Source organism: Marinobacter sp. (assembly GCF_041984545.1).
Lineage (GTDB): Bacteria > Pseudomonadota > Gammaproteobacteria > Pseudomonadales > Oleiphilaceae > Marinobacter.
In genome coordinates, this window is sequence record NZ_JBHIXV010000027.1 from 1 (window position 1) to 55,304 (window position 55,304).

Consider the following 55,304-nt stretch of genomic DNA (forward strand, 5'->3'; position numbering starts at 1 on the left):
CCGTATGCCCGGTGGTGTGAGAGGACGGGGGAGGTAACTCCCCCTCCTACTCGATAATATTTGGTTCACCTCAAATCTATCTAACTTCATCGTCCGTTTTCAGCCGCAATTCAGGAAGTGATGATGTAATTACTTTCAAGTCACCGAACGGCGAGGTGAAATCGGATGGCCAAAGTACACAAAGCAAGTATTTCAGGTGCCTTTCTTCAGCGCCGGACCCTGCCCGTTGAGGGGTTGCCGGAATCCGCATGGGACGACCTTCTGGAAGATCTGAATCATCATCCGTGCGTGGATTATGCGGAGCGCAAGCCGGCGGGCCGGTTGCAGGTTGCCTATGATGCGAGTCACTGGTCCACCGACGAATTGTTGGTGTTTGTTGCCGAGCGGGGCGGTCGGCTGAAGAACAGCTGGTGGGTCAGGCGTAAGCTGGCCTGGTACCGCTTCACCGATGACAACGTGCGGGCGAATGCGGAGCATAAGCCTCATTGCTGCTCCAAGATGCCACCCATGAAACGGAAGTAACTGGAGACTGGATGTCGAAAACACAGGACAGAACGACGCACTACCAGCAAGGGAGCCTCACGCTGCCGGGGACGGTGATGCTTGGCACAGGCGTGATGATCGGCGCGGGCATTTTTGCCCTGACCGGACAGATGGCGCAGATGACAGGAGCGCTGTTTCCACTTGCGTTCCTGGCGGCTGCGCTCATTGTAGGATTCAGTGCCTATTCCTACATCAAGATATCCAATACCTGGCCGTCTGCCGGGGGCATCGGCATGTAGTACCTGCACAAGGCTTACGGCAATCGACTGCCGACAGCCTTTAACGCATTGCTGATGTACTTTTCCATGGTGATTGCGCAGAGTTTTCTCGCCCGCACCTTCGGTTCCTACACCATGCAGCTGTTCGGAGGTGACGACAGTGGTCGAATGGTTCCGGTTCTCGGCGTATCGCTGATCCTCGCGGCGTTCCTGGTGAATCTGCTGGGGAACCGGTTGATCCAGGGGGTTGCCTCCTTTATCGGAGTTCTCAAGATCGGCGGTATCCTGGTCTTCGGCCTGGTGGGCGTCTGGATCGCCGACAGTCTGGCGGTGGACTTCTCCAGCGCCGGAGATGCTGGCAGCTTCGGCAACTTTCTGGGCGCCACGGCGCTGGGCATACTCGCCTTCAAGGGCTTTACCACCATCACCAACAGCGGTTCTGAAGTAAAGGATCCAAAGCGCAACGTTGGCCGCGCCATCATCATCTCCATCGTCTCCTGCGTGGTGATCTACACGCTGGTAGGCTTTGCGGTGGCCAGTAACCTGTCCCTCGCCGAAATCATCGAAACGAGGGATTACTCGCTGGCGGCTGCCGCAAGGCCCGCACTGGGCGACTATGGCGTGTGGTTCACGGTAGCGATCGCCATGATGGCGACGGCGGGCGGGATACTCGCCAGCATTTTTGCAGTATCCCGCATGCTGGCGATGCTCACTGAAATGAAACTGGTCCCGCATCGCCACTTTGGAATGCCGGGTACGATCCAGAAGCACACGCTGGTCTACACTGTGGTTCTGGGGCTGGTGTTGACAGCCTTCTTCGATCTTTCCCGTATCGCCGCCCTGGGAATTGTTTTTTACCTGATTATGGACATCGCGATTCACTGGGGCGTGGTTCGTTACCTGCGTGAGAAGGTAAACGCAAACCTGTGGGTGCCGGTTACCGCTATTCTTCTGGACCTGCTGGTTCTGGGTGGCTTTGTCTGGGTCAAGCTCCACACCGATCCGTTTGTCATTGGGGTCGCCGTGGCAGCCATGATTGTCATTGCCCTCGCGGAGATGGCCTTTCTTCGGGGAACCGCAGGGGCAACACACTCGGCGGACGAGAAAACCAGCGCGCACCACCATTGACCGGAATTCTTCAGGGAGGTTTTTAACATGATGGACACCGATATGTTCGGAAATACCATGTGGGCGGGACACTGGCTGTGGATGCTGGTGATTGCCATTGTGGTGGTGATCCCGGCCTGGCGCATCTGCCAGCGCACCGGTTACCCGGGCTGGTTGGGGCTGCTGATCCTGGTTCCCCTGATCAATCTTGGTCTACTGTATTTCATAGCCTTTTCCGATTGGCCCGCAGACAGGAAGGAGCGCCAGGATGGCTGAGCATCGGCACGCTCATCACCACAACGATCACGACCACAGTCACCATAACCACGATCACGGCCAGACAGGCGCTGATGAACACGCCGTGAAGGATCCGGTGTGTGGTATGTCGGTGGACCCGCACAGCGCAGAACATCGCAGCCAGTATGCCGGTCGTACCTGGTATTTCTGCTCGGCGGGCTGTCAGTCGAAATTCGAGCAGGATCCGGACCGCTACCTTGTGGAAAACAAACGCGAGGAAGAGCCGGTTGCGCCGGGCACCATGTATACCTGTCCCATGCACCCGGAAATCCGGCAACAGGGCCCGGGTGACTGCCCGATTTGCGGGATGGCCCTGGAGCCTGAGCAGGTCAGCCTGGACGACGGCCCTTCGGAAGAACTCCGCGACATGACGCGCCGGTTCTGGATCGGGCTGGTTCTGACGCTGCCTGTTCTCGTTCTTGAGATGGGTGGGCACCTCACCGGGTTGGATCACATCGTACCGCCGCAAATGTCCAACTGGATCCAGTTGTTGCTGGCAACGCCCGTCGTCCTGTGGTGTGGCTGGCCCTTTTTTGTGCGTGGCTGGAAATCGGTGGTCAGCCGTAACCTGAACATGTTCACGCTCATTGCCATTGGTACCGGGGTTGCCTTGATATACAGCCTGGTGGCAACCCTGACGCCCCAGATATTCCCGGGCGCTTTTCGCCAGGAAGACGGTTCGGTGGCGGTCTATTTCGAGGCAGCGGCGGTTATCGTGGTGCTGGTGCTGCTCGGCCAGGTTCTGGAATTGCGGGCGCGGGAGAAAACCTCCGGCGCCATCAAGGCCCTGCTGGATCTGGCCCCGGCCACGGCCAGGAAACTCGCCGAGGACGGCAGTGAGTCCGATGTCTCGCTGGACCAGGTCAAGGTGGGCGATCGTCTGCGGGTTCGGCCGGGCGACAAGGTACCCCTCGACGGTGAGGTGCTTGAAGGCAGTTCAAATATTGATGAATCCATGGTCACCGGCGAACCGCTGGCGGTCAGCAAGAAAGCTGGAGACCTGGTGATTGGCGGCAGCATCAATCAGCAGGGCAGTTTCATCATGCGGGCCGACAAGGTGGGCCGCGATACCATGTTGTCCCAGATTGTACAGATGGTGGCCAGCGCGCAACGCAGTCGAGCTCCAATTCAGGGGCTCGCAGACAAGGTTGCCGGTTACTTTGTGCCAGCAGTCATCGTGATTGCGATCATCGCCTTTATCGCATGGTCTGTTTTTGGGCCCACGCCGCCTATGGCCTTCGGCCTGATTGCCGCCGTGAGCGTTCTGATCATTGCCTGCCCCTGCGCACTGGGCCTGGCAACCCCCATGTCCATCATGGTTGGCGTTGGGCGCGGTGCCCAGAGTGGTGTGCTGATTCGTGATGCTGAAGCCCTGGAGCGCATGGAGAAGGTGGACACCGTGGTGGTGGATAAAACCGGTACCCTGACCGAAGGCAAACCACAAGTCACTCAGTTGGTGACCGCAGAGGGCTTCAGCGACAGCGATCTGATGCGTTATGCCGGCGGTCTGGAAAAGGGCAGTGAACATCCACTGGCGCACGCCATCCTTGAAAAGGCGAAGGGAATGGACCTTACCCTGCCAGATGTGGAGGACTTTGATTCACCCAATGGCAAGGGCGTGACCGGCCACATTGACGGCAAACGAGTGCTGCTTGGCAACCGGCTGCTGATGGAGGCTGAGGGCGTTGACACCCGAGCGTTTGATGAGCGGGCCGAACAGCTCCGCAGTGATGGCGCAACGGTCATTTTCGCGGCCGTGGAGGGGAAGGTGGCCGGCCTGCTGGCCATTGCCGACCCCGTAAAGGAAACCACCGAGGCCGCCATTTCTGCCTTGCAGAAAGACGGCATCCGGGTGGTGATGCTCACCGGCGATAACCGCACCTCGGCCCAAGCGGTTGCCCGCAAGCTGCACATCGACGAGGTAGAAGCCGAGGTGCTGCCGGAGGACAAGGGTAAGATTGTTCAGCGCCTCAAGGATGAAGGCCGAATCGTGGTGATGGCCGGCGATGGCGTGAACGATGCGCCTGCTCTGGCAACCGCAGACGTGGGCGTAGCCATGGGCACAGGCACCGATGTGGCCATCGAGAGTGCCGGAATCACGCTGCTGCGAGGCGACCTGATGGGTATTGTCGAGGCGCGTCGGTTGTCGTTGGCAACCATGCGCAACATCCGCCAGAACCTGTTTTTCGCCTTTGTCTACAACTCGGCGGGCGTTCCGATTGCGGCGGGGGTGCTGTACCCGGTATTCGGCATCCTGCTGTCGCCAATTTTTGCGGCGGCAGCGATGTCGCTGTCCTCTGTGAGTGTTATCGTTAATGCCCTTCGGTTGCGGGTGACACGCCTGGATAACTAGAGTCCGTCGGCGTGGAACAGACCTGGACGGATTCATTCAACAGAGGACAATGCATGACCTGGCTGATTACCAAGTACGCCATCACCGCCGCACTGGTGGTGCTCGTATCCGAAGTTGCGAAGCGCAGCGACAAACTGGGCGCTTTGATCGCCGCGCTGCCGATGGTGACTGTGTTGGCCATGGTCTGGCTATACGTGGAACAACAGCCAGACGAAAAAATCAGCAACCATGCCTGGTACACCTTCTGGTACGTATTGCCGACTTTGCCGATGTTTCTGGTGTTTCCCTTCCTGATGTCGAGGTTCGGCTTTTGGCCTTCCCTTGGCATCAGCGCTTTGTTGACCATGGCGTGTTTTGGCCTCCTGGCGCTGGCGGTAAAGCGGTTTGGAATTGTTCTTCTCTGAGCGCCGCCGGGCCGGAACTGACCCAGATCAAACTTGCTGCCTTCAGGCGCGCTTCGCCACCGTTTTTTCAGCCCGGATTCAGATTCATAGGCTTTACTGAAAAGGACGCATGAAGCCGCTACCCATAAGGAGGGAGCCATGAACCGAATCAGTCGATTTGCCATTTACTCTGTTATTACTGCCTTGCCCGCTCTCGCCTTTTCCCACGGCAACGGCGACCAGATGCCCCACGATGGCATGATGAACCAGCAACAAATGCAGCAGATGCACGACAACATGTCGCGAATGCAGGAGATGATGCAGCAGATGCGCAACGCCGACTCCAACGCTGAGCGCGAGCGTCTGAGGGAGCAGCACATGGAAGCCATGCACGAGCAGATGGAGATGATGCGTGGCGGCATGATGGGCCCCGGAATGATGGGGCAGGGCATGATGGGGCAGGGCATGATGGGCGACGGCGGCATGGGCCAGGGCGGCATGAACGGCAGCCAGGGCGCCATGGGGAATCAGCAGGGCATGATGAATAACCAGGCTCAGGGCAAGAACCAGGGCAAGAAGCAGCCAGGCAATGCCCAGGGTAACCGGTCGAGTGGGTCTGGCATGGACAGCGAACACCGTATGGACCGGATGGAAAACCGGATGAACCAGATGCAGCTGATGATGGAACAGATGCTTGAACACCAGCGCCAGATGTACCGCAACTGAGTCGGCTGTGCGGGCCTTCCCCTGGGCAGGGAGGTTAGTCAAAGAGTGACAGCTGGTCGCTCTGCCCGTCTTCTTTTCGGGGGCTGGAAGGAACGCCGGGGCGCTTCTGTACCGGCCCCTTCCGGCTGCCATGGCGCTTGAGCACACGGTCGGTTTCGGCCCGGCTGACCGACCGTTTTCGAAACTCCCCTACCGCTTTGCGCGCCACCCGGGCCGCCTGCTCGTGATCGCACACCGGGGCAATGTACGTATTGCCGCCGTAACGGGCTTTCTGGGGTGGCGTCATCAGCCGGGGTGTGTGGATCATCTCTCTGGGCACGCCGGCCAGTTCCGGAATCCAGCGGCGGATGAACTCACCGTCCGGGTCCAGCTTCTGGCTTTGCAGCACGGGGTTATAGATGCGCAGGGCATTGATGCCGGTCAGGCCGGACTGCATCTGGGTCTGGGAGTAGTGAATGCCGGGCTCGAAATCGGTGAACAGCCGGGCCAGGTGCAGGGCGGGATCACGCCAGTGCAGCCACAGCTGGTAGCTGGCTACCGCCATCAGCATGGCCCGCATCCGGAAGTTGATCCAGCCGGTGTGATTGAGCGCGCGCATGCTGGCATCCACCAGTGGCCAGCCGGTCTGGCCGTCCTGCCAGCGCTGCAAGCGTTCGGAATTGTTGGGCCCGTTTTTCAGCGCTTCCATTTCCCGATGCATGGCGCGGAATTCAAGTTCCGGCTCGTCTTCCAGTTTCTGGATGAAGTGGCAGTGCCAGTGCAGCCTGGAGCGGAAGCTGGTGAGGCTCTTTTTCTTGCGGGGCAGGGTGTTGCGGTGCTGGCCTGCCGCTTTCGCCTGCTGATAGATCTCCCGCAGGCTGACGGTGCCATAGGCGATGTGGGGGCTCAGGCGCGAGCAGGCCCGGAACGCGGTATTGGGGCTGGAGATGTTGTACTGGTAGCCCACACAACGGCGGTCCAGAAACGACGAGAGCAGTTTCTCGCCGCGGGCGCTGCCGCCAGCTTGCCGATCCGGACAATCATCGGCCAGGCCCAGCATCTGGGGCGCCAGTTGCCAGTCCATGGTCGGGCCGCCCTCAGCGGCCGGGATTTTTTCCGGAGCGGCCAGCGTGTTGGCCCGCATCAGGTCCGTCCAGGCATTGTCCCACAGGTCCCGGTCGGCCAGCCGCCGAACCACGCCAAACTGGCGCCACTCCTGAAATTCGACGCCATTCTCGGTGCACCAACGGATGACCGCCTTGTCCCGCTCAAAGGTCCACTGACCGCCGGTTTCCTCATGACAGAAGACGCGCCGGATGCCGTGGCTCTCCCGAAGCTGCTTAAAGGCCTCGAGCACCGATCCGCGCACCACCCACAACCGGCTCCCTGCGGCGCGCAGCTGACGGTCCAGGTCGGTCAGTGATTCCCGGATAAACAGCCACTGGCGACCGCTGGTGTCCGGCAACTGCCAATAGTCGTCTTCGATTACATAAAGCGGTATGACTGGCTCGCCCAGGGCAGCCGCCGCGACGAGCGGAGCGTGATCACGGGTGCGCAGGTCCCGCTTGAACCAGACCACCGTAGTCATTCGGCTTTGCTCCTGGCCCGCCGGCAGCGTTCGCTGCAGTAGCGCACGTTGTCCCAGTCCTTCGCCCACTTTTTGCGCCAGGCGAACGGGCGATTGCAAACGGGGCAGGTCTTCTCGGGAAGATGGGGTTTTTTGTGCATCCGGATAAAATGGTTTTTACTGACAGTTTAGGAAGTTATTGACTTGTACGTTCCTGAAACCCCGAAGGATTGTCCATGGCCCGATTCAGCGATCACCTGCCGGCACCCGGTGTTCTGATCTTCGATTGGCACGGTACGCTGGTCGACACCCACGACGCCATGTTCAGCGCCATGGAGGACATGTTACCGCAACTGGAAGAGCTGGGCCTGGTGGACCGGCTGTTACCGGAGGACCGATGCCGCACGGCAGACGATGCCCGGCTGGTGCGCTATATCCGCATCTTCCGGCGCCTGCATCCGCGCATACTGGCGGAGCGGCGGGTGTCCCGAACGGATATCTTCAACGCCATTTTCGGCGACGACAAAGACGCCAAGCTGATTGCCCACAAGGCCTACAATGCCGCCTACCGCCGCTATTTCGGACAAGTGAAACCGTTCCAGCCCGGGGCCTATGAATACCTTTCCGCGCTCAGGGCCATGGGCATCCGTCTTGCGGTCTCCACCAACCGGAACCGGGAGTTTCTGGACAAGGAGCTTCGTACGGTCGACGAAGGCCGCTGGCAGAATCTGTTCGACGCCACCGTCTGCGCCGATGACGTGACCGAATACAAACCGGACCCGGAGGTGATCCTCAAGGCGCTGGAGAAACTCGGGCTGCCCGCCGATGAGCGAGCCTGGTACGTGGGCGACAGCTACATCGACATGCTCACCGCCAACAAGGCCGGGGTGTCCGGCGTGTTCTACAACGGTGCCTGCTGGGAGTCCGGCCGTATTGACAGTTGGTTCTCCCACCGGGATGCTCCGGCGGCGATTCTCGACAGCTTTGAGGACCTGATGGACCTGCTGGCCTTGCTGGAACGCGGGCAGCCCGAGGCCTTCGAGCGAGCGCCGGCGGAAGTCCGGCCACGGCCCTTCCCGCCGCCCGAGCGGCCCAAGCCCCGGATCGAGCCCGACTGGCACCCGGCAGTGGTAAAGCTGATTCGCCCGGCGGTGATCCTGTTCGACTGGCACGCCACCCTGGTGGACACCCTGGATGCCATGTACCACGCGGTGGACGACATGCTGCCGGATTTTCACAAGCTCAGGCTCATGGACCGGATGGTGGCGCCGGAAGACAGCAAAACCCCGGAAGACGTCAAGCTGGTGGCCTACGTCCGGGAGTTTGCGAAGCTCCATCCGAAGGTGAAGGCCGACCGGAAGATCTCCCGCACGGACATTTTCGAGGTGTTGTTCGGGGAGGATCAGGAGGCCAAGCAGATCGCCCATAAGGCTTTCAATCACCACTATCGAAAACACTACGGCACTGTGAAGGCGTTCGAGCCCAAGGTGCGAGAGGTGCTGGAAGGTCTTCGCCGACTCGGCATCCAGGTGGGAGTAATCACCAACCGCGATCGCGAGTTCTTCGAGCACGAACTGGCCGCGGTGGAGGACACTGGCTGGACCGAGCTGTTCGATGTGGACGTCTGTGGCGACGACACGCCGCTTCGCAAGCCCCACCCGGACCAGCTGCTGCTGGCGGTGCAGAAACTGGACTATCCGCCGGACCCTTCTGTCTGGTACGTGGGCGACAGCACCACCGACGTGATTGCCGCCAAGCGAGCGGGCATGACGGCGGTGTTCTTCAACGGCGCCCAGTGGGACCTGCCGTGGCTCAACAAGATTTTTCCGGGCACCCACAAGCACCCGGACAAGCCGGATGTCGTGGTGAACGATTTCTCGGAGTTCTGGGCGCTGGTGCTGGCCTGTGAGGTGGGGCCGCCTTAGGATCGGGCCACTATAAGGAACCTCACTGGCGCTCGTATTCGCTCAGGGCGTCCTCGATACCGAGGCCAATGACAATGACGCCCTCGGCTTTCTCGCCATTGGCGGAGGGTACCGCTGTGCTGACGGTAACCTGAAACCGTGCCGCCGAGGTGTCGTAACGAATGGGTGAGATGAACAGAGACTGTTCCGCGGGGGCGCTTGATCCGGCGCCTCCCATGACTTCCTGGAATTTGGGCTCGTCGCCTTGCCAATAATCTGAGGTGAGCTGGCTGATGGCGGCCAGCGTGCCCATGTCGTTCACCACCATGACTTCGGTGATCAGCCCCGGGTGAGACTGCTGCCAGGCGTGCAGGGCCCGGGAGCCTGGCAGGGCCAGGATCTCCTCAGCCAGATCCGGTGTCTGGAAAGGAGACAGTGCCTGCCACTGGCTGTCGATGGTCATCACGTCGGTAAAGCTTTCCTGCCGGGGCCCCGCCTCAATGATCTGATGAATATCCAGGATACTGTTCAACTCCCTGAACAGGCGTTCCGAGAGTTTGGTAATACGCCGCTCTTCCTCATCGGACAGCGCGAGTTGGCCCGCCATGCATTTGGTCAGCGCGCGATTGAACGTACCGAGGAACTCCGGATGATCCGAGGTGAAGGTCTCGCTCAGGTACAGATACAGGGGCGCATAGCGAACGAAGTGGGTGTTCAGTTGTGGGTCAATGAAATCATTGGTCTGGCGCAGGCGGTCCATGACCCGCTCATCCATCAGTGCGGTATCGATCCGGTCGCGCTTGAGGAGGGCGATTAGCTGGGCCGGCGAGGACACGCTCAGGAAGATCCGGTAATCATTGGCTTCGAGCCAGGCTTCCTCGTTGCTGCCGGAGACCACTCCGATGCGAAGATCCCGGCTGAACGGCCGGTTGTCCCGGCTGAAGAAATACCACTTCTCCAGCGCCACCGGGTCGCTGCGTTTTGCTATGGTGTCGAGCTCTGAGGACGGATCGATGGCAAAATAGCCATCAATCATTTTGCGCTCAAGTGAGTGGATGGCCCGATTCTGGGGGGCAATCCGGATGCGCGTCGCCCAGCCGCCTCGGTTGGCGGCACAGGCCACGGTATTGGCGGTTTCGCCAACCACCAGGCTGGAGCCATCAGCGCCCGGTCCCGCCATCTGATAGGGCGGGCTTTCAAAGGTCAGCAGTTTCAGTGTCGGTGTCTGGGCCTGGCATACGGAATAGACCAGCGCCGTGGTGAGGCCCAATGCCAGTCTAAGTGTCATAGAGGGGACCGCGTCCATGTTGTCGACAATCCTGATTGGAGGCTAGCACCAATTCGGGGCTTTTGCCTCACAACTTTTGGACATATTCTTGGGGCCATCAAAAACAAAAAGGGCCATGCTGTGAATGACAGGAAAGCATCGATCCTGGTGGTGGACGACGATGCCGCCATCCTTGAGCTGCTTGGGGAACACCTTTCCCGGGTTGGCTATGACGTCAGGACCGCCGGCGATGGTGAACAGATGTGGCGGCAACTGGACGCGGCGCATGTCGATCTGATTGTGCTGGATGTCATGCTGCCCGGTGACGATGGTTTCACCCTGTGTAGGCAGATCCGTGAGCACAGTCGCGTACCGATCATCATGTTGACGGCCAGCTCGGACGAAACCGACCGGGTGGTTGGTCTGGAGCTGGGGGCCGACGACTATCTGGCCAAGCCCTTCAGTGCCCGGGAATTGCAGGCCCGGGTCAAGGCGCTGCTGCGCAGGGCCAGTTTCTCCCGATCGGACAACCCGCGCTACGTGTTATTCGATCGCTGGCGCCTGGACACCCTGGCCCACGAACTGATCGACGAGAACCAGCAGAGCACGGCGCTCTCGGCTGCCGATTTCGCACTGCTCCAGCTGTTTCTCAGCCACCCCAACGAAGTACTGGATCGTGACACCATCTCCGATGTGACCCGTGGCCGCGAATCCATGCCGCTGGATCGGGTGGTCGACGTGGCTGTCAGCCGGCTCCGGCAGCGGCTCGGCGACCAGGGGCGCAACCCCAGGCTGATCAAGACCGTGCGGGGCGCCGGTTATCTGCTGGCGGCAACGGTGAGCCATGTCTCTGAATAACCGGGGAGAGTCCGCAGGATCCGGTCGGCGCTGGTTTCCCTCGTCTCTGCTGGGGCGGGTGCTGTTGCTGACCCTGCTGGCCATGGCCAGTGCCCAGATCATTTCCAGTGTCGCCTGGATTGCCACCTTCCGGGCCCAGCAGGTGCAGGGTCTGGTCGCTACAACCCGCAACCTGGCCCAATCCGCCGCGGCCACCGCTCAGTTTTTCAATTCGCTGCCCCTGGAGTACCGGCATATTGTCCTGGACCAGCTCCGCGATATGGGCGGCACCCGCTTCTTCGTTTCTCTCAACGACCGGCGTATCAACATGACGCCCCTGCCGGATACCGAACGGAAGCGGCTGGTCACGGAAGAGGTGGAGTCAGTATTGCGCCGGCGACTCGGCAATCGGATCAATCTGCATGTGGATTTCGTGGATCCCGCCAATCTGCGCATTCTCAACAGCGAGATGCCGCTGGATGCCCTGCCGCAGTCCTGGGCCCACTACGCACTCACCCTGGAGCCACTGAACCCTCCCGTTCTGGTCACCCAGGTAGAGGTGACAGAGGACGAATGGCTGTACCTGGCGGCCGCGTTGCCGGCCCCGTACGTGTCCCTGGAGGATGAAGGCATACCCGGCCAGCAGATCCTGTTCCTGGTGGTCATGATCGCCATTCTCTTTCCAGTGCTGGCCTGGCTGATCCGGCAGCAGACACGCCCGCTGCGCAGGCTGGCCCGGGCCGCCCGGGATCTGCCCCTGGAGGATAACCAGCCGCCCCTGGTGGAGAAGGGTAGCGCGGAAATCGTGGCGGTGACCCGAAGCTTCAACACCATGCGTCGGCGCCTGCAGAGCTACATCAGCGATCGCAACCAGCTGTTCCGCGCCATTTCCCACGATCTGAAAACGCCGATTACCCGGCTGCGGTTGCGGGTTGACCTGATCGAGGACGACGCCATGCGCGAACGCCTGGAGGCCGACCTGCGGGAACTGGAATTGCTGGCCAAGAACGCGCTCCAGTCCATCAAGGACAGCGACATCCACGAGAATGCCGAGCCGGTGGATGTAGAGCGGATGCTGCGGGGCATGGCCGAGGCCTATCAGGGCGATGGCCCGGGGCAGGTGACCGTGCAGGGCCATTGCCGGGCTTACCGGGGCAAGCCACTGGCGTTGAAGCGGTGTTTTGGCAACCTGGTGGACAACGCCGTCAAGTACGGGAACAGGGCGCTGGTGCGAATCGAGGACTCGGACGGTGAACTGAGAATCCATGTGGAGGACGAGGGGCCCGGCGTCTCAGAAGACCAACTGGCCCGTATCTTCGAGCCGTACTACCGGCTGGACAAGAACCAGCACCAGGGGTTTGGCCTGGGCCTCGGGATTGCACGCAACATTGCCCAGAGCCACGGCGGTGAGCTGGAAATCAGCAATCGGCCCACCGGCGGCCTGCACGTTACCCTGACTCTGCCACGCCACTGATCGCCCATGTAGCCATGTAACAAGGTTGTTACATGGGCATTTCCCTTTGATACGTAGTGCTGTCGCTTCCTGCCATAGACTCCAGAGTTGTCTACACAACAAAGATAAAAAGTCCGCGAATGTTCGGGGTCGCGTGCGGCATCAAGCTGAAAACGGAATCTGGGAGGACCGCAACGAGTCCCTTAACCGGTATTTGTGAGGTAGCCTCAAACCGGGCCTTTACACGTTTTGAGCGATTTTTGAATGTGTATACCCACGTTTTGGGAAGAGCAATCTTGATCGCGGCCAATAGACTTTCGGCTCTCAACTGAAAGTCTGGTTCGGAACCTGATCAAGACAACAAAACAAGAAGGAATGACAATGAAACTGTTCAAGAAAACCCTCGCTGCCGCCGCGGTAACGGCGGCCCTGCTGCCGGCCCAGGCGCTCCAGGCCGGTGAAGTGGAAGTCCTGCACTGGTGGACGGCCGGTGGTGAAGCCCGCGCCGCCGCCGCATTGAAGGAGATGATGGAAGAGCAGGGTCACACCTGGAAAGACTTCGCGGTGGCCGGTGGTGGCGGTGAAGCGGCCATGACCGTGCTCAAGACCCGGGCGGTTTCCGGCAACCCGCCGGCGGCCGCGCAGATCAAGGGGCTGGACATCCGCGAGTGGGCCAAGCTCGGCTTTCTCACCAGCCTGGACGATGTGGCCGAAGCCAATAACTGGGACCAGCTGATTCCACCGGTGATTGCCGATGTCATGAAGTACGAGGGCAACTACGTGGCGGTGCCGGTGAACGTGCATCGGGTCAACTGGCTGTGGGCCAACCCGGATGTGCTGGAGAAAGCCGGCGTGAAGGTGCCAACCACCCTCGATGAGTTCCACGCTGCCGCCGAAAAACTGGAGGCCGCAGGCGTGATTCCTCTGGCCCACGGTGGCCAGCCCTGGCAGGACGCCACGGTATTCGAAGCGGTGGCCCTCGCGGTTATGGGTCCCGAGGACTTTGCCCGCGCCTTCGTGGAGCATGACATGAAGGTGATCAACAGCGCGAAGATGGAGGAGGTGTTCTCCGAATTTGCCAAAGTGATGAGCTACGTGGACGACAACGCCGCCGGGCGCGACTGGAATACCGCCACTGGCATGGTGATCCGGGGCGAGGCGGCCATGCAGATCATGGGCGACTGGGCCAAAGGCGAGTTCACCGCTGCGGGCCTGACCCCGGGTGAGGACTACATCTGCGCACCGGCGCCAGGCACCACCGGAGAGTTCACGTTTAACGTGGATTCCTTTGCCATGTTCAGCCTGAGTGACGAGGCCAACACCGAGGCCCAGAAAGACCTGGCCCGCACCATCCTGGAGCCCGAGTTCCAGACGGTGTTCAACAAGGCCAAGGGCTCCATTCCGGTACGTACCGATATGGATATGTCTGGCTTCGACACCTGCGCCCAGGCGTCCATGGACACCTTCAAGAGCAGTGCCGACACCGGCGGACTGGTACCCAGTTTTGCCCACGGGCTGGCGACCACCAGCTACGTGCAGGGCCAGATCTTCGATGTGGTGACCAACTTCGTGAACTCCGATAACAAGGATCCGGCCAGGGCCACCGACCAGCTGGCGGCAGCCATCCAGGCGGCACTCTGATCCGGTGGGGCTGCCCGCCCAGGGTGGCCCCCGATCCCTTCGGGAGACTCATCATGGAACACACTCAACGTTACCCAGCGCGGGTGGCCCGGGCGCCGTCGCGCCTGCTTGACGCCCTCCAGCGCTGGCTGCCGAAGCTGGTGGTGGCACCTACCTTTGTACTGATCGGGGTTGGCATCTACGGCTACATGCTCTGGACTGGCGTGCTGTCGTTCACCAGCTCCAGCTTTCTGCCGGTGTACGACTTTGTCGGCTTTGAGCAATACGCCAAGCTGATGGCCAACGACCGCTGGCTGACGGCCTCCGCCAACCTGGGGATCTTTGGCGGCCTGTTCATTCTCAGTTGCCTGGTGATTGGCGTGGTACTGGCCATTTTTCTGGACCAGAAAATCCGCCAGGAAGGCGCCATCCGCACCATCTATCTGTACCCCATGGCACTGTCGATGATTGTCACCGGCACCGTCTGGAAGTGGATTCTCAACCCGAGCCTCGGCCTGGAAAAACTCATGCACGACTGGGGCTGGACCTCGTTCAGCTTCGACTGGCTGGTGAACTCCGACATGGCCATCTACACCATTGTGATGGCCGCGGTCTGGCAGGCCTCCGGTTTTGTCATGGCGCTGTTTCTGGCCGGGCTTCGCGGCGTCGATTCTTCCATCATCCGGGCGGCCCGGGTGGATGGTGCCAGCCTGCCGCTGATCTACTGGAAAATCATCCTGCCTTCCCTGCGGCCGGTGTTTTTCAGTGCGGTGATGGTGCTCGCCCACATTGCCATCAAGAGCTTCGACCTGGTAATGGCGATGACCGCCGGTGGTCCGGGCTACTCCACCGATCTGCCCGCGGTGTTCATGTATGCCCACACCTTCACGCGGGGCCAGATGGGACTGGGCTCGGCCAGCGCCATGTTGATGCTGGGGGCGATTCTGGCGCTTCTGGTGCCTTACCTGTATTCCGAACTGAGGGAGAAGCGCCATGACTGATGTGGTTCGTACCGGCTTTCGTCCCAGTCGCGTAGCCATTTACGGCGTTCTGCTGCTGGCTGCGCTGGTGTACCTGATTCCGCTGTTCATCATGCTGGTGACCAGCTTCAAAACGCCGATGGACATCCGTACTGGCAACCTGATGGCCCTGCCCACGGACTGGACCACCATCGGCTGGACCAAGGCCTGGTCCGAGGCCTGCACCGGCGTTCAGTGCGAGGGCATCCGGGGCTATTTCTGGAACTCCTTCAAGATGACGGTGCCGGCCGTGTTGATCTCCACCTTGCTGGGGGCCTTCAATGGTTACGTGCTGTCGAAGTGGAAGTTCAAGGGCTCTGACCTGTTCTTCGGCATGCTGCTGTTCGGCTGCTTCGTGCCCTTTCAGGTGGTGTTGCTGCCCATGGCCGCCACACTGGGCAAACTCGGGCTCGCCAACACCACCACCGGCCTGGTGCTGGTGCATGTGATCTACGGGGTGGCCTTTACCACGTTGTTCTTCAGAAACTACTACGTGGCCATTCCCGATGCGCTGATCAAGGCGGCGAGGCTGGATGGCGCTGGTTTCTTCACTATCTTCTTCCGCATCCTGCTGCCCATGTCCACGCCCATTTTCATGGTGTCCCTGATCTGGCAGTTCACCCAGATCTGGAACGACTTCCTGTTTGGCGTGGTGTTCGCCAGCGGCGACAGCCAGCCCATCACCGTGGCCCTGAACAACCTGGTGAATACCAGCACCGGGGTGAAGGAATACAACGTTGACATGGCGGCGGCCATGATTGCCGCCCTGCCCACGCTGGTGGTCTACATCGTCGCCGGCAAATATTTTATCCGGGGCCTCACCGCCGGCTCCGTGAAAGGTTGATCAGAGAGGATAACAACAATGTCTCAACTGGAGCTTCGGAGCATCCGCAAAACCTACCCGGGCGTTGCCGAGGAGACCCTCAAGGGCATCGACATCGACATCGCCTCCGGGGAATTCCTGATCCTGGTGGGCCCATCCGGCTGTGGCAAGTCCACCCTGATGAACACCATCGCCGGCCTGGAAACCATTACCGACGGATCTATTGTGCTGGAGGGCAAGGACATCTCCACCATGGAGCCGAAGGACCGTGACATCGCCATGGTGTTCCAGTCCTACGCCCTGTACCCCACCATGAGCGTGCGCGAGAACATCGCCTTCGGTCTCAAGATCCGTGGGCTTCCCAAGCACGAGATTGACCAGGAAGTGGAGCGGGTGGCGGATCTGTTGCAGATCTCCCAGCTGCTCAACAAAAAGCCGGCGAACCTGTCCGGCGGTCAGCAGCAGCGGGTGGCCATGGGCCGGGCCCTGGCTCGCCGGCCGCGCATCTACCTGTTTGATGAGCCGCTGTCGAACCTCGACGCCAAGCTTCGGGTGGAAATGCGCACGGAGATCAAGAAGCTGCACCAGCGCCTTAAAACCACCATCGTGTACGTGACCCACGACCAGATCGAGGCCATGACCCTGGCCGACCGGATTGCCGTACTCAAGGACGGCGAGCTGCAGCAGCTGGGCACGCCGAAAGAGGTCTACAACACCCCGGCCAACCTCTTTGTGGCCGGCTTCATGGGGTCACCGGCCATGAGTTTTGTGCCAGTGACCGTAGCCCGGGGCGAACAGGGGTTGTACGCGGAAGTGCGCGGCAACAACGGCAACACACTGAGGTTGCCGGTACCGGATTACCTGGCCGACCGGGAGGGAAGCCAGGTGATTCTGGGCATTCGCCCGGAACACATCACCCAGCCCCAGGATCAGAAGAACGATCAGAGCCTGGTCACCAAGGGGGAGTTCACCATCGAGGTGACCGAACCCACCGGCCCGGACGTGATCGCGCTGATCCAGCTCAACGACACCAACGTGCACTGCCGGATTGACCCCGAGCATCCGGTTACGTGGGGCGAAACCGCCGAGCTGATGTTCGATATGAAGAAAGTGGTGTTCTTCGATCCTGAGACGGAAAAGCGGATCGCCCCTCACTGACACCATCGACGCCATCCAGGGCGTCAGAGCTGCTCCAGGTTCGCCAGCAGGTGCTCGGCGCGCCGGAGCAGCGCCTCTCGCTTGTCCGGCTTCTGCTTGTCCCAGTTCCGGTACATCATCCCCATGCGGGGATTGTTCGCGAAGTCGTCCCGGTGCCGGTCGATGAAATGCCAGTACAGGGCATTGAACGGACAGGCGTCGTCCTCGGTGGCCTTGTTCACCTTGTAATGGCAGTTGGCGCAGTGGTCGGACATGCGCTGGATGTACTTGCCGCTGGCGGCGTAGGGCTTTGAGCCGAGGTAGCCGCCATCGGCGTGCATCACCATGCCGAGAACGTTGGGCAGCTCCACCCAGTCGTATGCATCGGCGTAAACCGCCAGGTACCAGTCGCAGATCTCCTCGGGCTTGATGCCCGCCAGCAGGGCAAAGTTGCCGGTCACCATCAGCCGCTGGATGTGATGCGCATAGGCGTTGCGGCGGGTGGCATCGATGGCTTTGTGCATGCAGCGCATCTTCGTCTCGCCGGTCCAGTAGAACCAGGGCAGGGCGCGATTGTTGCCGAGCCGGTTTTCCTGCGCATACTGCGGCATGTTCATCCAGTAAATCCCCCGCACGAATTCGCGCCAGCCCAGGATCTGACGGATAAACCCCTCCACCGCATTGATCGGCGCCCGCCCCGAATACCAGGCCTGCGCCGCCGCCTCGCACACCGCGAGCGGATCCAGAAGGCCGCAGTTGATGTAGGGCGACAGAATCGAGTGGAACAGCCAGTCTTCGGAATCGGAAATCGCATCCTGGTAATCGCCAAAGCAGGGCAGGGCAAAGTCGATGAAATGTTCCAGCGCCGCCTCGGCATCCCCGGGCGTTACGGCAAAGTGAAAGTCCTCGGTGGTACCGAAGTGATCGGCAAAATGCTCGTCCACCAGGGCAATCACCTCGCCGGTGATGGCGTCCGGCTCCACCCGGAAGGGCGCCGGTGCCGGCGGCTTGCCGGTCCACTTCTTCCGGTTGTCGGCATCAAAATTCCACTGCCCGCCCTCCGGCCCGCCGGCGCCCGTCATCAGCAGGCCCGTCTTGCGCCGCATCTCCCGGTAGAAGAACTCCATCCGCAGTTGCTTGCGCCCCTCGGCCCAGTCGGTAAATTCCTGTTTGCTGGCAATAAACCGTGAATCCGGCCGAATCTCCACCGGCACCCCAAGCCGCTCATGCCAGCCACTGATCTGCTCATGCAGCCGCCATTCACCGCACTCGGTGGTAATGACCTTCTCCACGTTTGTTCGCTTCAACTGCTCGCCAACCACCGCCTCCAGACTCTGGTGTTCGTTTTCCGGATGATAGGCCTGGTAATGCACCTGCCAGCCTTCGCCCTCCAGTTGCCGGGCAAAGTGACGCATCGCACTGAACAGCAGCACGATCTTTTTCTTGTGGTGGTTGGTGTAGCTGGCCTCATCGTGAACTTCGGCCATTACCACCAGATCCCGATTCTTGTCGGCGTTCTCAAGAGCACTGACGTCTCTCGTTAATTGGTCTCCGAGAATCAGGATCACGTTCGGCATAGTGGGCGCTTCACTCCAATTTTCTGATCGCAGACTAGCGATGATGTGAGGTATGCAGAGGGGGTGCCCTGACAGAATCGTGCGGAGCCATGGATGGCGGAGCCGAGCGTACAGGGACGTATCTACAGCGTATTCTGGCAGGGCACCCCCTCTGCATACCGGGCGCCAGTCACCAGAGCTCCTCATTAAGAGGTACAGGAAGTACGCCAACAGCCCAAGGGTGGTTCATAAACCCGGCTGGTAAACTGAAACCATCACTCAGCTGACCCGCATCAAAACGGCACCGCACCCTTTGCCGCACAATGCGGACCAATCCCCAAGACCGCAGATACACGCCAGAGCACCGACCATGACCACCACCGCCGCACCCCAGCCCCGAACAGCAACACTGCCTGAATTCCAGTGGGACGACGCCCTGATCCGCCGCTACGACCTCAGTGGCCCCAGGTATACCTCCTATCCCACCGCAGTCGAGTTCAACCAGAACTACCCGGTGGAAGAAATGGTCAAGGCCGCCGCCCGCAGCAAGGCCAGCGGCCGGCCCCTGTCGCTTTATACTCACCTGCCGTTCTGCGCGCACCTGTGCTACTACTGCGCCTGCAACAAGGTGATCACCAAAAAGCGCGACAAGGCCATGCCTTACGTGGAGCGGGTGCTGAAAGAAGCGGCGCTTCAGTCAAAGTTGTTCGGCGCCGACCGGCCGGTCACCCAGCTGCACTGGGGCGGTGGCACGCCCACCTTCTTGCCCAGGGATGTCATGCAGCACCTGATGGAAGGCTACGGAGAGCTGTTCAACCTGCAAAGCGGGGCAGAGCGAGACTACAGCGTGGAGATTGATCCGCGCGAGGTGGATCAGGACACCCTGCCAACCCTCTGGGAACTGGGCTTTAACCGCATCAGCCTGGGCGTACAGGACGTCAACCCGCAGGTACAAAAGGCGGTGAACCGCATCCAGCCCCGGGCCATGACCGAGGCGGTGCTCAACGAGGCGCGCCGTATCGGTTTCCGGTCGATCAACCTCGATCTCATCTACGGCCTGCCGTACCAGACCCCGGAAAGCTTCGCGGAAACCCTGGAAGCGGTGATTGAAATGTCACCGGACCGGCTTTCCGTGTTCAGCTACGCCCATCTGCCAGACCGCTTCTACCCGCAAACCCGCATTCAGGCCGACACCCTGCCCAGCCCGCAGCAGAAGCTGACGATCCTGCACAACACCATCAACCGGTTGCTGGAAGCCGGCTACGAGTACATCGGCATGGACCACTTCGCCAAGCCTGACGACAGCCTGGCCGTGGCCCAGCGGGAAGGTCGACTGCACAGGAACTTCCAGGGTTATACCACCCACTCCGAGTGTGACCTGGTGTCCCTGGGCGTGTCCGCGATAGGGCAGACCGACGACGCCTACTTCCAGAACAACCACGACCTTCCCTCCTGGGAAACGGCCATTGATGCCGGCCAACTGGCCATCACCAAGGGTGTGAACCTCACGCGCGATGACCGCATCCGCCGCTGGGTGATCGGCCAACTGATCTGCCAGTTCCGGCTGGATCGCCAGCGGTTCTCGGCGGTGTGGCAGGAAGATCTGGACCGGTACTTCGCCGATGAGCTCGGGCGCCTCAAGCCCATGGTTCAGGATGAATTGATCGCTGATGATGGCCAGGCACTCCAGGTTCAGCCTGCCGGCCGGTTGCTGATCCGGGCCATCTGCCAGATCTTCGACCTGTATCGTAAGGAAGGTGCCAGCCAGAGGTTCTCCCGGATTATCTGAAACTCCCGCAATCGGGTCAGAGAACGAAAAAAAGGGCTGTCCGTTTCCGGACAGCCCTTCTTGCCAGCGGTGGTATCAGCTGTAGGCCGGCACCTTGAACTCGTTGGCCAGATCCTGAAGCACCCGGGCCAGCCGGGCCTGCTCTCCGGTCACCTGGGTGATTTCCTGGGAACCGGTCAGGGTCAGGATTGCCGCTTCGCTCACCGACTCCATGCTGCCGGCCAGTTCCCGGGTTACCGCCACCTGCTCTTCCGAGGCGGTCGCAATCTGGCTGGCCATGTCGGAAATGCTGTTCACATCGGTGAGGATGTCCGCAAAGGTCTGTTCCAATTCGGAGGCTTGCTCGCTGGTGGCGTTCGCCAGCTTGTGGCTCTCCAGGATGGAGCGACTGGCGTTTTCGGTAATGTCCTTGAACCCGTTGATGATGTCTTCGATCTGCGTCGTGGACTGGTGAGTCTGCTGGGCCAGGGTGCGCACTTCGTCGGCCACCACGGCAAAGCCGCGACCATGCTCGCCGGCACGGGCAGCTTCAATCGCCGCGTTCAGGGCCAGCAGGTTGGTCTGGTCGGCCACCTTGCGGATCACATCCACCACATCGCTGATGGTGGCGCTCCGGCTTTCCAGCTCTTCGATCACCTCGTTCACTTTCTGAACGGAACGCGCCAGTGAACGGATACTCTGTACGCTGCCGTGCAGAACCTGTTCACCACTCCGGCTCTTGTCCATGGCGCTGCGAGCAGCGTCAGCCACCTGCTGGGTGTTGCGGGAAATTTCCTCGGAGGTGGCGGACATTTCCTCGGTCGCTGCGGCCACCTGTTCAATCTGTTGCTGCTGGTTCTTCACCTGGCTGGAGTTTTGCCCGGCGGTGGAGCTGGTCTGTTCGGTGGCGGCGGCCAGCTGGACACTGGACTTGTCGATCTGCAGCAAGGCATTGCCGAAACGCCCGAACAGCTCGTTGATGGCCTTGCCGATGGTGCCCACCTCGTCGCGACTGGCAACGAGGATATTGCGGGTCAGGTCTTTGTTGTCCATGGCGAAGCGCACGCCTTCAAGCAGACGACCGACCTGGAGATTGATGGCCCGGATGATAATCAGAACGAGGGTCAGCACGCCCAGGATCGCGGCGCCCGCTATCGCAGAGGCGGTGATCAGATCCTGGCGGGCGTCGGCCACGGCGATGTCGGCCAATTGCTTTATTTCGGTCAGCAGGTCCTGGCGCAGGGTATTGAGAGCGCGGATGCGGTCGGTAGCGGTAGCGAACCAGTCGGAAGCATCCAGGGCGTACATCCCGGAGGGGCTGCTGAACAAAGTGCCCCGCTGCTCATCGAGGGCACGGCTTTCGGCGGAGCCTGGCAGGGCCGCCAGTGCGATCCTGTGGCTGTCGTCCGAGGCCAGCATCGCCAGGGCGTTGTCCAGGTAGGCCTGTTGCTGCCCGGCCAGGCCGGCAATTCGCTGGAGCGTGGGCAGATCAAACTCGCCACTGCGAATCAACGCGGCGCCAGCTGCGCGCTCACGACCTGCCCTTTCCGCGAGTTCCGCCATGGCCCGGTAGGCGTTGATCTGCCGGGTCAGGTCGGCATCGCTGGTGCGGCGAACAATCAGGCCAATGCGGTCAGTCAGCGATGTGATCGTGCCGGTGTAATAAGACGCAGCCTCGGACGCGGTGATTGCCCGACCGTCGATGGAACGTCGGATCTGGGCAAGGCTCGCCAGGCTCCGTTCGACGGACTGGATGCTTTCAGCAACCGTGGCATCGAATTCGGATCGCGCTGTGAGTGCCTGGATGCTCTGGCGATAGACGCTGATCCGACTGTCGGTTTCCTGGCGCTGGCTGGCGAGATCGCGCCCTGCCTGCAGTGCGCCTTCGCTGTCCGGCCTTGCGGCCAGCAGGACAGCAGAGCGGCCCCGTTCTTTCTGCAGCGATTCGGTGAGCGGGTCACCGATTTCGGCCAGCTCCACGGCGGCGCGCAGATGCTGCATGTTCTCACGCTCGCTGTAGTTCAGTGCAATGCTGTCCAGGGCGAAATACAGGATTACCAGCAATGCCGGCACCACCAGGGTCATCAGTTTGCCCCGCATGGAGAGGTTGTTGATCAGTTTCATCGTGTTGCCTTTCTCGGATTGGAAATTGGGGCAATTATCCCGACTCAACCGGCCCCCGGACCATCGTCGTAAGGGGGTAGTTGATGGGGTAGGTGTCTCTCGGTGAGACTGAGTAAGTGTTTGTTATCCGATTGATATTTATAAGGAAAACAGAGGTTTGAGCATTGCCGGGAGGGTATCTCCATCGGGGTAGGTGGTGTCGTCCCGGAGCCGTGCTGACAATCATCAAGGCGATACGATGCTGCCGTGGGTAGGGTGCGCCCAGACCCAGCAGCGGAGACAATCATGGAACTTGTGTGCCCGGCCGGCAGCCTGCCGGCACTGAAAACCGCGGTGGATAATGGTGCCAACGCGGTGTATTTCGGTTTCAGGGACAGCACCAACGCCCGCCAGTTTGCCGGCCTGAACTTCAATGAACAGCGAGCGGCCGAGGGTATCGAGTATGCCCGGCTGCGGGGCGTAAGGGTGTTCTGTGCGATCAACACCTACCCCCAGCCAGACGGCTGGGCGCATTGGAAGGGTGCGGTGGACCGCGCCGCCGGCCTCGGGGTGGACGCCATCATCCTGGCGGATATGGGACTGCTCGACTACGCCGCCAACCGCTACCCCCACATCCCCCGTCACCTGTCGGTACAGGGCTCCGCCACCAGCCACGAGGCGCTTTCCTTCTACAAGGACAATTTCGATATTCGCCGGGCGGTTCTGCCGCGGGTATTGTCGCTGGACCAGGTTAGCGGAGTTGCCGCGCGCAGTCCCGTCGAGCTGGAAGTCTTTGCCTTCGGCAGCCTGTGCATCATGGCGGAAGGGCGCTGTTATCTGTCCTCCTATCTTACCGACGAGTCCCCCAATACCCGTGGCGCCTGCTCGCCGGCCAAGGCGGTGCGCTGGCAGGAAACCCCGCAGGGTCTGGAATCCCGGCTGAACGACGTCCTCATAGACCGCTACGGTCCCGGTGAGTCGGCGGGCTACCCGACTCTCTGCAAGGGCCGTTTTGAAGTGGAGGGCAGTGTTTATCACGCCATTGAGGAGCCGGTGAGCCTGAACACCCTGGACCTGTTGCCGGAGCTTGCGGCCCTGGGCATTCGCGCAGTGAAGATTGAGGGCCGGCAACGCAGCCCTGCCTACATTGCTGAGGTGGCACGTACCTGGCGCCATGCCCTGGACAACCTGGCCGAGGGTGCCGATCACTTTACGGTGGAGCCTCAGTGGCAGAAATCCCTGGCGGGCCTGTCCGAGGGCGGTCTGACCACCCTCGGTGCCTACCACCGAAAATGGAAATAGGGGGTATAGTCTGATGTTGAACCTGTCCCTTGGGCCGATCCTGTGGTTCTGGTCCCGACAGACGGTTTTCGAGTTCTACGCCCGTGCCGCCGAATGGCCGGTGGATACCGTGTACCTGGGCGAGGTGGTGTGCTCCCGGCGTCGGGAGCTGAAACCCGATGACTGGCTGGGCCTGGCCCGGGATCTCAAGGGCTGCGGAAAGAACGTTGTACTCTCCACGCTCACACTGATTGAATCCGATGCCGACCTGCGCCGGCTTCGCCGGTTCTGCGAGCAGGGCGAGTTCATGGTGGAAGCCAACGACCAGAGCGCTGTGCAGGTGGCCATCCGCAACGGCTTGCCGTTTGTCACCGGTCCGTCCATGAATATCTACAACGTTGCCACCCTGAAGCTACTGGCCAGGCAGGGTCTGCAGGGCTGGAGCCTGCCAGTGGAGCTGGGCCGGGAAACCTTGGGCCACCTTCTGCAGGGACTTGAGCGCGAGGGCCTCGCCCTGCCGGCGGAAGTGTTTGCGTGGGGCTTCCTGCCCCTGGCCTGGTCGTCCCGTTGCTTTACAGCCCGACACTACAACCTGCCCAAGGACAACTGCCAGTTCCGCTGCATCGAGCACCCGGACGGCCTGGAGCTGCGTTCCCGGGAGTCGCAGGAACTGTTCCGGATCAACGGCATTTCCACGCTGTCTGGCGCGCGCTACGACCTTATGCGGCAACTGCCGCTGATGGCGGACATGGGCGTCTCAACGGTGCGGCTCAGCCCCGAGCACCAGGGTATGGAAGAGGTGGTTCACCGATTTGATCAGGTGCGCCGCGGGGAGATGCCAGCCGTCGATCCGCTGCAACTGGTGGAGGCACCGCCCTGCAATGGCTACTGGTACGGTCAGCCTGGTATGGCACAGGTGATGGAGTAGTGGCACCCCGAGGTTGAAAAAATGCAGGGTGCCCGCAACACTTCCGTTACCAACGTTTCACCACAGAAGGGGTGCTTATTCTCGAGTTGCTGATCTGGGTGGCGGTTGCTGCGGTTGGTACCGCTGTCGTCTGGAAGGGAAGTGGTCTCCTTGAGGCCGCCAGTGAACGTCTGGCCCAGTATTACCGTTTGCCGGAGATCGTGCAGGGCGCCATTGTGGTGGCCATCGGTTCAAGCTTTCCCGAGCTGGCAACGGTGGTCGTCTCCACTCTTGTTCATGGCGAATTCGAACTGGGCGTCGCAGCCATTGTCGGTTCCGCACTGTTCAACATCATGGTCATCCCCGCCCTGAGTGGCCTGGTTGCCCGGGAACAGTTGGCAACCAACCGCGACCTTGTCTACAAGGAAGCGCAGTTCTACATGATCGCGGTGGCCGCGCTACTGCTGACGTTTTCCTTCGCCGTTATCTACAATCCCGTTGAATCAACCGGGGGCCAGTTACAGGGTGAGCTCACCCGTGGGCTCGCGTTCCTGCCCCTGGTGCTCTATGTGGTCTATGTGTTTGTCCAGTACCAGGACACCATGGACTATCAGTCCAACGAGGATGTCTCCCACATTCAGCCGGCTAAGGAGTGGGGTAAACTGGCGGTGGGACTGGTGCTGATTCTCGCCGGTGTTGAAGGGCTGGTTCGCGCGGCGGTCAATTTCGGCGATATTCTCGGTACGCCCAGTTTCCTATGGGGCATCACCGTGGTGGCTGCCGGTACCTCGATCCCGGACGCCTTCGTTTCGGTGCGGGCCGCCCGCAAGGGAAAGGGCATTACAAGCACGGCCAACGTCCTTGGCAGTAACATCTTCGACCTGCTCTGCTGTATTCCGATAGGCGTCTTGATCGCCGGCACCGCAGTGATCAACTATTCCGTGGCCGCGCCCATGATGGCGGTGCTGACCCTGGCCACGCTGATCCTGTTCCTGATGATGCGCACGCACATGATCGTGAGCCGAACCGAGTCCTGGAGTCTGCTTGTGCTCTACGGTGGCTTTGTGGCGTGGATTGCCCTTGAATCGTTCAATGTAGTCAATCTGCTGGTGAATTTCCCACCCGGTTCGTGAGAATCCGGGTCCACGGCAAGGAGGTGACAGGACCATGGACATCCGACTGAAACGCGCCTACGAAGCACCCGCCCGCTCCGATGGACCTCGGGTGCTGGTAGACCGCATCTGGCCCCGGGGTGTGTCAAAAGACGATGCCGACATCGACCACTGGCTGAAGGGGCTGGCACCGTCCACCGAGCTGCGGAAATGGTTCGGACATGATCCGCAGAAATGGCCGGAGTTCTGTGACCGCTACCTGAAAGAGCTCAAATCCGATGAGGCCGCAGAGGATCTTGCGACACTCGCCAGGATCCTCGATGAGCACCAGCGCATAACGCTGGTGTTTGCCTCCAAAGACACCGAGCACAATAACGCTGTGGCGCTGAAACTCTTTATGAAGGATGAGGTGTTTTCCGAAAGTTGAGAGGGGGCTTGATGCGCCACTCCAGACTATCCAGCAGGTTTTTCAACGCCAATCCGAGCTCGGTATCGCCCTCGATGATCAGGCGGCGCTGGAAGAACAGCTGATCGGGGTCCTGTCGTCGCTCTGCCAGGGTTTTGAAGGCGGCCAGTGAGCCGCGGATCGTGGCTTCGCCGGGGCCATCAACCACACGCAGGCGACCGGCCCAGAAGCCAATGGTGATGCCCGGTTGTCCGCCGTTTACTTCCAGTCGGATGCGCCGGCCCGCGAACTCATCGAATTCGCCGTCGCTGATTGCCCGGGCGAACAGGCGATTCAGGGGCGCCTCTGCCACAAGCTGTTTGACCGGCATCGGAATTTGTTGATCGATAGCAGCAATCAGTGGCGCGGGGGAGGGCAGGTACTCCCGGATAACGGTAAGTGTCTGGCTTGTCAAAGGGGATTCAATGGAGCCAACCAGGGGCAGGGATAAGGCCATGCTTTACTCCGTGCGGTTAAAAACCTGCACAGGGTAAAGCAAAGCCCGCCGTTGCGATTTGATAAAACTCAGCCTTTGTGGAGGCCCTCCTCCACGGCCCACACGGCCACCTCCACCCGGGAGCGCAGGTTCAGCTTCTTGAGCAGGTGTTTCACGTGTACTTTGACCGTGCCGTCGCTGATGTCCAGCTTGCGACCGATCATCTTGTTCGACAGTCCTTCGGCGATCAGTCGCAGGATGTCTTTTTCCCGTGGGGTCAGACTGTCGTAATCCGGGCGCGAGGTCTGCTGGGGCTTGTTGGAACGCAGGGCCTGGGCCAGCAGCGTGGTCAGCCGGTCGCTGATCACCATTTTGCCAACGGCGGCCTGGTGCAGCTGGGTGATCATGTCCTCGGGTTCCATGTCTTTGAGCAGGTAGCCGTCGGCGCCGGCGCGAAGGGCGGCAACCACGTCGTCTTCCTGATCCGATACGGTGAACATCACAATCCGGGAGCTGATGTTCTGTTCGCGGAGCTTCCGCAGCGCCTCGATACCATCCATCTCTGGCATGTTCAGATCCATCAGGATCAGGTCCGGCTCCAGTTCTGTGGCCAGTCGAATGCCATCGGCGGCATTGCTGGCTTCGCCGGCCACGACCATATCCTCTTCCATGTCGATGAGCTGTTTGATGCCTTGGCGCAGCAGCGGGTGGTCGTCAATCAGCAGTATGGTTGCGGGGGATTCAGACATCGGGCTCTCTCTTGTTGTCAGGCGCTGGACGATTCCAGTGCAATAAGATTTCGGGTTTTGGGTACAAAGGACAGCACCACTTCAACGCCACCTTCCTCGCGGTTGCGCACCTTCACCTGGCCGCCCAGGGTTCGGGCGCGATCCTGCATGATGATCAGGCCGTAGTGGTTCATGGGCTGATCACCCCCGGGCAGGCCCTTGCCATTGTCCCGGATGCTGACCCGCACCTGGGGCGACTCGAACAGCACGTCCACGCAGATGTTGCTGGCGTCCGCGTGTTTCACCGCATTGGCCAGCCCTTCCCGGACGATCTGCAGGGTATGGATCTCCTCATTAGGGGAGAGGGTCTGGGGCGGCAGGTTGTAGTTGAGCTCCACCGGTTTACCCAGGCGCTCGGAAAATTCCGCGATGGTTTTCTGCAGGGCGCTGTACAGGTCCGGCGTGTCCAGCTTCAGCCGGAAGGTAGCCAGCAGTTCCCGCAGCTGCCGGTAGGCGCTGTTCAGCCCGGTACTGAGTTCGTCCAGTATGGCTTCATGGGTGGCCTGTTGTTCGCCGTCGATATTCAGGCGTCGCAGTCGGGCCACCTGCATCTTGAGGTAGGACAGCGACTGGGCCAGGGAATCGTGCAGCTCACGGGCGATCACAGTACGCTCCTCGGCCAGGGTCTGCTGCTGCTCCTCGGTGACCTGCCGTTCCAGGAAAATTGCCGTGGCCAGCTGGTCGCTGAGGGTCTCCAGCAGCCGGCGATTGGTTTCGGACAGGCCGGTCTCCACCGGGTACCAGACTTCCAGCGTGCCCAGCAGCTGGCCTGGCGTGCGTATCGGCAGCAGCAGGCGACGACCGTCGTTATCCTCTACCGGGAGTTCGTCATACACCTCCGGGGTTACCAGGCAGGCGTTGCAGTGGTGATCCCGGCAATAGAAGGGCCGTTCGCGGGTGGCGGTGGTAATGGCCTCGATCGGTTCCGCCGACTCCCGGTCATGGAGGTAGAGACGGATGGGGCCGATGCCCAGCAGCTGCTCCAGTTCCTGCAGCATGGGAATGGCGCCATGGCACAGGTCGTGGTTGGCAAACAGCTCGCGGCTTGCGGAGTGCAGCAGTTGCAGCGCCGCGTGACTTCTCTCGAGTTCTTCGGTTTTCAGCCGGGCCCGCTCTTCCAGCTCGTAGTAAGTCAGGGCCAGCTCGCTGGTCATCTGGTCGAACGCCTGGCCCAGCTGGGCCAGTTCATCGGAGCCGGCCAGGTTGGCCTTGTGGGAAAAGTCCTGTTCGCCCACGGCGGTGGCAATGCCCACCAGCTTGCGCAGTGGCCGGAGAATCCGGTTCCTCAGGTCGATAAACAGGGCCACGATGATCAGTATGGAAAACACCAGGCTGATAATCTGGATCAGGTGCAGAAGATCGATTCGGGCTTCGGTGCGTTGTTCCAGCATGCCCACCAGCCGGTCGACATCTTCCACGTAGGCCCGGGTGGCGGCCAGCATCTCCCCGCGTATGGGGGCTCCCTGATCGTGTCCTTCCAGGGCCGGCCGTAGACCGGTGTTCCAGGCGTTCAGAATGGTCTGGTACTGGAGCGCGAGGGGATGATCCCTGCCCTGGGGAACCGCGGCCTGGATGGCTGGCGCTGTGAGCCGCTCCTGGTACCGGTCCAGCATGGTGGCAATGCCATCCTGGCCGGGCTGCTCCGCTGACGGCGTTGCGATTCTGGACAGCAGCTGGAAAGCACCCATCCGTAAGGCGCCTGCCAGGTTGATGGCGGTGGCGTTACCTTCAATACTTTTCGACACCGCAAGCGTGGTCGCCATGCTGACAAGTGCGGTCAACACAACGGCGCCAACGACAATGGCAATTCGGTGGACAAGCGGGCTTCTGGGTGTCATTCGATCTCGTACGCGTCAATGCCTGTAGGCGGCGGACTGATTATGCCCCGCCGGCGACCTCCCTGATACCTCCTTGAGGATAGTCAATTACCCCGATGGTTGGTAACCCATCATAAACTTTGACCCCTTCCGGATCAAAAGATGAAACTGAAAAGAAGCTTTTGAATGAGCAGGGGTCATGATATCCGAACGGGAGCGCGTGAATGAGCGTCTGGCATCACTGGCCGTGGTGCTGCCACTGGCGTTGGCCGGCTTTGTGGTTGCCGCCGGATGCTGGACGCTGTTTGCAGTGGCCGGCGTGCATTTGCGCCTGGAACTGGGGCTGAGCGACCTCCAGTTCGGTTTGCTGTTGGCCATGCCCATGGCCGTGAGCGCTGCACTCGCCATTCCGTCGGGGCTGGCCGCCCAGAAATTGGGGGCCCGCCGGGTGATGCTGGTTTGCCTCGCTGGGCTCGCTGCCTGCATGCTGATCCTGCTTACCACCGACACTTTCCCCGGGTACCTGCTGGCCGCTGGTGGGTTGGGGCTGGCCGGGGGCTTCTACAGCGCCGGGCTACAGTTCGTGACCGGTCATTGTGAATCGCAGCGGCTCGGCCTGGTGCTCGGAGTGTTCGGTGCCGGTGTGACCGGCGCCGGTTTCAATTACTATCTGGTGCCTCTGTTCCACGAGGCCTTTTCCTGGCACGGGGTGCCGCTCGCCTATCTGATCGTACTGGTGCTGATCATTGCCCTGCTGTTGCTGCTCACGGAGCCGGAAGATGCCGAGGCGGACCCGCTCGCCGAAACCTCGGTGCGGGTACTGCTGCAGCGCATGCGACGAAAACGCGCCGGGCAACTGTGCGCCTATTTTGGCGTGGTGGCTGGCAGCTTCTTCGCCCTGGCTCTGTGGTTGCCTGACTATCTCTCGGCACAGTTCGGGCTGTCGGTGGATGCCGGGGCCCGGTTGGCCCAGTGGTTTGTTGTTCCCGGTGCCCTGGCCCAGATGGCCGGGGGGTATCTGGCAGACCGGTTCGGCAGTGCCCGGGTGGTCAGCCGCGCGCTGCTGGTCTGCCTGGTCTCGCTGTTCGTGCTGTCCTACCCGCCCATGACCCTGTTCATCCAGGGGGTGGACCAGACAATCCAGGTGGAATTCGCCTTGCCTCTGCCGCTGGAGGGCCTGTTTGTGGTGCTCCTCGGACTGGCGCTGGGTTGCACCATGGGTAGCCTGCAACGGCTGGTGATCATCGAGAACCGCCCGGTGGCAGCGTTCGTTGCCGGTCTGCTGCTGGTGAGCGCCTTCTCCGTGGCGTTTGTGCTTCCCGTGATCTTCAGCGGCGTGAACTACTGGCTGGGTATCCGCAGTGCCGTTTTCATGATCCTGTTCTTCCTGCTGGTCAGCTGCCTGTTCCTGTTCGCACGGGAAAGCCGGCGGCATGAGCGCCAGAGCCTACTCCACCCGGGTGTATAGGTGTTCTACCACCAGGGTGGTAGAGGTGGGTTATGAGGTAGTAACCACGCAGATTTTACGGTTTTGCTCACACACAATGGTCTCAATTCGAAGCAACGATCCGTCAAACAGGTTGATGGGTTGATGGGTTGATGGAGAGAGAGACCATGAGTCATTTGATCGACAAACTGAACTACTTCAGGAAGAAGCGCGAGCCGTTCGCCAACGGCCACGGCGAAACCCACGAAGTGAGCCGTGACTGGGAAAACAGCTACCGCCAGCGCTGGCAGCACGACAAGATCGTGCGCTCCACCCACGGCGTAAACTGCACCGGCTCCTGCAGCTGGAAAATCTACGTCAAGAACGGCCTGGTGACCTGGGAAACCCAGCAGACCGACTACCCGCGTACCCGTCCGGATTTGCCCAACCATGAGCCTCGCGGCTGCCCCCGTGGTGCCAGCTACTCCTGGTACATGTACAGCGCCAACCGCCTGAAGTACCCGCTGATGCGCAAGCACCTGATGAAACTCTGGCGTGCAGCGAAGGTTGAACACCAGGATCCGGTCGACGCCTGGGCCTCGATTGTCGAGGATCCCAAGAAGACTGCCGAGTACAAGCCCCGTCGCGGCATGGGTGGCTTTGTTCGCTCCAGCTGGAATGAAGTGAACGAGCTGATTGCCGCCTCCAACGTCTATACCGCCCGCAAGTACGGCCCGGACCGGATCATCGGCTTCTCGCCGATTCCCGCCATGTCCATGGTCTCCTACGCCGCCGGCAGCCGTTATCTGTCCATGATCGGTGGCGTGTGCATGAGCTTCTACGACTGGTACTGCGACCTGCCGCCGGCCTCCCCGCAAACCTGGGGTGAGCAGACCGACGTGCCCGAGTCCGCCGACTGGTACAACTCCGGCTACATCATTGCCTGGGGTTCCAACGTACCCCAGACCCGTACCCCGGACGCCCACTTCTTCACCGAAGTCCGTTACAAGGGCACCAAGACCGTCGCCATCACTCCGGACTACGCGGAAGTCTCCAAGCTGTCCGACGAGTGGCTGAACCCCAAGCAGGGCACCGACGCCGCCCTGGGCATGGCCATGGGCCACGTGATCCTGAAGGAATTCCACGTCGACAAGCCCAGCGAGTACTTTACCGACTACGTGCGCCGCTACACCGATATGCCGTATCTGGTCATGCTGGAAGAGAAAGACGACGGCAGCTTTGTGCCGGGCCGCTTCCTGCGTGCCAGCGACCTGGTGGATGGCCTGGGCGAAGAGAACAACCCCGAGTGGAAGACCATTGCCATTGACGAGAGCACCGGCGAGCTGACCGCGCCGAACGGCTCCATCGGTTATCGCTGGGGCGAGAAGGGCAAGTGGAACCTGAAGCAGACCGCCAAGGACAAAGACGTCAATCTGCAGCTGTCCATGGTCGAGAAGCACGACGACGTCGTTGACGTTGCCTTCCCGTACTTCGGTGGCATCGAGCATGACCACTTCCAGCACGTGGAAATCAAGGATGTCCTCAAGCACAAACTCGGCACCCGCAAGGTCAAACTGGCGGATGGCTCCGAAGGTCGTGTCGTCACCGTTTATGACCTGATGGTTGCCAACTACGGCATCAGCCGTGGTCTGGGCGAGGATGATGGTGCCACGTCCTACGATGAAGTGAAGCCCTACACCCCGGCCTGGCAGGAGAAGATCACCGGCGTACCCGCCGAGAAAGTAATCCGCATTGCCCGTGAGTTCGCGGACAACGCCGACAAGACCAAGGGCCGTTCCATGGTCATCGTGGGTGCCGGTATGAACCACTGGTACCACATGGACATGAACTACCGTGGCCTCATCAACATGCTCATTATGTGTGGCTGCATTGGTCAGAGCGGTGGTGGCTGGAGCCACTATGTTGGCCAGGAAAAACTGCGTCCGCAGACCGGCTGGCAGCCGCTGGCGTTCGGCCTGGACTGGCAGCGTCCGCCCCGTCACATGAATTCCACCTCCTTCTTCTATGCCCACTCAGGCCAGTGGCGCTACGAGAAGCTGGGCGTGGACGAGATCCTGTCGCCGCTGGCGGACAAGTCGAAATTCGGTGGCAGCCTGATCGACTACAACGTGCGCGCCGAGCGCATGGGCTGGTTACCGTCCGCGCCCCAGCTGAACCGAAACCCGCTGACCATCGCCGCAGAAGCCGAAAAGGCAGGCATGGAAGTGGCCGATTACGTGGCCCAGTCACTGAAAGACGGCTCTCTGGCTTTTGCCAGTGAGGATCCGGAAGCGCCGGAAAACTGCCCGCGTAACATGTTCATCTGGCGCTCCAACCTGCTGGGTTCCTCCGGCAAGGGCCACGAGTACATGCTCAAGTACCTGCTGGGCACCAAGAGCGGCCTGCAGGGCAAAGACCTGGGCGTGGAAGGCGGTGCCAAGCCGCAGGAAGTCACCTGGCACGACACAGCGCCAGAAGGCAAGCTCGATCTGCTGGTGACCCTGGACTTCCGCATGTCCACCACCTGCCTGTACTCCGACATCGTTCTGCCGACCGCGACCTGGTACGAGAAGAACGACCTGAACACCTCGGATATGCACCCGTTCATCCACCCGCTGACCGCTGCCACCGATCCGGCGTGGGAAGCGCGCAGCGACTGGGAAATCTACAAGGGCATCGCCAAGGCCTTCTCCAGGGCGGCGGAAGGCCACCTGGGCGTCGAGAAAGACGTGGTCACACTGCCGCTGCTCCACGACGCACCGGCCGAGCTGGGCCAGCCGTTCGATGTAAAAGACTGGAAGAAAGGCGAGTGCGACCTGATTCCGGGCAAGACAGCGCCCAACTTCGTCACCGTGGAGCGGGACTACCCGAATACCTACGCCCGTTTTACCTCGCTTGGGCCGCTGATGGACAAGCTGGGTAACGGTGGCAAAGGCATCAACTGGAACACCGAGAAGGAAGTGAAGTTCCTGGGTGACCTGAACTACAAGCATATCGACGGCGCCAACGCGGGTCGCCCGAAGATTGAAAGTGCCATTGATGCGGCGGAAGTGATCCTCACCCTGGCGCCGGAAACCAATGGCCAGGTGGCGGTGAAAGCCTGGGCTGCGTTGTCCGAGTTTACCGGCCTGGATCACACCCATCTGGCGAAGAACAAGGAAGAGGAAAAAATCCGCTTCCGGGACATCGTGGCGCAGCCGCGCAAGATCATCTCCAGTCCCACCTGGTCTGGCCTGGAAGACGAGCATGTGTCCTACAACGCCGGCTACACCAACGTGCACGAGCTGATTCCCTGGCGCACCCTGACCGGTCGTCAGCAGTTCTACCAGGATCACGAATGGATGCGTGCCTTCGGTGAGAGCCTGCTGGTGTATCGCCCGCCGATCAACACCAAGACCGTGAGCTACATGATCAACCAGCGCAGCAACGGCAACCCGGAGAAAGCGCTGAACTGGATCACGCCGCACCAGAAGTGGGGTATCCACAGCACCTACAGCGACAACCTGCTGATGCTGACCCTCTCCCGCGGTGGCCCCATCGTGTGGCTGAGCGAGGACGATGCCAGGGAGCTGAGCATCGAGGACAACGACTGGATCGAGCTGTTCAACGCCAACGGCGCCATCGCGGCGCGGGCGGTGGTGAGCCAGCGGGTCATGCCCGGCATGGTGATGATGTACCACGCCCAGGAGCGGATCGTGAACATTCCGGGCTCCGAGATCACCGGCACCCGGGGTGGCATCCACAACTCGGTCACCCGGGTGTGCCCGAAACCCACACACATGATCGGCGGCTACGCCCAGTATTCCTACGGGTTCAACTACTACGGCACCGTCGGCTCCAACCGCGATGAGTTCGTGGTGGTGCGCAAGATGCACAACGTCGACTGGCTCGACGGCGAAGGCAATGACACTGTTCAGGAGGCTGTAAAATGAAAATCCGTTCCCAAGTCGGCATGGTGCTGAACCTGGACAAGTGCATTGGTTGCCACACCTGTTCAGTCACCTGCAAGAACGTCTGGACCAGCCGCGAAGGCATGGAATACGCCTGGTTCAACAACGTCGAGACCAAGCCTGGTATCGGCTACCCGAAAGAGTGGGAGAACCAGGACAAGTGGAAGGGCGGCTGGATGCGCGACAGCTCCGGCAAGATCCGCCCGAAGATCGGTGGCCGTTTCCGGGTGCTGGCGAACATCTTCGCCAACCCCGATCTGCCCCAGATCGACGACTACTACGAGCCGTTCGATTTCGACTACCAGCATCTGCACACCGCAGGCGACAGCAAGCATCAGCCGGTGGCTCGGCCACGCTCGCTGATTTCCGGCCAGCGCATGCAGAAAATCGAGTGGGGCCCGAACTGGGAAGAGATCCTCGGTACCGAGTTCGCCAAGCGCCGCAAGGACAAGAACTTTGACCAGGTGCAGGCGGATATCTACGGCCAGTTCGAGAACACCTTCATGATGTACCTGCCGCGCCTGTGCGAGCACTGCCTGAACCCGGCGTGCGTGGCCAGCTGCCCGAGCGGTGCCATCTACAAGCGTGAGGAAGACGGCATTGTTCTGATCGACCAGGACAAGTGCCGTGGCTGGCGGATGTGTGTCTCCGGCTGCCCGTACAAGAAGATCTACTTCAACTGGAAAACCGGCAAGTCCGAGAAGTGCATCTTCTGCTACCCGCGCATCGAAGCCGGCATGCCCACCGTGTGTTCCGAGACCTGCGTGGGCCGGATCCGCTACCTGGGCGTGCTGCTGTACGACGCCGACCGCATCGAAGAAGTGGCCAGCGCCCCGGGTGAGCACGAACTGTATGAGAAGCAGCTGGAAATCTTCCTGGACCCGTTCGACCCGAAAGTGATCGAGCAGGCGAAGAAAGACGGCATCCCGATGAACGTGATCGAAGCCGCCCAGCAGAGCCCGGTCTACAAGATGGCGGTGGACTGGAAACTGGCACTGCCGCTGCACCCGGAATACCGGACCCTGCCGATGGTGTGGTACGTGCCGCCCCTGAGCCCGATCCAGTCTGCCGCCGAGGCGGGCAAGATCGAGTTTGATGGTGTACTGCCGAAGATCGAGAGCCTGCGGATCCCGGTGAAGTACCTGGCCAACCTGCTCACCGCTGGCGATGAGAAACCCATCGTGCGGGCCCTCAAGCGGATCATGGCGATGCGCCTGTACAAGCGTGCCGAGACCGTGGAAGGCAAAGAAGATCTGCGTGCTCTGGAAGAGTGTGGCCTGACCAAGGCCCAGGCGGACGAAATGTACCGCTACCTGGCCATCGCCAACTACGAGGATCGCTTCGTGATTCCCACCAGCCACCGCGAGCTGGCGAAGGAAGCCTTCCCGGATGCCACCGCCCACGGCGAGCGTAACGGCTGCGGCTTCAGCTTTGGCGACGGCTGCAACGGCGACAGCAAATTCAACATGTTCGGTGGCCGCAAGCAGACCACCAGCATAGTTCAGAAGCTGGCGACCGTGAAGCAGGTCGACCCGAAACAGCTGCAGGAATGAGGAGGCCGACATGCAACTGCTGAAAGTACTGGCACGGGTGCTCGAATACCCGAACGAAGAACTCCAGGCCTCCAAAGATGCGCTCACCGCGGCTGTCCTTGAGGACAGCCGGCTGCCCCGGCAGAACAAGGAGCAACTGTTGCGCTGTCTCGACAGGCTTTGCAGCGGCGATCTTCTGGATCTGCAGGAAGCCTACGTGGGCACCTTCGACAAAGGCAGGGCCACCTCCCTGCTGCTGTTCGAACACGTGCACGGCGAATCCCGCGATCGCGGCCAGGCCATGGTGGACCTGATGGAGGAATACCGCAGCAACGGGCTGGAAATCGACGCCCGGGAGCTGCCGGACTACCTGCCGCTGTTCCTGGAATACCTTTCCACCCGCCCCTGGGAGGAGGTCCAGAACTGGCTGGAGGATATCCACCACATCCTGGGCCTGCTGGGCGAGCGCCTGTACCAGCGGGAGAGCTTCTACCACGTGGTGATGGACTCCCTGCTGGTGCTGTCCGGCCGCAAAGCCAACCGCCAGGAGCTGGCGCAGATTGTGGCAGCGGAAGAGCGTGATGACACCCCGGAAGCCCTGGACAAGGTCTGGGAAGAGGAAATGGTGAAGTTTGTTGATGATCAGGGCAGTTCCTGCAGCACCGGCAGCGTGGTTGGCCAGCGTCGCCGGGAGCTGGAGCAGACCCAGACCATTCACCTGAGCGATCAGCTGATGACGGACGCAACGCCCCGTCAGGCAGGACGCGCCTGAGGGCGCAGGAGGAAACGGAAATGATGTCCTATCTGAACACACTACTTTTCGGGGTTTATCCCTACATTGCCATCGCCGTACTGGTGATTGGCACCTGGGCCCGCTACGACCAGGGACAGTTTACCTGGAAGGCCCACTCCAGCCAGATGCTGCGCAAGAAGAACATGGTGATGGCCAGCGTGCTGTTCCATGTGGGCGTACTGGTGATCTTCTTCGGCCACCTGGTGGGCCTGCTGACACCGCACGCGTTCTATGAGCCGTTCATGACCCCGGGCACCAAGCAGGTCATGGCCATCGTGGTCGGCGGCATTGCCGGCGTCATGGCCATCATCGGTGGCGGCATGCTCGCCTGGCGCCGGCTGACCGACCCGCGCATCAAGGCCAGCAGCACCTTTGCCGACAACATGATCATCGTCATCCTGGTGGTTCAGCTGGCGCTTGGCCTGCTGACCATCCTGCCCACCCTGGGGCACCTGGACGGCAGCACCATGCTCAAGTTCTCGGCCTGGGCCCAGGGCATTGTCACCCTCCAGGGCGGCGTGGCCGGCTACATTGCCGACGTGCACTGGATCTACAAGACCCACATCTTCCTGGGCCTGACCATCTTCGTGCTGTTCCCGTTCACTCGACTGGTGCACATGTTGAGTGTGCCAGTGGAGTATGTCGGGCGGAGGTACCAGGTGGTTCGCAAGCGCGCTTAGGAAATAGATACCCTCGCCCCCTCTCCCCTAGCCCCTCTCCCGCGAGGGGAGAGGGGAAGTACACCGAGTACGGGTCGGACTTTAGGTGTCGGCTGTGTAGCCCCCGCTCCCGCGAGGGGAGTGGGGAAGTACACCGAGTACGCGTCTGATTTTAAGAGCAGGCCGTGTAGCCCCCCTCTCCCCTCGCGGGAGAGGGGCCGGGGGAGAGGGGGAAGTGACCATATTTAAGGAGATTCGCACTATGCAACTCATCCCCGTCGGCGACGCCGAAAAACCCAGAAACCAGTTCCCGCCGGTCTATGTGGGTGACACCCTCATCAGCGAAGACGACATCGCCCGGGAAATGCAGCACCACCCGGCCGAAGAAGTCGCCGAAGCCTGGCACGAAGCCGCCCGCAGCCTCGTGATCCGAGAGCTGCTGCTGCAACAGGCAGAGCGCCTGGGCCTGCAGGATGTGGCCGACGAAGAAGACCGCATCGCCCGCGTGCTGGAGCTGGCGCTCAACGTTCCGGACCCCACCGAGCAGGACTGCGAGCGCTTCTACCACGCCAACCCGGCCCGCTTTCGCAGCCCCACGCTCATGGCCGTCAGCCACATCCTGCTCGCTGCTGCCCCAGACGACGTTCAGGAACGCATCCGCCAGGAAGAGGCCGGCCACCAGTTGCTGACCTCGCTGATGGAAGGCCGCTCCCGGTTCGCCGACCTGGCCAAACAATACTCCGCCTGCGAATCCCGCCACCAGGGGGGAAGCCTCGGCCAGATCAGCAAAGGCCAGACCGTCGACGAATTCGAACGCCCGGTCCTTGCGTTGCAGGAAGGCCTCAACCCGGAACTGATCGAAACCCGCTACGGGTGGCACATCGTCCGCGTGGACCAACGCATTGATGGTGAGCAACTCCCGTACGAGCACGTGAAACCCCAGATCCGGCAATACCTGAGCGAAAGCGTCACCCGCCGTGCGTTCCGGCAGTATCTGCAGGTGTTGGCTGCGGAAACCGGTGTGGAAGGTGTCGATCTGGAGCTGCCAGACTCGCCGTTAATGCAGTAGGAAAGCGCGCTACCAAATTCCGGAGGCTGGTGGGGATCTCCTGTCCAAAACTGTCTGCAGCCATGGATGGCTGCAGTCAAGCGCCACATGGGTGAGGCCGAGCGCTTATGAAGCGAAGCTTCATGCGACAGCCGAACGACCGCAATCTGCGATTGCGGGCTGGACCCCGGAGGCGTGCCGCAAGGAGCGAGTTTTGGGAAGCGATACCAGCCGCCAACCTGTGCTCTTCAGTCAATCCGCCAAGACCAAGCCCCAATAGGAACCCATTGAACTCAAATTAGTTGGCAACAAAACACATTGAGCTAGATCAATTACTCCCGAATAATCCCCCAACTACCCCCATGGGGGGAGCGCTTTCCACCCGGTATCCCTCTACTATTTAAAACATGATTTCGAATGCATGAATATGCAGAGAGGATACGCCATGGCACTCACCCAAACCGCCGAAACCCGCTACACAAAACCGGTCCTGGTCGCCGTCAACAAACCCTTCGACGATGAGGACGGCCTGCAGGCCCTGCGCAGCCATCCGCTGTTCCGGACCCTGTCCGGCAAAGACGTGCAGCACCTGGTGCAGCAATCCCGACGCATCCGGTTGGGGCATCACCAGCTCCTGTACCGCCAGGACATGCTGGCGCACCATTTCTTCTTTGTGATTTCCGGTCGCCTGCGCCTGTACCGGCTGGATGCATGCGGCATCGACCGCACCCTCGACAGCATTGCCCCCGGCGACTGCTTTGCCGAAGTCATGATCTACGCCGACCCGCCCCGGTACGCCTGTTACGCCGAAGCCCTGAAGTCCAGCGAAGTGCTGATGATTCCGGTGAAAGCCTACCAGGACCTCCTGGAGAGCAACCCGTCATACGCCCAGGCCGCCCTGAGACATTACGCCAAGCGCGCGGTTTCCCGATTCCATGACCTGGAAATCATGACCGTTCAGAGCGCCCGGGATCGGTTGATCCGCTACCTGATCGACCTGCTGCCAAACGGCGCCGAGGAAGGCGGCGAAGTGGAACTGCCACTGCCCAAATGCCTGGTGGCGTCCCGCCTGGCGATGCAGCCGGAAACCTTCTCCCGGATCCTGGCGGACCTGAAAGCCAACGGCCTGGTGCGGGTGAACCGCAGCCGATTGTTCATTTCCGACCCACAGCGACTGATCGACATCAGCCAGTCATAAACCACGTGCAAGCCTCCAGGCTTTTCGGGAAGGAGGACCAGTGACAGCCAGAAAGCAACGACCACTGATCTACTCATGCTCCGGCTGCTCCGATGTGGCGCAGCTGGCCAACAACGCGGCGGTGGCGCTCGACCATGCCGGGGAATTCGAGATGTCCTGCATCTCCGGTGTTGGCGGCAAGGTAGCGCCGCTGGTGAAGACCGCCCGCTCCGGCCGGCCCATCACCGTGATTGACGGCTGCCCGCTGCACTGCGCCAGGGCCTGCCTCGAGAACATCGGTGTGCAGCCGGACGATCATGTCCGGCTCTACGACTACGGATTCAAGAAACATTACGGGCAAAGCTACGGTGCCGAAGCCGTGGCAGAGGTGTGTGAGGAAGTCCGTAACCGCTCCCGTCAACTCATTGCCCGCCAGGCCTGATCGGCCACGGCCCGACATCGTCAAGGATTTACAACCATGATCAGCAGTTATCAAGACCTTATCCAGGCTTCGCGCAGCCAGCAGGAAGCCCAGCGCCTGCTCTACGTCTTCTGCCGGGCCGAGTTGCCCGACGAAGCCTCCGAAGAGGAAAAAGCCGCGTTCGAGCGCGGCGAGGGCGGCGCCCTCACGCCGGTGATCTGCGTCGACAAGACCCCGGACGAGGCACCGGACTTTGGGGCGCTGGTGGAAGAGTCCCGGGCCACCGGCCAGTCCTGGGATGTGGTGTTTATTGCCGCCATGTCCGGCCGCGGCGGCATGGCGCCATCTACAGACGAAGCGCAGCAACCCCTGACCATGATGGTGGAGTCCATTCGCCTCGGACACATCGGCAACTACCTGCCACTCGACATCGAGGGTAATGCGGTCAGCCTGGGCTGACGGCCATCTATCACTACTGTCTATCACCACAGTCAGCCCCGGGTATGCATAAAGAGGTATTTGATTTCCCTCTGGTTTGTCTAGGCTTGGCAGTGTGCGTTCAAGCGTTTTGGAGCCCCCAGTGACCGTATTTCCCCGCTTGGTAGTTCTGTTGATCCTGTCGCTTATGGCCGGCGGCCTGGGCGCCGCGCCCGTTGGCGAGTACCAGCCGGTCGCCGCCAGGCAGGTGGTGCAGAAGGCCATGCCGTCCGTGACCGACGTGAGTCCGCGGGAAGGCAATCGCGCCATCCAGGAACTCTATGCCGGTGAGGAGTTGGTCGGCTACGCCTACCAGAGTCTCGACTTTGTGCAGACTCCGGCCTATTCCGGCAAGCCCCTGAACATTCTGGTGATTCTGGATACCAGCGGGGAAATCGTGACCAGTCAGGTGATCGAGCATCACGAGCCGATCCTGCTGGTGGGCATCCCTGAAGCCAAGCTGCATCAGTTCACCGACCAGTACGTGGGGCTGAAGGCGGACCAGCGGGTGACGGTAGGTGGCACCTCCACCGAACACAAGGTGGCTGTGGATGGTCTGTCCGGGGCTACCGTCACCGTCATGGTGGTCAACGAAGTCATCATGAAGTCCGCCCACCGCGTGGCCGCCGAGCTGGGGCTGGTTGAAAGCCTGAGCGAGACCCGCCCGCCCGCAGCCAACATTGAGACCGGCGATTTCCAGCAGAAAAGCTGGCAGACCCTGCTGGGCGAGGGTTCAGTGCGGCGCCTGGAACTGACCCGTGGCCAAGTGGACGACGCCTTCAAGGGAACCGCCGCCGAGGGTGTGGATGTAGCGCCAGCGGCGCAGCGCGATGAGCCCCTGATCGACCTCTACACCGCCTATCTGGATGTGCCCACCATCGGCCGCAACCTGCTCGGGGAGAATCAGTTCCAGTGGCTGACCGGCGAACTGAAAGAAGGCGAGCACGCCATTGCGGTGATGGCCAACGGTGAGTATTCCTTCAAGGGCTCGGGGTACGTTCGTGGCGGCATCTTCGATCGGGTCCAGATCCGCCAGTTCGGCGACACCTTCAACTTCCGCGACCTGGATTTCTACAGGCTCAGCGATGTGTACGCCGAGGGCATGCCGGAATTCAGTGAGATGGCGATTTTCATTATCCGCCAGCAGTACAACTTTGATCCTGGCACCGAGTGGACCCTGGAGCTGACGGTCAAGCGCCAGACCGGTCCGCTCGACAGCGAATTCCAGGTGTTCCCGCTGACGTACCAGTTGCCGGAGCAGTACTACACCCGCCCCGAACCGGTCATGACCGAAGAGGACATGCTGGCGGACCAGCCCATGTGGGTGCAGGTGTGGTACCAGCGCGAATTCCAGATTGCGGTGCTGGGTATGGGTATCGGCGTGCTGCTCTTCATCCTGTTTTTCCAGGACTGGCTGGTGAAAAAGCCGAAGATCATGCGCTGGATCCGCCACGCCTTCCTGACTTACACCCTGTTTTTCATCGGCTGGTATGCCATGGGGCAGCTGTCCATCGTCAACGTGCTGACCTTCGTTAACAGCCTGATCAGCGGCTTCAGCTGGAACACCTTCCTGATTGACCCGGTAATCTTCATTCTCTGGGCCGTTGTTGCCGGCATCATCCTGTTGTGGGGGCGGGCGGTGTACTGCGGCTGGCTGTGCCCGTTCGGGGCGCTGCAGGAACTGCTGAACGAAATTGCCCGCAAGCTCAAAGTGCCCCAGTACACCGTGCCGTTTGCCATTCACGAGCGGCTGTGGGCCATCAAGTACATCATCCTGCTGATGCTGTTCGGGGTGTCGCTGGACTCCATGGCCACCGCCGAGCGCCTGGCCGAGGTGGAGCCGTTCAAGACCGCCATCACCCTGAAGTTTGACCGCAGCTGGCCCTTTGTCACTTACGCGGTGCTGCTGCTGGTGGTCAACCTTTTTACCCGCAAGGTGTTCTGCCGGTACATGTGCCCACTGGGCGCAGCGCTCGCACTGCCTAGCAAGCTGCGGGTGTTCGACTGGCTCAAGCGGCGCAAGGAATGTGGCAACCCGTGCCGGCTGTGTGATCACGAGTGTGAAGTCCAGGCCATTCACCCGGACGGGCACATCAACTACATGGAGTGCCATTACTGCCTGGACTGCCAGATGACCTATTTCGATGACCACAAGTGCCCGCCACTGATCGTCAAGCGACGCGGCAAGCGCCGTGGCCATAACGCACCCGGCCATCCGGAGGAGATTCCGGTGGTGCAGGTGACGTGAGCAGTCCAACAAAAAGAAAGTATGAGAAGTAAAACCGCCATTACCAACAGATGGAGTTGGATGTTATGAAAAAGAAAGATGATCTGATCAAGGGCTCACCGGCGCTTCCGGAAAGTGGCCAGAGTCGTCGCCGCTTCATGGGCGCTGCTGCTCTGGCTGGTGTTGCGGGAGCAACCGGCCTGGGCACCGCCGTGATGTCCCGGGAAGCCTTCGCGGCTGCTGCCGAGGAAGCCCGTAACAACTGGCTGATCCACCCCGGCGAACTGGATGAATACTACGGCTTCTGGAGTGGTGGCCATTCCGGTGAGGTGCGGGTACTCGGGGTTCCCTCCATGCGCGAGCTGATGCGGATTCCGGTGTTCAACGTGGACTCCGCCACCGGCTGGGGACTCACCAACGAGAGCAAGGAGATCCTGGGTGACAGCAGCCGTTTCTCCAACGGCGACACCCACCACCCGCATATCTCCATGACCGACGGTCGTTACGATGGCAAGTACCTGTTCATCAACGACAAGGCCAACACCCGCGTGGCCCGGATCCGTCTGGACATCATGAAGTGTGACAAGATCACCACCATCCCCAACGTTCAGGCCATTCACGGCCTGCGCCTGCAGAAGGTGCCGAAAACCAAGTACGTGTTCTGCAACGCCGAGTACGTGATTCCGCACCCCAACGATGGCAGCGACACCAGCCTCGAGAACAGCTTTACCATGTTCAACGCGGTGGACGCGGAAACCATGGAGGTGGCGTTCCAGGTGATTGTGGATGGCAACCTCGACAACACCGATGCCGACTACACCGGCAAGTATGCCTGTGCCACCTGCTACAACTCCGAGAAGGCGCTGGATCTGGCTGGCACCATGCGCAACGATCGCGATTGGGCAGTGGTGTTCAATATTGCGCGTATCGAGCAGGCGGTGAAGAACGGGAACTACAAGACCCTTGGCGATTCCAAGGTGCCGGTTCTGGACGGTCGGGCAGGCTCGGAGCTTACCCGCTACATTCCTGTGCCGAAGAACCCCCACGGCCTGAACACCTCTCCTGACGGCAAGTACTTCATTGCCAATGGCAAGCTGTCCCCCACCGTGTCGATCATTGCCATCGACAAGCTGGACGACCTGTTTGATAACAAGATCGAGCCGCGTGATGCGGTGGTGGCCGAGCCGGAGCTGGGCCTGGGGCCGCTGCACACCACCTTCGATGGCCGTGGCAACGCCTACACCACGCTGTTTATCGACAGCCAGGTGGCGAAGTGGAACATCGCCGATGCCATTCGCAACTACAACGGCGAGAAGGTGGATTACATCCGCCAGAAGCTGGACGTGCACTACCAGCCGGGCCATAACCATGCTTCGTTGACCGAGTCACGGGACGCGGACGGCAAGTGGCTGGTGGTTCTGTCGAAGTTCTCGAAGGACCGGTTCCTGCCGGTTGGCCCGCTGCATGCGGAGAACGACCAGTTGATCGACATCTCCGGCGAGGAGATGAAGCTGGTGCACGACGGCCCAACGTTCGCCGAGCCCCATGACTGCATCCTGGTACGTCGCGACCAGATCAAGACGAAGAAGATCTACACCCGTGATGATCCGTTCTTTGCTTCGGCGCGGGCCCAGGCCGAGAAGGATGGCGTTACCCTGGAGGCCGATAACAAGGTGATCCGTGACGGCAACAAGGTGCGCGTTTACATGACGTCTATCGCGCCGCAGTACGGGATGACCGAGTTCAAGGTGAAGCAGGGCGATGAGGTGACGGTTTATGTGACCAACCTGGACACCATCGAGGACGTGACCCACGGTTTCTGTATGGTGAACCACGGTGTGAGCATGGAGATCAGTCCGCAGCAAACGTCCTCGGTGACCTTCAAGGCGGATCGCCCGGGGGTTCACTGGTACTACTGCAACTGGTTCTGTCATGCGCTGCATATGGAGATGCGCGGGCGCATGATTGTCGAAAAAGCCTGATCCATGGAGGTTGTTGCCGGGGCCCGGTGCTTGGGCCCTGGCAAGCCTTCTGGGTTGGGTGCGGCAAACCGATGGAAGAGGGCTTTCCGAAACACGCCCGCAAGTACTTCCCTGTAGGGCTCGGATCGGGCCATCCATGGCCCTCTACGGTTTCGGAAAGCCCTGTTCCATCGATTTGCTCGAAGCATGGTGCAGTCCTTTAATTTCCTTTTTTGAGAAACGTTGATGTATCGAAATCTGCGTTATGGAGTGGCCCTGACAGTCGCTCTGTTATCGCTGACCGCGCAAGCGGACCTGCAGGCAAAGCTGGATGCCCTCGATCCGGGGGCGTCGTTCGAGCTCCCCGCTGAGCAGCTTTCTCCACTGGTTATCCGGGTGGCTGACGTATCTGTGTCCTGCCAGGCCGGGACTGTGATTGATGGTGGCGGGCAGGGGAATGCCGTGGAGATTCAGGCGGCGGGGGTGACGTTTTCCGGGTGTGAGGTGCGCAACTGGGGCGGCGATCTGAACGGGCTGGATGCCGGGATTTTTGTGGCGCGGGAGGCCGGTGGGGCGGTGGTTGAGAACAACCGGCTACAGGGGCCCGCATTCGGGATCTGGCTGGATGCGACGCCGGAGGTCACCGTCCGCAACAATCGTATTCGCGGGGATGCGTCGATTCGCTCCCAGGATCGGGGCAACGGGATTCATCTGTTCAACACCACCGGGGCGCTGATCGAGGGCAATGACATCAGCCAGACCCGGGACGCAATCTACATCGAGACCGCCAATAACAACACGATCCGGGGCAATGAAATGTCGGATCTGCGTTATGGCATTCACTACATGTACTCCATGAACAACCTGCTGGAGGGCAATGTGACCCGTCGCACCCGCACTGGCTACGCGCTGATGCAGAGCAAGCGTTTGCGGGTAATCAATAACCGGTCGGTGAACGACGCCAATTACGGCATTCTGATGAATTTCATCACCCAGTCCGAGGTGCGGGGCAATGTAGTGACCGGGGTGTCCCAGGGTCGGTCGGCAGGGGTGGCCATTGAGGGAGCCGAGGGCAAGGCGGTGTTTATCTATAACTCCCTTTACAACACGTTCGAGGGCAATGTGTTTGCCGACAGCGACATTGGCATTCACCTCACGGCCGGTTCGGAGGACAACGAGGTGTTTGGTAATGCCTTTGTGAACAATCAGCGCCAGGTGAAGTATGTGGCCACCCGGACCCAGGACTGGTCAAAAGGCGATCGGGGCAATTTCTGGAGTGATTACCTGGGCTGGGACCGGAACCAGGACGGGGTTGGTGATGTGCCCTACGAGCCTAACGACAACGTCGACCGGCTGTTGTGGAAATACCCGGAAGCCCGGGTGCTCATGTTCAGCCCGGCGGTGGATACCCTGCGCTGGGTGCAGGATGCCTTTCCGGTGGTCAAGTCCGCCGGTGTCGTCGATTCCCACCCCCTGATGCGGCTGCCCGCAGTGCTTCAAACGGAGATCCGATGAGCTGCTTTCAACTGGACAATGTCAGTTACCGGTATGACAAGAGCCCTGTGCTCAGGGGCATCGATCTGACGCTTGAGCCCGGCGAGATTCTGGGACTGTTCGGCCACAACGGCGCGGGCAAGACCACTTCGATCAAGCTGATCCTTGGCCTGATGGCGCCCGAGCAGGGAACGGTGTCGGTGCTGGGTGGCCAGGCCGGCGATCCGCAGGTTAGCCAGCATATTGGGTATCTGCCGGAAAATGTGATGTTCTACCCGCAGCTCACGGGCCGCGAGATTCTGAGTCACTTTGCCCGTCTCAAGGGGGCCGATCTGCGACAGGTACCGGACCTGCTGGAGCAGGTGGGGCTGAGTGATGCCATGGATGCCCGTACCAGGACTTATTCCAAGGGCATGCGCCAGCGTCTGGGGCTGGCCCAGGCACTGCTGGGTAAACCCCGGCTGTTGATGCTGGATGAGCCCACCGTGGGGCTCGACCCGGTGGCAACGGCGGATCTGTACAGGTTGCTGAGGACCCTTCGGGACGAGGGCACCGGCATTGTGCTCTGTTCCCATGTTCTGCCCGGTGTGGAGCCCTATATTGATCGGGCGGCTATCCTAACCGGCGGCGCCCTGCAGGCGGCCGGTGATCTGACCGCCCTCCGGCGCCAGGCGAGCATGCCGGTGACTCTTTCACTGGAGCCGGCCCATGGGCTCTCTGCGCTGGAGAGGGCTATTGACCGGGCCGGTCGCTTCAACGGCGTGATGGTCAAGGCGGATAACGGTCGTCTGCGGGTGGATGTTCAGCCCCGGGAAAAAATGCCCCTGCTGCAGGCGCTTTTCACTTCTGGCGAGCTGGCCGATGTGAGTATTCATCAACCCAGCCTTGAGGATATCTACGTGCACTTCATCGGCTGCGGCGGTCTGGCTCACCGGGGAGGCAAGTCATGAACAGTATCTGGACCATCGCCCGCAAGGAACTCAGCGACAGCCTGCGCAACCGCTGGCTGGTGGCCATAGCGCTGGTGTTTGCCACCCTGGCCCTGGGCATTGCCTGGTTTGGCGCTGCCGCTTCGGGGCAGGTGGGCTATGCCTCCACGCCCGCCACCATTGCCAGTCTGGCGAGCCTGGGCATCTTCCTGATTCCGTTGATCGCACTGCTGCTGGCGTACGATGCCATTGTGGGCGAGGAAGAGGGCGGCACCCTGCTGCTGTTGCTGACTTACCCGCTGAGCCGGAGCCAGCTTTTGCTGGGCAAATTCCTGGGCCACGGCCTGACCCTGGCCCTGGCCACGCTGATTGGATTTGGTGTGGCGGGTGTCGCTATTGCGCTGCTGGTGGAAGACGTGGTCGTCACCAGCCTGATGGCGGCCATGCTCAGGTTCATAGCCTCCACCGTGTTGCTCGGCTGGGGATTCATCGCGCTGGCCTACGTGATCAGCGTCCGGGTCAGTGAAAAGCCGGTAGCGGCAGGACTGGCTCTGGCCATCTGGTTTTTCTTCGTGCTGATCTTCGACCTGCTCCTGCTGGGCACTTTGGTGGCCAGCGAAGGACAGTTCAGCGCCGAACTGCTGCCCTGGCTGCTGATGCTCAATCCCACCGACATCTACCGCCTGCTCAACATCGTGGCCTTCGGCGACAGCGGCCAGTTGACCGGCGTGCTCAGCCTGGGAACCGACCTTCCCGTCGGCGCCGCCGGCTTATGGATTGGCCTGGTGCTCTGGTTTGTCGTGCCACTGGCTGGTGCTCTCGCACTTTTCCGAAACCGCCGTATCTGAACGGAGTAAACCCGATGCAGCGAACCAGATTGAACTGGCTCCTCGCCAGCCTTGCCGCTCTCACACTGACCGCCTGCTCAGGCGCGGAGGAGCAGCCTGCGGCAAAACCCGACCCGGTGCACTTCGAAAGCGGTGACGAATGCCACGTGTGCGGCATGCTTATCGAAGGCTTCCCCGGCCCCAAGGGCCAGGCCATTACCGAAAAGAACCAGCAGGTCCGTAAATTCTGCTCCACCCGCGACATGTTCGCCTGGGTGCTGCAGCCGGAGAACGTCAACCGGGCGCATACCCTGTACGTGCACGACATGGCCCAGACCGACTGGCAGAACCCGAACGACACGGCACTGATCAATGCCCGGGAGGCTTTCTATGTCGTAGGCTCCAGTCGTGACGGTGCCATGGGGCCGACTCTGGCGTCCTTCGCCAGCAAGTCCGATGCCGAAGGTTTTGCCAATGACCACGGTGGCAGGGTTTTGGCCTTCAACCAGGTCACAATGGAGGATCTGACCACCGGCATGGGCATGCACAGCAAAGCTGGAATGGACCACCAGTAAATTCGGATGGGAGTGTTGTTTCTGGTTAGCTGATAGATAGAAGAGACTATAACTGCCAAATCGGATGAGCGCGTGTGGAGCGGGTTTCCAAAACTGTGCGGAGCCATGGATGGCGGAGCCCAAGCGTCACAGGGATGTGCCGCAAGGAGCGTGTTTTGGAAACCCGCTCCACATGTGCTCCACTCCAGAAATGAAAGGCTAGGGACAGAGAAGCGACTAAAGTCAGCCGCCGGTCATATTCATAAACCGAAGAATCTGCACATCCCCATTGCTGGAGAAATGATGCCGCTCCGGCTTCAGATCCATGGCATTGATGATGGTTTCCCGCAACTTTCCGTCAGATTCGGGGTGGCCCCGAAGCACACGTCGCAGATCCACCGAATGCTCATTGCCCAGGCAAAGCAGCAGCCGGCCTTCGACGGTTACCCGCACCCGGTTGCAGGTGGAGCAGAAGTTATGGGAATGGGGTGAAATGAAACCGACCCGGGTCTTGCTGTCTTCCATCCGGTAGTAACGGGCAGGGCCGCCGGAATCCTCGGTTGCCGGCACCAGGTCATGGTGCTTGCGGATGATGTTTCGCACCTCCTCGCTGGTGCACAGGGCCAGACCCCGATCGTGTTCGGAGATTTCACCCAGGGGCATTTCTTCGATAAACGTGATGTCCACCTGCTTCTTCCGGGCGAACTCCACCAGCTCCGGCACCTCTTCATCGTTGCGGCCTTTCATCACCACGGTATTGATCTTGATGCCGCGGAAGCCCGCCTCCCGGGCGGCATCAATACCGTCCAGAACCTGGGACAGCCTGCCGGTACGGGTAATATCGTGGAATTTGTCGGCGTCCAGGGAATCCAGGCTGATGTTCAGCCGGTGCATGCCCGCCTTGCGCAGCGGCTCGGCCATGGTGGTCAACTGGCTGCCGTTGGTGGTCATGGCGAAATCGCGTAGACCGTAGGTGCCGATTTCCTTGACCAGTTCGAGAATGTCCTTGCGCACCAGGGGCTCGCCACCGGTCAGACGGATCTTCTCGGTACCCAGGTCAACAAAATTGCGGGCCACACGGGCGATTTCTTCCAGAGTCAGCACTTGCTGACGGGGCAGGAAGGTCATGTCTTCGGCCATGCAGTAGACGCAGCGGAAATCACAGCGGTCGGTTACGGACAGACGTACATAGTTGACGGTGCGGCCAAAACGGTCTGTCAGCTTGGTTCGGGGCATCGGGATGATCCTGTAGTACTGCTTATTTTTTACACCAATTATAGGCCAAGTATTGCAGATTGGATCAAGGATTCCGATACCCCGGGGTAGGTAACTCCCGTGTTCGGGCGTGGGTAGGAAGTGCCGGGCCGTCCATGGCCCGGTCGTGATCAGTGAGTGAATCCCTTGGCTCAGGCGGATTCCGTTGCGGTGGCAGGATCCTCTGGCGTGCCAAGCGCCGGTGCCATGGTGGGGAAGAACAACGCCTTCACCACCTGCCAGGCCACCGCGAGCGCGCCAACGATGAACACCACGTCGCCAATGGTCCGGATCCAGCGCAGGAACTGCAGAATGTCAGACTGCATGAAGGCCTCGCTGCGGGCGTACCAGAGACCTTCGCTGGCGCTGGCGGCGAACTGGATCAGGCCCACCGGCAGCAGGCTGGTGAACAGCATCAGCACCAGGCCACCGTTCAGCCACCAGAAGCCGACTTTCATCAGTCGCTCGTCGAACACCAGGCCTGGCCGGATGTAGCGGAGCACCAGCAGGGTGAAGCCCAGGGCGAGGAAGCCGTACACCCCGAACAGGGCAGCATGGGCGTGGGTGGGTGTGGTGTTCAGGCCCTGCACGTAGTAGAGCGCAATGGGTGGGTTGATCATGAAGCCCAGCACCCCGGCGCCCAGCATGTTCCAGAAGGCAACGCCCACGAAGAACAGCAGCGGCCAGCGCACGTTTTCCATCCAGGGCGCACGGCTCTTCAGGCGCCAGTTCTCCCAGGCCTCGTAGCCGAGCACAATCAGCGGAACCACCTCGAGTGCGCTGAAGGTGGCGCCCACTGCCATCACCGGCGTAGTGGTGCCGCTGAAGTACAGGTGGTGGAAGGTGCCGGGCACGCCGCCGAGCATGAACAGGCTGGCGGACGCCAGGCTGGCCGAGGTGGCCACTGTGCGGGATACCAGGCCCATGCTGCAGAAGATGAATGCCAGGGCAGTGGTGGCAAACACCTCGAAGAAGCCTTCCACCCACAGGTGGACAATCCACCAGCGCCAGTACTCCATCACCGACAGATGGGTACGCTCGCCGTAGAAGAAGCCGGCGCCATAGAACAGGCCGATGGCCACGACGCTCGCAGTCAGCAACGCCAGCAGGTTTTTGTCGCCGCCGGGTGTGCGCAGGGCGGGCACAATGCCGCGAAGCATCAGTACCAGCCAGAAGGCGATGCCCAGGAACTTGCCAATCTGCCAGATGCGGCCAAGGTCCACGAACTCGTAACCCTGATGGCCCAGCCAGAAGTTGAGATTCGCGGGCATGATCTGCGCGATGGCCAGATAGTTGCCGACGAACGAGCCAACCACCACGGCAACCAGCGCCCAGAACAGGATGTCGACACCCAGCTTCTGGAATTTCGGGTCCTTGCCGCCGTTAATGATGGGAGCCAGGAACAGGCCGGCAGCCAGGAAGCCGGTGGCAATCCAGAACAGCGCCGACTGGATGTGCCAGGTGCGGACCAGCGAGTAGGGGAACCACTCGGATACGTTGATGCCGTAGAAACTCTGGCCTTCCACTGTGTAGTGGGCGGTAAAGCCGCCGAGCATAACCTGGAAGGTGAACAGGCCCACCACCAGCAGCAGGTATTTTCCGAGCGCCTTCTGGGAGGGCGTGAGGGCAACGTTGGTGAGGGGATCCTTGATGGGCGCCTCGGGCTCCTCTTCGTCGTGCTTGCGCAGGAACGCCCAGGCCCAGACCAGTCCGCCAATACCGGCGATGAGCAGAACCACGCTGACAATCGACCAGATGATATTCTCCGCGGTCGGTTTGTTATCGATCAGCGGTTCGTGGGGCCAGTTGTTGGTGTAGGTGACATTACTGTCCGGACGTTCGGTGGCGGCGGCCCAGGCGGTCCAGAAGAAGAACTCGGTCATCCGCTCCCGGCGCTCCGGGTCTGGCAGGGTATTCTCCTTCATGGCGTAATTCTCGCGCGTGGACTGCAGCGCCGGGTCGCCACCGAAGAGGCTGTGGTAGTAGGCAGCGGTCTGTGCCATGGCTTCCGCACGACGCTCCGATAGCACGACGGTGTCCCGCGCGCTGTCGTAAGTGTTGGTGCGGTAGGCTTCCTTCAACTGGTACTGCAGGGCGTTCTGTTGCTGGCCGTTCAGAGAGGCGTAAGGCGCGCCGTATTCCTCCTGCGCCGCGATCTCAAGCCAGTTTACCAGTTCCCGGTGCAGCCAGTCGGCGGTCCAGTCCGGGGCCTGGTAGGCGCCGTGGCCCCAGATGGAGCCCAACTGCATGCCACCAACCGACTGCCAGGCGGTCTGGCCGTCCAGGATGCTGTCTTCGGTCATCAGCAGGGTGCCGTCGGCCGTCTCGACCCGATCCGGAATCGGGGGCGCTTCCCGATACACTTCGGTGCCGAAATAGCCGAGCAGTCCGAAGGTGATGGCCAGAACCGAGATCAGTATCCACCAGAGTCTGCGATAGTCAGCCATGATGAGCGCCCTCCGCTTGCCCGCCCACGCGGTTGAACAGCACGTTATTTTCAAGATGGATGTGGTTCACGAGATCGTTCTCCAGGGTGGCCAGGCCCCGGTAGAGGGTCTGCCAGGTGTTACAGGCCCCGTCCGGCAGGGCAAGGTGGTTGGTAAGGCGGTGGACGCCGGCCAGGGCCAGGCCGTGGTCGTCGTGTTCACGACGCATCACGGAAATGGGCGCGGCGGCCATGCCATTCATGTTGCGTGCAATCATCGGAAAAAGGATCTGTTCCTCTTTCTGCATGTGGGCTTCCAGTTCGGCCTGCATCTGCTCAAGGTGAGCGCTCAGGCCGGCGGGGCAGTCCGGGTGGTGGTTATGGACACGCTCGACACGCTGGGCAAGCCGGATCAATTCCGGAAGCTGTTCACGGTGAACGTCGTGGTAGCGGGTAAGAATGTGTTCGATCACCACTTCGGTGTCGGCCTGGCGCAGGTCGTCCAGTGCATCCTTCGGTAGCATGGCATTTTCTCCTCTTAAACATTCATTAAAAATAAATGTTATTTTGAATTTTGATTAAATGTATCTGAGGTGTCAAATTTAATTGGTGGTATGACTGGTGGTACGACTGGTGAGATAGGTACAAGACGCCATCTTTCAGAGCGTCCTTTCGCTCTTGGTGGTTGCTTTTTTAATGACCAGCGCCTAGATTAAAAATGTATTTAAAATATGTTTATGGTGAGAATCATGGCTGACCTTGAAAAATGGCTGTTCACTGCGAACCGGACACTGGGGTTGTCGGTGGTCGGGTTGCTGGTAACAGTCCTGATGGCCTATCCGATGGCTGATTCACTGGCGATGCCCATTCAGATTGCGGCTCACATCGGCACGCTGCTCTTTGCGGTGGGTGTGAAGATTGCCTACGTCGCCAGGCTGGTTTTTCTGAGCAAGCTAGGCAGACCTGTTCATTGAATCCCGGTAGACTGGATGCAGTTATGAACTTTGGCGGAGCCCCCGTGATGGGCGATTTTTTCGGCAAAACCGGATTCAGGATTCTTGCGTATATATTTGTTGGGCTGGCTGTGGCCGGAGTGGCGCTGCCGTTACTGCCGACAACGCCCTTTGTTCTGCTGGCCGCGTATTGCGCGAGCAAGGGCTCGCCGGCGTTTGCAGAATGGCTGGATAACCACCCCAGGTTCGGGCCGGCCATAGCCCAGTGGCGCACCCGTCGGGCGGTGCCGGCCAGAGCCAAGCTGCTGGCCTGCAGCATGATGGGGGTGAGCTGGACAATGCTGTTCATGCTTGGGGCGTCGGCCACTGTGCTGGCGATTTCCGGCCTGTGCCTGTGCGGCACCGCCTGTTACCTGTTAACACGACCGACTTACTGACTGACTGTTCGATAAACTGGAGTCTTGAATGCACATCACCCGATACACGGACTATTCACTTCGAGTGCTCATCTACCTGGCAGTGCAGGGTGATCGTCTGGCAACCATCCAGGAAATCGCGGACAGTTACGACATCTCCAAGAATCACCTCATGAAGGTGGTGCATCAGCTCAACAAGAAGGGGTACATCGAGACGATCCGTGGCAAGAAGGGGGGCATGCGGCTCCACATGGCACCGTCGGATATCAACATCGGTATCCTGGTTCGCGAAACCGAGCAGGATCTGAGCATTGTTGAGTGCTTCTCTTCCAAGAACGCCTGCAAGATCACGCCGGTGTGTGGACTCAAATCGATGTTCGGTGAGGCGCTCAAGGCCTTCCTCGAGGTGCTCGACAAGTACACTCTGGCCGATGTGATTCAGGATCAGCACCGGCCCCAGTTGTTGCGGTTGCTGCAGATTGCCTGAGGCGCGGATACACAAACTTACCAATCGAATCCAACAATCAGTGCCGGTTCCGTAACCGCTGAGATACACTTGTGTCCAGCAGTTTGATAATAAGAACGGATCAGGGCCAGTTAGTGCCCGTCCAGAAACTAACAAGCAGCTGATTTTCCGAGATATTTTCCGAGAAGGGATAAAAAAATCCTCTTGGCTCTGGTATGTTTTAGGTGCGAACAAAAAACAGCCAACAACCAAGAGGATCCCGCATGCGAGAGACCCGCAATGCTCAAGTCAGTATATTCGAACATTATTCAAATCACGAGTATGGCGTCAGGCTCCGCAAGCTGTCAGACGTTCTGGACAGCCAACCCGAGATTCTGGATCTGGTGGCCGCAGATTTGATCGATGCGTCCGCTGCCGCCGTGGGGCGAACCGGTCTCAGTGCAGAAAGTGTTCTGCGTTGTCTGGTATTGAGGCAGCAACTGGGTTTCAGCTATGAACAACTGGCGTTTCATTTGTCGGATTCGGTGACCTACCGAACCTTTGCCCGGTTACCGGCTCACCTGTCGCCCAGCCGGTCCTGCCTGCAGTCCACGATCCGCAGGATCAGGCCAGAGACGCTGGCGCAGGCACACCAGGCAGTGACCCGTAATCTGATCAGCCAGGGTGTGATTTCGCTGGATAAACTGCGCATCGACAGTACCGTGGTGGCCAGTCACATCGCCCCACCCAGTGACAGCCAGTTGCTGAATGATGGCGTTCGGGTGATCAGTCGACTGCTGGCAAAAAGCAAAACCGAAACCGGCCTGACCATCCGCTTTACCGACAAGCGCAAAGCGGCAAAGTCTCTGGCCTTCCGTATCTTCAACGCC

General features: G+C 60.7%; 47 protein-coding genes and 1 pseudogene. 37 read left to right on the forward strand and 11 right to left on the reverse strand.

Translation table 11 applies throughout. The annotated features are described in order from the left end of the window. Positions 1-165 precede the first annotated feature (165 nt). From ACFC20_RS12845 to ACFC20_RS12870, 6 genes and pseudogenes are all read left to right on the forward strand, one after another. Complete coding sequence (locus ACFC20_RS12845; protein WP_375193353.1) at positions 166-522, forward strand: hypothetical protein; 357 nt, start codon at positions 166-168, stop codon at positions 520-522. Between the two features lie 11 nt (positions 523-533). Next, positions 534-1,889: pseudogene (locus tag ACFC20_RS12850) on the forward strand (APC family permease). Positions 1,890-1,916: 27 nt separating this feature from the next. After that, complete coding sequence (locus ACFC20_RS12855) at positions 1,917-2,144, forward strand: hypothetical protein (RefSeq protein ID WP_375193354.1); 228 nt, start codon at positions 1,917-1,919, stop codon at positions 2,142-2,144. Then, positions 2,137-4,518 (forward strand): heavy metal translocating P-type ATPase, encoded by a 2,382-nt coding sequence (locus tag ACFC20_RS12860; protein WP_375193355.1) that lies wholly within the window; start codon positions 2,137-2,139, stop codon positions 4,516-4,518. Before ACFC20_RS12855 ends, ACFC20_RS12860 begins: the two co-directional genes overlap by 8 nt. A 53-nt stretch (positions 4,519-4,571) precedes the next feature. Beyond that, on the forward strand, positions 4,572-4,922 hold the full coding sequence (locus ACFC20_RS12865; protein ID WP_375193396.1) for a DUF3147 family protein: 351 nt from the start codon (positions 4,572-4,574) through the stop codon (positions 4,920-4,922). Between the two features lie 138 nt (positions 4,923-5,060). After that, positions 5,061-5,627, forward strand: a complete 567-nt coding sequence (locus ACFC20_RS12870; protein ID WP_375193356.1) for a hypothetical protein — start codon at positions 5,061-5,063, stop codon at positions 5,625-5,627. A 34-nt stretch (positions 5,628-5,661) separates the two neighbouring features. Here the strand turns inward: ACFC20_RS12870 and ACFC20_RS12875 are convergent, their stop codons facing one another. Together ACFC20_RS12875 and ACFC20_RS12880 are read right to left on the reverse strand one after the other, a co-directional pair. After that, positions 5,662-7,194, reverse strand: coding sequence for an FAD-binding domain-containing protein (locus tag ACFC20_RS12875; protein WP_375193357.1), 1,533 nt, complete (start codon positions 7,192-7,194; stop codon positions 5,662-5,664). Further along, positions 7,191-7,334, reverse strand: coding sequence for a DUF2256 domain-containing protein (locus ACFC20_RS12880; protein ID WP_375193358.1), 144 nt, complete (start codon positions 7,332-7,334; stop codon positions 7,191-7,193). The genes ACFC20_RS12875 and ACFC20_RS12880 overlap by 4 nt, the downstream gene beginning before the upstream one ends. A gap of 75 nt (positions 7,335-7,409) precedes the next feature. On the opposite strand from ACFC20_RS12880, the gene ACFC20_RS12885 reads away from it, so the two are divergent. After that, positions 7,410-9,098 carry an HAD family hydrolase gene (locus ACFC20_RS12885; RefSeq protein WP_375193359.1) on the forward strand — a complete coding sequence of 563 codons (1,689 nt, stop codon included), beginning with the start codon at positions 7,410-7,412 and terminating at the stop codon, positions 9,096-9,098. Between the two features lie 22 nt (positions 9,099-9,120). Here the strand turns inward: ACFC20_RS12885 and ACFC20_RS12890 are convergent, their stop codons facing one another. Continuing rightward, complete coding sequence (locus tag ACFC20_RS12890; protein ID WP_375193360.1) at positions 9,121-10,365, reverse strand: substrate-binding periplasmic protein; 1,245 nt, start codon at positions 10,363-10,365, stop codon at positions 9,121-9,123. Between the two features lie 120 nt (positions 10,366-10,485). On the opposite strand from ACFC20_RS12890, the gene ACFC20_RS12895 reads away from it, so the two are divergent. The 6 genes from ACFC20_RS12895 to ACFC20_RS12920 all read left to right on the forward strand — a co-directional run bounded on the left by ACFC20_RS12895 (position 10,486) and on the right by ACFC20_RS12920 (position 17,254). After that, positions 10,486-11,202, forward strand: coding sequence for a response regulator (locus ACFC20_RS12895; RefSeq protein ID WP_375193361.1), 717 nt, complete (start codon positions 10,486-10,488; stop codon positions 11,200-11,202). Further along, on the forward strand, positions 11,189-12,655 hold the full coding sequence (locus ACFC20_RS12900) for an ATP-binding protein (RefSeq protein WP_375193362.1): 1,467 nt from the start codon (positions 11,189-11,191) through the stop codon (positions 12,653-12,655). Before ACFC20_RS12895 ends, ACFC20_RS12900 begins: the two co-directional genes overlap by 14 nt. 360 nt (positions 12,656-13,015) lie before the next feature. Next, positions 13,016-14,275, forward strand: a complete 1,260-nt coding sequence (locus ACFC20_RS12905; RefSeq protein WP_375193363.1) for an ABC transporter substrate-binding protein — start codon at positions 13,016-13,018, stop codon at positions 14,273-14,275. 53 nt (positions 14,276-14,328) lie between these two features. Then, entirely contained in the window at positions 14,329-15,255 is a 927-nt protein-coding gene (locus ACFC20_RS12910; RefSeq protein ID WP_375193364.1) for a carbohydrate ABC transporter permease, read from the forward strand. After that, on the forward strand, positions 15,248-16,117 hold the full coding sequence (locus ACFC20_RS12915; RefSeq protein WP_375193365.1) for a carbohydrate ABC transporter permease: 870 nt from the start codon (positions 15,248-15,250) through the stop codon (positions 16,115-16,117). Before ACFC20_RS12910 ends, ACFC20_RS12915 begins: the two co-directional genes overlap by 8 nt. An 18-nt stretch (positions 16,118-16,135) precedes the next feature. After that, positions 16,136-17,254, forward strand: coding sequence for an ABC transporter ATP-binding protein (locus ACFC20_RS12920; RefSeq protein ID WP_375193366.1), 1,119 nt, complete (start codon positions 16,136-16,138; stop codon positions 17,252-17,254). Between the two features lie 23 nt (positions 17,255-17,277). Here the strand turns inward: ACFC20_RS12920 and ACFC20_RS12925 are convergent, their stop codons facing one another. Beyond that, entirely contained in the window at positions 17,278-18,810 is a 1,533-nt protein-coding gene (locus tag ACFC20_RS12925) for a cryptochrome/photolyase family protein (RefSeq protein WP_375193367.1), read from the reverse strand. Between the two features lie 349 nt (positions 18,811-19,159). On the opposite strand from ACFC20_RS12925, the gene hemN reads away from it, so the two are divergent. Further along, positions 19,160-20,578 (forward strand): oxygen-independent coproporphyrinogen III oxidase, encoded by a 1,419-nt coding sequence (gene hemN, locus ACFC20_RS12930; RefSeq protein ID WP_375193368.1) that lies wholly within the window; start codon positions 19,160-19,162, stop codon positions 20,576-20,578. Between the two features lie 75 nt (positions 20,579-20,653). On the opposite strand, the gene ACFC20_RS12935 is transcribed toward hemN, so the two are convergent. Then, complete coding sequence (locus ACFC20_RS12935; protein ID WP_375193369.1) at positions 20,654-22,681, reverse strand: methyl-accepting chemotaxis protein; 2,028 nt, start codon at positions 22,679-22,681, stop codon at positions 20,654-20,656. 285 nt (positions 22,682-22,966) lie between these two features. On the opposite strand from ACFC20_RS12935, the gene ACFC20_RS12940 reads away from it, so the two are divergent. From ACFC20_RS12940 to ACFC20_RS12955, 4 genes are all read left to right on the forward strand, one after another. Next, positions 22,967-23,962, forward strand: coding sequence for a peptidase U32 family protein (locus tag ACFC20_RS12940; RefSeq protein ID WP_375193370.1), 996 nt, complete (start codon positions 22,967-22,969; stop codon positions 23,960-23,962). Between the two features lie 13 nt (positions 23,963-23,975). Further along, a complete protein-coding gene (locus tag ACFC20_RS12945; protein ID WP_375193371.1) occupies positions 23,976-24,869 on the forward strand; it encodes a U32 family peptidase in 894 nt (297 codons plus the stop codon). A 71-nt stretch (positions 24,870-24,940) separates the two neighbouring features. Then, positions 24,941-25,981 (forward strand): sodium:calcium antiporter, encoded by a 1,041-nt coding sequence (locus tag ACFC20_RS12950; RefSeq protein ID WP_375193372.1) that lies wholly within the window; start codon positions 24,941-24,943, stop codon positions 25,979-25,981. 34 nt (positions 25,982-26,015) lie between these two features. Then, positions 26,016-26,387 (forward strand): DUF488 domain-containing protein, encoded by a 372-nt coding sequence (locus ACFC20_RS12955; protein ID WP_375193373.1) that lies wholly within the window; start codon positions 26,016-26,018, stop codon positions 26,385-26,387. Here ACFC20_RS12955 and ACFC20_RS12960 read toward each other — a convergent pair. The 3 genes from ACFC20_RS12960 to ACFC20_RS12970 form a co-directional block, all read right to left on the reverse strand. After that, on the reverse strand, positions 26,356-26,862 hold the full coding sequence (locus ACFC20_RS12960; RefSeq protein WP_375193374.1) for an SCP2 domain-containing protein: 507 nt from the start codon (positions 26,860-26,862) through the stop codon (positions 26,356-26,358). The two genes, ACFC20_RS12955 and ACFC20_RS12960, sit on opposite strands and share 32 nt — an antisense overlap. Before the next feature lie 68 nt (positions 26,863-26,930). Further along, complete coding sequence (gene narL, locus ACFC20_RS12965; RefSeq protein WP_375193375.1) at positions 26,931-27,590, reverse strand: two-component system response regulator NarL; 660 nt, start codon at positions 27,588-27,590, stop codon at positions 26,931-26,933. 17 nt (positions 27,591-27,607) lie between these two features. Next, a complete protein-coding gene (locus ACFC20_RS12970; protein WP_375193376.1) occupies positions 27,608-29,467 on the reverse strand; it encodes a histidine kinase in 1,860 nt (619 codons plus the stop codon). A gap of 178 nt (positions 29,468-29,645) precedes the next feature. Between ACFC20_RS12970 and ACFC20_RS12975 the strand changes: the two genes are divergently transcribed. The 15 genes from ACFC20_RS12975 (at position 29,646) to ACFC20_RS13045 (ending at position 48,942) form a co-directional block, all read left to right on the forward strand. Next, complete coding sequence (locus ACFC20_RS12975; protein ID WP_375193377.1) at positions 29,646-30,914, forward strand: nitrate/nitrite transporter; 1,269 nt, start codon at positions 29,646-29,648, stop codon at positions 30,912-30,914. Between the two features lie 146 nt (positions 30,915-31,060). Further along, on the forward strand, positions 31,061-34,804 hold the full coding sequence (locus ACFC20_RS12980) for a nitrate reductase subunit alpha (protein ID WP_375193378.1): 3,744 nt from the start codon (positions 31,061-31,063) through the stop codon (positions 34,802-34,804). After that, the gene (gene narH, locus ACFC20_RS12985) at positions 34,801-36,375 is read left to right on the forward strand and encodes a nitrate reductase subunit beta (protein WP_375193379.1); all 1,575 of its coding nucleotides are present in this window, start codon (positions 34,801-34,803) and stop codon (positions 36,373-36,375) included. The genes ACFC20_RS12980 and narH overlap by 4 nt, the downstream gene beginning before the upstream one ends. A 10-nt stretch (positions 36,376-36,385) precedes the next feature. Beyond that, the gene (gene narJ / locus ACFC20_RS12990; RefSeq protein ID WP_375193380.1) at positions 36,386-37,126 is read left to right on the forward strand and encodes a nitrate reductase molybdenum cofactor assembly chaperone; all 741 of its coding nucleotides are present in this window, start codon (positions 36,386-36,388) and stop codon (positions 37,124-37,126) included. Positions 37,127-37,149: 23 nt separating this feature from the next. Next, the gene (gene narI / locus ACFC20_RS12995) at positions 37,150-37,827 is read left to right on the forward strand and encodes a respiratory nitrate reductase subunit gamma (RefSeq protein ID WP_375193397.1); all 678 of its coding nucleotides are present in this window, start codon (positions 37,150-37,152) and stop codon (positions 37,825-37,827) included. Positions 37,828-38,068: 241 nt separating this feature from the next. Beyond that, positions 38,069-38,875: a peptidylprolyl isomerase gene (locus tag ACFC20_RS13000; RefSeq protein ID WP_375193381.1), complete on the forward strand. Its 807-nt coding sequence runs from the start codon at positions 38,069-38,071 to the stop codon at positions 38,873-38,875. A 424-nt stretch (positions 38,876-39,299) separates the two neighbouring features. After that, positions 39,300-40,052, forward strand: a complete 753-nt coding sequence (locus tag ACFC20_RS13005; RefSeq protein ID WP_375193382.1) for a Crp/Fnr family transcriptional regulator — start codon at positions 39,300-39,302, stop codon at positions 40,050-40,052. 40 nt (positions 40,053-40,092) lie between these two features. Further along, the gene (locus ACFC20_RS13010; protein ID WP_375193383.1) at positions 40,093-40,473 is read left to right on the forward strand and encodes a putative zinc-binding protein; all 381 of its coding nucleotides are present in this window, start codon (positions 40,093-40,095) and stop codon (positions 40,471-40,473) included. 36 nt (positions 40,474-40,509) lie between these two features. Continuing rightward, positions 40,510-40,911, forward strand: a complete 402-nt coding sequence (locus ACFC20_RS13015) for a ribonucleotide reductase subunit alpha (protein WP_375193384.1) — start codon at positions 40,510-40,512, stop codon at positions 40,909-40,911. Between the two features lie 166 nt (positions 40,912-41,077). After that, positions 41,078-43,177, forward strand: coding sequence for a transcriptional regulator NosR (gene nosR / locus ACFC20_RS13020; protein WP_375193398.1), 2,100 nt, complete (start codon positions 41,078-41,080; stop codon positions 43,175-43,177). Between the two features lie 65 nt (positions 43,178-43,242). Then, entirely contained in the window at positions 43,243-45,138 is a 1,896-nt protein-coding gene (nosZ, locus tag ACFC20_RS13025; protein ID WP_375193385.1) for a TAT-dependent nitrous-oxide reductase, read from the forward strand. Between the two features lie 225 nt (positions 45,139-45,363). Further along, positions 45,364-46,632: a nitrous oxide reductase family maturation protein NosD gene (locus ACFC20_RS13030; protein WP_375193386.1), complete on the forward strand. Its 1,269-nt coding sequence runs from the start codon at positions 45,364-45,366 to the stop codon at positions 46,630-46,632. After that, positions 46,629-47,561 carry an ABC transporter ATP-binding protein gene (locus ACFC20_RS13035; protein WP_375193387.1) on the forward strand — a complete coding sequence of 311 codons (933 nt, stop codon included), beginning with the start codon at positions 46,629-46,631 and terminating at the stop codon, positions 47,559-47,561. The genes ACFC20_RS13030 and ACFC20_RS13035 overlap by 4 nt, the downstream gene beginning before the upstream one ends. Beyond that, a complete protein-coding gene (locus ACFC20_RS13040; protein WP_375193388.1) occupies positions 47,558-48,388 on the forward strand; it encodes an ABC transporter permease in 831 nt (276 codons plus the stop codon). The genes ACFC20_RS13035 and ACFC20_RS13040 overlap by 4 nt, the downstream gene beginning before the upstream one ends. Before the next feature lie 14 nt (positions 48,389-48,402). After that, positions 48,403-48,942, forward strand: a complete 540-nt coding sequence (locus ACFC20_RS13045; RefSeq protein ID WP_375193389.1) for a nitrous oxide reductase accessory protein NosL — start codon at positions 48,403-48,405, stop codon at positions 48,940-48,942. 222 nt (positions 48,943-49,164) lie between these two features. On the opposite strand, the gene moaA is transcribed toward ACFC20_RS13045, so the two are convergent. The 3 genes from moaA to ACFC20_RS13060 all read right to left on the reverse strand — a co-directional run bounded on the left by moaA (position 49,165) and on the right by ACFC20_RS13060 (position 53,124). Beyond that, the gene (gene moaA / locus ACFC20_RS13050; RefSeq protein ID WP_375193390.1) at positions 49,165-50,157 is read right to left on the reverse strand and encodes a GTP 3',8-cyclase MoaA; all 993 of its coding nucleotides are present in this window, start codon (positions 50,155-50,157) and stop codon (positions 49,165-49,167) included. Positions 50,158-50,327: 170 nt separating this feature from the next. Continuing rightward, positions 50,328-52,622 (reverse strand): nitric-oxide reductase large subunit, encoded by a 2,295-nt coding sequence (locus tag ACFC20_RS13055; RefSeq protein WP_375193391.1) that lies wholly within the window; start codon positions 52,620-52,622, stop codon positions 50,328-50,330. Continuing rightward, positions 52,615-53,124, reverse strand: a complete 510-nt coding sequence (locus ACFC20_RS13060) for a hemerythrin domain-containing protein (RefSeq protein ID WP_375193392.1) — start codon at positions 53,122-53,124, stop codon at positions 52,615-52,617. The genes ACFC20_RS13055 and ACFC20_RS13060 overlap by 8 nt, the downstream gene beginning before the upstream one ends. Before the next feature lie 225 nt (positions 53,125-53,349). Between ACFC20_RS13060 and ACFC20_RS13065 the strand changes: the two genes are divergently transcribed. The 4 genes from ACFC20_RS13065 to ACFC20_RS13080 form a co-directional block, all read left to right on the forward strand. Then, positions 53,350-53,574: a hypothetical protein gene (locus ACFC20_RS13065; protein WP_375193393.1), complete on the forward strand. Its 225-nt coding sequence runs from the start codon at positions 53,350-53,352 to the stop codon at positions 53,572-53,574. A gap of 47 nt (positions 53,575-53,621) precedes the next feature. After that, a complete protein-coding gene (locus ACFC20_RS13070) occupies positions 53,622-53,990 on the forward strand; it encodes a YbaN family protein (protein WP_375193394.1) in 369 nt (122 codons plus the stop codon). 28 nt (positions 53,991-54,018) lie between these two features. Further along, a complete protein-coding gene (locus ACFC20_RS13075; protein WP_091987556.1) occupies positions 54,019-54,456 on the forward strand; it encodes an Rrf2 family transcriptional regulator in 438 nt (145 codons plus the stop codon). A 242-nt stretch (positions 54,457-54,698) separates the two neighbouring features. Beyond that, positions 54,699-55,304: transposase (locus ACFC20_RS13080; protein WP_375193395.1), on the forward strand; the 606-nt coding region annotated here is incomplete at its 3' end.

Bases quoted from the DNA above. Each gene is read 5' to 3' on its own strand.
- ACFC20_RS12845 (WP_375193353.1), top strand. From the start codon at position 166: ATGGCCAAAGTACACAAAGCAAGTATTTCAGGTGCCTTTCTTCAGCGC.
- ACFC20_RS12855 (WP_375193354.1), top strand. From the start codon at position 1,917: ATGATGGACACCGATATGTTCGGAAATACCATGTGGGCGGGACACTGG.
- ACFC20_RS12860 (WP_375193355.1), top strand. From the start codon at position 2,137: ATGGCTGAGCATCGGCACGCTCATCACCACAACGATCACGACCACAGT.
- ACFC20_RS12865 (WP_375193396.1), top strand. From the start codon at position 4,572: ATGACCTGGCTGATTACCAAGTACGCCATCACCGCCGCACTGGTGGTG.
- ACFC20_RS12870 (WP_375193356.1), top strand. From the start codon at position 5,061: ATGAACCGAATCAGTCGATTTGCCATTTACTCTGTTATTACTGCCTTG.
- ACFC20_RS12875 (WP_375193357.1), bottom strand. From the start codon at position 7,194: ATGACTACGGTGGTCTGGTTCAAGCGGGACCTGCGCACCCGTGATCAC.
- ACFC20_RS12880 (WP_375193358.1), bottom strand. From the start codon at position 7,334: ATGCACAAAAAACCCCATCTTCCCGAGAAGACCTGCCCCGTTTGCAAT.
- ACFC20_RS12885 (WP_375193359.1), top strand. From the start codon at position 7,410: ATGGCCCGATTCAGCGATCACCTGCCGGCACCCGGTGTTCTGATCTTC.
- ACFC20_RS12890 (WP_375193360.1), bottom strand. From the start codon at position 10,365: ATGACACTTAGACTGGCATTGGGCCTCACCACGGCGCTGGTCTATTCC.
- ACFC20_RS12900 (WP_375193362.1), top strand. From the start codon at position 11,189: ATGTCTCTGAATAACCGGGGAGAGTCCGCAGGATCCGGTCGGCGCTGG.
- ACFC20_RS12905 (WP_375193363.1), top strand. From the start codon at position 13,016: ATGAAACTGTTCAAGAAAACCCTCGCTGCCGCCGCGGTAACGGCGGCC.
- ACFC20_RS12910 (WP_375193364.1), top strand. From the start codon at position 14,329: ATGGAACACACTCAACGTTACCCAGCGCGGGTGGCCCGGGCGCCGTCG.
- ACFC20_RS12915 (WP_375193365.1), top strand. From the start codon at position 15,248: ATGACTGATGTGGTTCGTACCGGCTTTCGTCCCAGTCGCGTAGCCATT.
- ACFC20_RS12920 (WP_375193366.1), top strand. From the start codon at position 16,136: ATGTCTCAACTGGAGCTTCGGAGCATCCGCAAAACCTACCCGGGCGTT.
- ACFC20_RS12925 (WP_375193367.1), bottom strand. From the start codon at position 18,810: ATGCCGAACGTGATCCTGATTCTCGGAGACCAATTAACGAGAGACGTC.
- hemN (WP_375193368.1), top strand. From the start codon at position 19,160: ATGACCACCACCGCCGCACCCCAGCCCCGAACAGCAACACTGCCTGAA.
- ACFC20_RS12935 (WP_375193369.1), bottom strand. From the start codon at position 22,681: ATGAAACTGATCAACAACCTCTCCATGCGGGGCAAACTGATGACCCTG.
- ACFC20_RS12940 (WP_375193370.1), top strand. From the start codon at position 22,967: ATGGAACTTGTGTGCCCGGCCGGCAGCCTGCCGGCACTGAAAACCGCG.
- ACFC20_RS12945 (WP_375193371.1), top strand. From the start codon at position 23,976: ATGTTGAACCTGTCCCTTGGGCCGATCCTGTGGTTCTGGTCCCGACAG.
- ACFC20_RS12955 (WP_375193373.1), top strand. From the start codon at position 26,016: ATGGACATCCGACTGAAACGCGCCTACGAAGCACCCGCCCGCTCCGAT.
- ACFC20_RS12960 (WP_375193374.1), bottom strand. From the start codon at position 26,862: ATGGCCTTATCCCTGCCCCTGGTTGGCTCCATTGAATCCCCTTTGACA.
- narL (WP_375193375.1), bottom strand. From the start codon at position 27,590: ATGTCTGAATCCCCCGCAACCATACTGCTGATTGACGACCACCCGCTG.
- ACFC20_RS12970 (WP_375193376.1), bottom strand. From the start codon at position 29,467: ATGACACCCAGAAGCCCGCTTGTCCACCGAATTGCCATTGTCGTTGGC.
- ACFC20_RS12975 (WP_375193377.1), top strand. From the start codon at position 29,646: ATGATATCCGAACGGGAGCGCGTGAATGAGCGTCTGGCATCACTGGCC.
- ACFC20_RS12980 (WP_375193378.1), top strand. From the start codon at position 31,061: ATGAGTCATTTGATCGACAAACTGAACTACTTCAGGAAGAAGCGCGAG.
- narH (WP_375193379.1), top strand. From the start codon at position 34,801: ATGAAAATCCGTTCCCAAGTCGGCATGGTGCTGAACCTGGACAAGTGC.
- narJ (WP_375193380.1), top strand. From the start codon at position 36,386: ATGCAACTGCTGAAAGTACTGGCACGGGTGCTCGAATACCCGAACGAA.
- narI (WP_375193397.1), top strand. From the start codon at position 37,150: ATGTCCTATCTGAACACACTACTTTTCGGGGTTTATCCCTACATTGCC.
- ACFC20_RS13000 (WP_375193381.1), top strand. From the start codon at position 38,069: ATGCAACTCATCCCCGTCGGCGACGCCGAAAAACCCAGAAACCAGTTC.
- ACFC20_RS13005 (WP_375193382.1), top strand. From the start codon at position 39,300: ATGGCACTCACCCAAACCGCCGAAACCCGCTACACAAAACCGGTCCTG.
- ACFC20_RS13015 (WP_375193384.1), top strand. From the start codon at position 40,510: ATGATCAGCAGTTATCAAGACCTTATCCAGGCTTCGCGCAGCCAGCAG.
- nosR (WP_375193398.1), top strand. From the start codon at position 41,078: ATGGCCGGCGGCCTGGGCGCCGCGCCCGTTGGCGAGTACCAGCCGGTC.
- nosZ (WP_375193385.1), top strand. From the start codon at position 43,243: ATGAAAAAGAAAGATGATCTGATCAAGGGCTCACCGGCGCTTCCGGAA.
- ACFC20_RS13030 (WP_375193386.1), top strand. From the start codon at position 45,364: ATGTATCGAAATCTGCGTTATGGAGTGGCCCTGACAGTCGCTCTGTTA.
- ACFC20_RS13035 (WP_375193387.1), top strand. From the start codon at position 46,629: ATGAGCTGCTTTCAACTGGACAATGTCAGTTACCGGTATGACAAGAGC.
- ACFC20_RS13040 (WP_375193388.1), top strand. From the start codon at position 47,558: ATGAACAGTATCTGGACCATCGCCCGCAAGGAACTCAGCGACAGCCTG.
- ACFC20_RS13045 (WP_375193389.1), top strand. From the start codon at position 48,403: ATGCAGCGAACCAGATTGAACTGGCTCCTCGCCAGCCTTGCCGCTCTC.
- moaA (WP_375193390.1), bottom strand. From the start codon at position 50,157: ATGCCCCGAACCAAGCTGACAGACCGTTTTGGCCGCACCGTCAACTAT.
- ACFC20_RS13055 (WP_375193391.1), bottom strand. From the start codon at position 52,622: ATGGCTGACTATCGCAGACTCTGGTGGATACTGATCTCGGTTCTGGCC.
- ACFC20_RS13060 (WP_375193392.1), bottom strand. From the start codon at position 53,124: ATGCTACCGAAGGATGCACTGGACGACCTGCGCCAGGCCGACACCGAA.
- ACFC20_RS13065 (WP_375193393.1), top strand. From the start codon at position 53,350: ATGGCTGACCTTGAAAAATGGCTGTTCACTGCGAACCGGACACTGGGG.
- ACFC20_RS13070 (WP_375193394.1), top strand. From the start codon at position 53,622: ATGGGCGATTTTTTCGGCAAAACCGGATTCAGGATTCTTGCGTATATA.
- ACFC20_RS13075 (WP_091987556.1), top strand. From the start codon at position 54,019: ATGCACATCACCCGATACACGGACTATTCACTTCGAGTGCTCATCTAC.